The 46,977-nt window shown below is 69.9% G+C and carries 49 protein-coding genes; 33 read left to right on the top strand and 16 right to left on the bottom strand.

Translation table 11 applies throughout. The annotated features are described in order from the left end of the window. From ACKVMH_RS04345 to ACKVMH_RS04320, 6 genes are all read left to right on the top strand, one after another. Positions 1 to 657 (top strand): UdgX family uracil-DNA binding protein (locus ACKVMH_RS04345; RefSeq protein WP_412699374.1); only part of this gene is annotated, 657 nt, incomplete at its 5' end. Further along, positions 654 to 1,214 carry a type 1 glutamine amidotransferase domain-containing protein gene (locus tag ACKVMH_RS04340; protein ID WP_412699373.1) on the top strand — a complete coding sequence of 187 codons (561 nt, stop codon included), beginning with the start codon at positions 654 to 656 and terminating at the stop codon, positions 1,212 to 1,214. The genes ACKVMH_RS04345 and ACKVMH_RS04340, both read left to right, overlap by 4 nt. A gap of 78 nt (positions 1,215 to 1,292) precedes the next feature. Continuing rightward, positions 1,293 to 1,571 (top strand): hypothetical protein, encoded by a 279-nt coding sequence (locus ACKVMH_RS04335; RefSeq protein ID WP_215220041.1) that lies wholly within the window; start codon positions 1,293 to 1,295, stop codon positions 1,569 to 1,571. 3 nt (positions 1,572 to 1,574) lie between these two features. Next, entirely contained in the window at positions 1,575 to 4,226 is a 2,652-nt protein-coding gene (locus ACKVMH_RS04330) for an excinuclease ABC subunit UvrA (RefSeq protein WP_412699372.1), read from the top strand. Positions 4,227 to 4,640: 414 nt separating this feature from the next. Then, positions 4,641 to 5,441 (top strand): hypothetical protein, encoded by an 801-nt coding sequence (locus tag ACKVMH_RS04325; protein WP_412699371.1) that lies wholly within the window; start codon positions 4,641 to 4,643, stop codon positions 5,439 to 5,441. Between the two features lie 6 nt (positions 5,442 to 5,447). Further along, complete coding sequence (locus ACKVMH_RS04320) at positions 5,448 to 5,918, top strand: YehS family protein (protein ID WP_412699370.1); 471 nt, start codon at positions 5,448 to 5,450, stop codon at positions 5,916 to 5,918. A gap of 43 nt (positions 5,919 to 5,961) precedes the next feature. On the opposite strand, the gene ACKVMH_RS04315 is transcribed toward ACKVMH_RS04320, so the two are convergent. The 3 genes from ACKVMH_RS04315 to ACKVMH_RS04305 form a co-directional block, all read right to left on the bottom strand. Next, the gene (locus ACKVMH_RS04315; RefSeq protein ID WP_412699369.1) at positions 5,962 to 7,131 is read right to left on the bottom strand and encodes an ATP-binding protein; all 1,170 of its coding nucleotides are present in this window, start codon (positions 7,129 to 7,131) and stop codon (positions 5,962 to 5,964) included. A gap of 178 nt (positions 7,132 to 7,309) precedes the next feature. Then, positions 7,310 to 7,483, bottom strand: coding sequence for a hypothetical protein (locus ACKVMH_RS04310; RefSeq protein ID WP_412699368.1), 174 nt, complete (start codon positions 7,481 to 7,483; stop codon positions 7,310 to 7,312). A gap of 221 nt (positions 7,484 to 7,704) precedes the next feature. Next, on the bottom strand, positions 7,705 to 8,013 hold the full coding sequence (locus ACKVMH_RS04305) for a YkgJ family cysteine cluster protein (RefSeq protein ID WP_412699367.1): 309 nt from the start codon (positions 8,011 to 8,013) through the stop codon (positions 7,705 to 7,707). 165 nt (positions 8,014 to 8,178) lie between these two features. Between ACKVMH_RS04305 and ACKVMH_RS04300 the strand changes: the two genes are divergently transcribed. Next, on the top strand, positions 8,179 to 9,471 hold the full coding sequence (locus ACKVMH_RS04300) for an MFS transporter (RefSeq protein WP_412699377.1): 1,293 nt from the start codon (positions 8,179 to 8,181) through the stop codon (positions 9,469 to 9,471). Positions 9,472 to 9,590: 119 nt separating this feature from the next. Further along, positions 9,591 to 9,956 (top strand): hypothetical protein, encoded by a 366-nt coding sequence (locus tag ACKVMH_RS04295; RefSeq protein ID WP_412699366.1) that lies wholly within the window; start codon positions 9,591 to 9,593, stop codon positions 9,954 to 9,956. Between the two features lie 10 nt (positions 9,957 to 9,966). Here the strand turns inward: ACKVMH_RS04295 and ACKVMH_RS04290 are convergent, their stop codons facing one another. Both ACKVMH_RS04290 and ACKVMH_RS04285 read right to left on the bottom strand, forming a co-directional pair. Beyond that, the gene (locus ACKVMH_RS04290; protein ID WP_412699365.1) at positions 9,967 to 10,446 is read right to left on the bottom strand and encodes a VOC family protein; all 480 of its coding nucleotides are present in this window, start codon (positions 10,444 to 10,446) and stop codon (positions 9,967 to 9,969) included. Between the two features lie 184 nt (positions 10,447 to 10,630). After that, positions 10,631 to 11,578 (bottom strand): hypothetical protein, encoded by a 948-nt coding sequence (locus ACKVMH_RS04285; RefSeq protein ID WP_412699364.1) that lies wholly within the window; start codon positions 11,576 to 11,578, stop codon positions 10,631 to 10,633. 195 nt (positions 11,579 to 11,773) lie between these two features. On the opposite strand from ACKVMH_RS04285, the gene ACKVMH_RS04280 reads away from it, so the two are divergent. Next, on the top strand, positions 11,774 to 12,274 hold the full coding sequence (locus tag ACKVMH_RS04280) for a GFA family protein (RefSeq protein ID WP_412699363.1): 501 nt from the start codon (positions 11,774 to 11,776) through the stop codon (positions 12,272 to 12,274). Positions 12,275 to 12,298: 24 nt separating this feature from the next. Here the strand turns inward: ACKVMH_RS04280 and ACKVMH_RS04275 are convergent, their stop codons facing one another. Both ACKVMH_RS04275 and trmY read right to left on the bottom strand, forming a co-directional pair. Then, positions 12,299 to 14,041 (bottom strand): potassium/proton antiporter, encoded by a 1,743-nt coding sequence (locus tag ACKVMH_RS04275; protein WP_412699362.1) that lies wholly within the window; start codon positions 14,039 to 14,041, stop codon positions 12,299 to 12,301. Between the two features lie 39 nt (positions 14,042 to 14,080). Then, a complete protein-coding gene (trmY, locus tag ACKVMH_RS04270; RefSeq protein ID WP_412699361.1) occupies positions 14,081 to 14,674 on the bottom strand; it encodes a tRNA (pseudouridine(54)-N(1))-methyltransferase TrmY in 594 nt (197 codons plus the stop codon). A gap of 95 nt (positions 14,675 to 14,769) precedes the next feature. Here trmY and ACKVMH_RS04265 point away from each other — a divergent pair, with 95 nt between their 5' ends. The 6 genes from ACKVMH_RS04265 (at position 14,770) to ACKVMH_RS04240 (ending at position 19,741) form a co-directional block, all read left to right on the top strand. Further along, a complete protein-coding gene (locus ACKVMH_RS04265; protein WP_412699360.1) occupies positions 14,770 to 15,648 on the top strand; it encodes an acyltransferase in 879 nt (292 codons plus the stop codon). Between the two features lie 135 nt (positions 15,649 to 15,783). Then, positions 15,784 to 16,368: a hypothetical protein gene (locus tag ACKVMH_RS04260; RefSeq protein WP_412699359.1), complete on the top strand. Its 585-nt coding sequence runs from the start codon at positions 15,784 to 15,786 to the stop codon at positions 16,366 to 16,368. 124 nt (positions 16,369 to 16,492) lie between these two features. Then, positions 16,493 to 17,104, top strand: a complete 612-nt coding sequence (locus ACKVMH_RS04255) for a peptidoglycan recognition protein family protein (RefSeq protein WP_412699358.1) — start codon at positions 16,493 to 16,495, stop codon at positions 17,102 to 17,104. Beyond that, positions 17,101 to 17,532 carry a hypothetical protein gene (locus ACKVMH_RS04250; RefSeq protein ID WP_412699357.1) on the top strand — a complete coding sequence of 144 codons (432 nt, stop codon included), beginning with the start codon at positions 17,101 to 17,103 and terminating at the stop codon, positions 17,530 to 17,532. The genes ACKVMH_RS04255 and ACKVMH_RS04250 overlap by 4 nt, the downstream gene beginning before the upstream one ends. A gap of 115 nt (positions 17,533 to 17,647) precedes the next feature. Continuing rightward, complete coding sequence (locus ACKVMH_RS04245; RefSeq protein WP_215220054.1) at positions 17,648 to 18,697, top strand: S66 peptidase family protein; 1,050 nt, start codon at positions 17,648 to 17,650, stop codon at positions 18,695 to 18,697. Between the two features lie 312 nt (positions 18,698 to 19,009). Further along, positions 19,010 to 19,741 carry an outer membrane protein gene (locus tag ACKVMH_RS04240; RefSeq protein ID WP_412699356.1) on the top strand — a complete coding sequence of 244 codons (732 nt, stop codon included), beginning with the start codon at positions 19,010 to 19,012 and terminating at the stop codon, positions 19,739 to 19,741. Between the two features lie 91 nt (positions 19,742 to 19,832). Here ACKVMH_RS04240 and ACKVMH_RS04235 read toward each other — a convergent pair whose 3' ends face one another. Further along, complete coding sequence (locus ACKVMH_RS04235; RefSeq protein ID WP_215220056.1) at positions 19,833 to 20,330, bottom strand: lipocalin family protein; 498 nt, start codon at positions 20,328 to 20,330, stop codon at positions 19,833 to 19,835. Positions 20,331 to 20,461: 131 nt separating this feature from the next. Here ACKVMH_RS04235 and ACKVMH_RS04230 point away from each other — a divergent pair, with 131 nt between their 5' ends. Next, a complete protein-coding gene (locus ACKVMH_RS04230; RefSeq protein WP_412699355.1) occupies positions 20,462 to 20,650 on the top strand; it encodes a hypothetical protein in 189 nt (62 codons plus the stop codon). A 59-nt stretch (positions 20,651 to 20,709) separates the two neighbouring features. Here ACKVMH_RS04230 and ACKVMH_RS04225 read toward each other — a convergent pair whose 3' ends face one another. Then, positions 20,710 to 21,351 (bottom strand): outer membrane beta-barrel protein, encoded by a 642-nt coding sequence (locus ACKVMH_RS04225; RefSeq protein ID WP_412699354.1) that lies wholly within the window; start codon positions 21,349 to 21,351, stop codon positions 20,710 to 20,712. A gap of 203 nt (positions 21,352 to 21,554) precedes the next feature. Here ACKVMH_RS04225 and ACKVMH_RS04220 point away from each other — a divergent pair, with 203 nt between their 5' ends. From ACKVMH_RS04220 to ACKVMH_RS04200, 5 genes are all read left to right on the top strand, one after another. Beyond that, a complete protein-coding gene (locus tag ACKVMH_RS04220; RefSeq protein WP_412699353.1) occupies positions 21,555 to 22,121 on the top strand; it encodes a hypothetical protein in 567 nt (188 codons plus the stop codon). Positions 22,122 to 22,156: 35 nt separating this feature from the next. Further along, positions 22,157 to 22,693 (top strand): hypothetical protein, encoded by a 537-nt coding sequence (locus ACKVMH_RS04215; protein ID WP_215220060.1) that lies wholly within the window; start codon positions 22,157 to 22,159, stop codon positions 22,691 to 22,693. A 57-nt stretch (positions 22,694 to 22,750) separates the two neighbouring features. Continuing rightward, positions 22,751 to 25,525: a hybrid sensor histidine kinase/response regulator gene (locus tag ACKVMH_RS04210; RefSeq protein WP_412699352.1), complete on the top strand. Its 2,775-nt coding sequence runs from the start codon at positions 22,751 to 22,753 to the stop codon at positions 25,523 to 25,525. Between the two features lie 58 nt (positions 25,526 to 25,583). Further along, entirely contained in the window at positions 25,584 to 26,138 is a 555-nt protein-coding gene (locus ACKVMH_RS04205) for a DUF3228 family protein (protein WP_215220062.1), read from the top strand. Positions 26,139 to 26,260: 122 nt separating this feature from the next. Next, positions 26,261 to 26,500, top strand: coding sequence for a hypothetical protein (locus ACKVMH_RS04200; protein ID WP_412699351.1), 240 nt, complete (start codon positions 26,261 to 26,263; stop codon positions 26,498 to 26,500). A 40-nt stretch (positions 26,501 to 26,540) separates the two neighbouring features. Here ACKVMH_RS04200 and ACKVMH_RS04195 read toward each other — a convergent pair whose 3' ends face one another. The 3 genes from ACKVMH_RS04195 to ACKVMH_RS04185 all read right to left on the bottom strand — a co-directional run bounded on the left by ACKVMH_RS04195 (position 26,541) and on the right by ACKVMH_RS04185 (position 28,930). After that, positions 26,541 to 27,005: a hypothetical protein gene (locus ACKVMH_RS04195; RefSeq protein ID WP_412699350.1), complete on the bottom strand. Its 465-nt coding sequence runs from the start codon at positions 27,003 to 27,005 to the stop codon at positions 26,541 to 26,543. Positions 27,006 to 27,111: 106 nt separating this feature from the next. Further along, the gene (gene azu / locus ACKVMH_RS04190) at positions 27,112 to 27,750 is read right to left on the bottom strand and encodes an azurin (protein WP_412699349.1); all 639 of its coding nucleotides are present in this window, start codon (positions 27,748 to 27,750) and stop codon (positions 27,112 to 27,114) included. Between the two features lie 94 nt (positions 27,751 to 27,844). Further along, positions 27,845 to 28,930 carry a DUF5694 domain-containing protein gene (locus ACKVMH_RS04185; RefSeq protein ID WP_412699348.1) on the bottom strand — a complete coding sequence of 362 codons (1,086 nt, stop codon included), beginning with the start codon at positions 28,928 to 28,930 and terminating at the stop codon, positions 27,845 to 27,847. Positions 28,931 to 29,127: 197 nt separating this feature from the next. Here ACKVMH_RS04185 and ACKVMH_RS04180 point away from each other — a divergent pair, with 197 nt between their 5' ends. From ACKVMH_RS04180 to yedA, 9 genes are all read left to right on the top strand, one after another. Beyond that, positions 29,128 to 30,459, top strand: coding sequence for a mechanosensitive ion channel family protein (locus ACKVMH_RS04180; RefSeq protein ID WP_412699347.1), 1,332 nt, complete (start codon positions 29,128 to 29,130; stop codon positions 30,457 to 30,459). Between the two features lie 77 nt (positions 30,460 to 30,536). Then, on the top strand, positions 30,537 to 31,463 hold the full coding sequence (locus tag ACKVMH_RS04175; RefSeq protein ID WP_412699346.1) for a M14 family metallopeptidase: 927 nt from the start codon (positions 30,537 to 30,539) through the stop codon (positions 31,461 to 31,463). Between the two features lie 62 nt (positions 31,464 to 31,525). Next, positions 31,526 to 32,524 (top strand): ligase-associated DNA damage response exonuclease, encoded by a 999-nt coding sequence (locus ACKVMH_RS04170; RefSeq protein WP_412699376.1) that lies wholly within the window; start codon positions 31,526 to 31,528, stop codon positions 32,522 to 32,524. After that, on the top strand, positions 32,524 to 34,128 hold the full coding sequence (locus ACKVMH_RS04165) for an ATP-dependent DNA ligase (RefSeq protein ID WP_412699345.1): 1,605 nt from the start codon (positions 32,524 to 32,526) through the stop codon (positions 34,126 to 34,128). Before ACKVMH_RS04170 ends, ACKVMH_RS04165 begins: the two co-directional genes overlap by 1 nt. Before the next feature lie 77 nt (positions 34,129 to 34,205). Next, positions 34,206 to 36,650, top strand: a complete 2,445-nt coding sequence (locus tag ACKVMH_RS04160) for a ligase-associated DNA damage response DEXH box helicase (protein WP_412699375.1) — start codon at positions 34,206 to 34,208, stop codon at positions 36,648 to 36,650. Next, a complete protein-coding gene (pdeM, locus tag ACKVMH_RS04155; RefSeq protein ID WP_412699344.1) occupies positions 36,634 to 37,278 on the top strand; it encodes a ligase-associated DNA damage response endonuclease PdeM in 645 nt (214 codons plus the stop codon). The genes ACKVMH_RS04160 and pdeM overlap by 17 nt, the downstream gene beginning before the upstream one ends. A 72-nt stretch (positions 37,279 to 37,350) precedes the next feature. Beyond that, the gene (locus ACKVMH_RS04150; protein WP_412699343.1) at positions 37,351 to 38,328 is read left to right on the top strand and encodes a glutaminase; all 978 of its coding nucleotides are present in this window, start codon (positions 37,351 to 37,353) and stop codon (positions 38,326 to 38,328) included. Positions 38,329 to 38,383: 55 nt separating this feature from the next. Further along, on the top strand, positions 38,384 to 39,475 hold the full coding sequence (locus ACKVMH_RS04145; protein WP_412699342.1) for a DUF1615 domain-containing protein: 1,092 nt from the start codon (positions 38,384 to 38,386) through the stop codon (positions 39,473 to 39,475). 95 nt (positions 39,476 to 39,570) lie between these two features. Beyond that, positions 39,571 to 40,545 carry a drug/metabolite exporter YedA gene (yedA, locus tag ACKVMH_RS04140; RefSeq protein WP_412699341.1) on the top strand — a complete coding sequence of 325 codons (975 nt, stop codon included), beginning with the start codon at positions 39,571 to 39,573 and terminating at the stop codon, positions 40,543 to 40,545. Here the strand turns inward: yedA and ACKVMH_RS04135 are convergent. Next, positions 40,524 to 42,242: a cytochrome c biogenesis protein DipZ gene (locus ACKVMH_RS04135; protein ID WP_412699340.1), complete on the bottom strand. Its 1,719-nt coding sequence runs from the start codon at positions 42,240 to 42,242 to the stop codon at positions 40,524 to 40,526. The genes yedA and ACKVMH_RS04135 overlap by 22 nt on opposite strands. A gap of 39 nt (positions 42,243 to 42,281) precedes the next feature. After that, positions 42,282 to 43,268, bottom strand: coding sequence for a helix-turn-helix transcriptional regulator (locus ACKVMH_RS04130; protein ID WP_412699339.1), 987 nt, complete (start codon positions 43,266 to 43,268; stop codon positions 42,282 to 42,284). 111 nt (positions 43,269 to 43,379) lie between these two features. On the opposite strand from ACKVMH_RS04130, the gene ACKVMH_RS04125 reads away from it, so the two are divergent. Further along, the gene (locus tag ACKVMH_RS04125; RefSeq protein ID WP_412699338.1) at positions 43,380 to 44,006 is read left to right on the top strand and encodes a glutathione S-transferase family protein; all 627 of its coding nucleotides are present in this window, start codon (positions 43,380 to 43,382) and stop codon (positions 44,004 to 44,006) included. A gap of 138 nt (positions 44,007 to 44,144) precedes the next feature. On the opposite strand, the gene ACKVMH_RS04120 is transcribed toward ACKVMH_RS04125, so the two are convergent. Beyond that, positions 44,145 to 45,194 carry an ornithine cyclodeaminase gene (locus ACKVMH_RS04120; RefSeq protein WP_412699337.1) on the bottom strand — a complete coding sequence of 350 codons (1,050 nt, stop codon included), beginning with the start codon at positions 45,192 to 45,194 and terminating at the stop codon, positions 44,145 to 44,147. Between the two features lie 146 nt (positions 45,195 to 45,340). Here ACKVMH_RS04120 and ACKVMH_RS04115 point away from each other — a divergent pair, with 146 nt between their 5' ends. After that, positions 45,341 to 45,760 carry an Lrp/AsnC family transcriptional regulator gene (locus ACKVMH_RS04115; protein WP_215220078.1) on the top strand — a complete coding sequence of 140 codons (420 nt, stop codon included), beginning with the start codon at positions 45,341 to 45,343 and terminating at the stop codon, positions 45,758 to 45,760. Between the two features lie 23 nt (positions 45,761 to 45,783). Here ACKVMH_RS04115 and ACKVMH_RS04110 read toward each other — a convergent pair whose 3' ends face one another. Next, positions 45,784 to 46,326: a peroxiredoxin gene (locus ACKVMH_RS04110; protein ID WP_412699336.1), complete on the bottom strand. Its 543-nt coding sequence runs from the start codon at positions 46,324 to 46,326 to the stop codon at positions 45,784 to 45,786. 162 nt (positions 46,327 to 46,488) lie between these two features. Between ACKVMH_RS04110 and ACKVMH_RS04105 the strand changes: the two genes are divergently transcribed. Beyond that, positions 46,489 to 46,977, top strand: a 489-nt coding sequence (locus ACKVMH_RS04105; RefSeq protein ID WP_412699335.1) for a DUF937 domain-containing protein, incomplete at its 3' end; no start/stop codon positions are given.

The raw sequence follows: 46,977 nt of genomic DNA, 5'->3' as shown, positions 1-46,977 counted from the left end.
CTCGCGGCGGCGCAGGCGCTGGCGGCCGACTGCCGCCGCTGCCCGCTGTGGGAGCCGGCGACCCGGACCGTGTGGGGCGAGGGTCCGGCTGACGCACGGCTGATGGTCATCGGCGAGCAGCCCGGCGATGCCGAGGACCTGACCGGCCGGCCGTTCGTCGGCCCCGCGGGCACGTTGCTGGACCGCGCGCTGGTTGACGCCGGCATCGACCGCTCCTCCGTCTACATGACGAATGCGGTCAAGCACTTCAGGTTCCAGCAGCGCGGCAAGGTCCGCCTGCACCAGCGGCCGGACGCCGGCCACGTCCGCGCCTGCCACGAGTGGCTGCAGCGCGAGATCGGCACCGTGCGGCCGGACGCCATCGTGTGCCTCGGCGCCACCGCGGCGGCGGCGGTGTTCGGCTCGGGATTCAGCCTGACCGGTCAGCGCGGCGCGTGGCACACCGTGGGAAATGGGGTACGGGCGATGGCCACCGTGCACCCGGCCTGGGTACTGCGGCAGCCCACTGCGGCGCGGGCCGCCGCCTACCGGGGGCTGGTCGGGGATCTGCGCACGGCAGGTGAGGCGGCCGGGAACGGTCACGTCGCGCGCATCCACCCGGGGGCATCCTGCGGGCTGCGGCACGTCGCCGCGTCCGATTCGCAGGAGGACCCATGAGCAGTGCCCTTCAGAACAAGACCATTGCCATCCTCGCCACCGATGGCGTCGAGCAGGTGGAGCTGACCGAGCCCCGGAAAGCGGTGGAGCAGGCCGGTGCAACCACCCGCCTGCTGTCGATCAAGGACGGCGAGATCCAGGGCATGAACCACGACAAGCCCGCCGACAAGCTCAAGGTCGACGGCCGGGTGGCGGACGCGAAGGTCGAGGAGTTCGACGCGCTGATCCTGCCCGGCGGCGTGGCCAATCCCGACGCGCTGCGGATGGACGAGGCGGCGGTGGGGTTCGTGCGCGACTTCTACCGCAGCGGCAAGCCGATCGGCGTGATCTGCCACGGGCCGTGGGTGATGATCGAGGCCGACGCCGTACGCGGCCGCCGCATGACCTCCTGGCCCAGCGTGCGGACCGACCTGCGCAACGCCGGCGCCGAGGTGGTCGACGAGGAGGTGGTAACCGACAAGGGCATCGTCTCCAGCCGCAAGCCCGACGACCTGCCGGCGTTCTGCAGGAAGATCGTCGAGGAGTTCGCTGAAGGGCGCCACCAGCGGCGCGACTGAACCCTTGCGCATGCGGGTTTGCCCCCTGCCGACGCTGGCTGCGTTAGCCTTCGCGTCCCCCGATTGCAGGTCCGAACCATGAGAGCCACTGTCGTCGGTCTGGTGACCCCGCATCTGCTACGGGTCGTCGACCTCGCCAATGACGCCGAAAAAGGCGTCAACGTGGACTGGCACGTGCGCGATGCGGTGTCGCGCTCGATGGCTGAACTGGCCGACCAGTACAACGCCGCCGCGCTGATGCAGGCGCTCGTGGACGGACTCGAGAGCGCGGCGGCCGACGCCCCGCGCGCCCGCACCGCGTATGCCCGTGTGCTGAAGTCGGCCGCTGAAGCGGCGCGGCGCCTGCTGCGCGACTGAAGGATGCCGCGCGCCAGAGCCCGCTCCGCCGCCAGCCCGGCGCACGTGGTTGCCCGCGACACCGGCTGCGTCCGCGTCCGCGGCGCCCGCGAGCACAACCTGAAGGACGTCGACCTCGACGTGCCGCGCGACCAGCTGGTCGTGTTTTCCGGCGTGTCGGGCTCGGGCAAGTCGTCTCTGGCGTTCGGCACCATCTACGCCGAAGCGCAGCGCCGCTATTTCGAGTCGGTGGCGCCGTACGCGCGGCGGCTGATCGACCAGGCCGGCGTCCCGGACGTCGATGCCATCGAGGGCTTGCCACCGGCAATCGCACTGCAGCAGCAGCGCGGCGCCAGCAACGCGCGCTCCAGCGTCGGCAGCGTGACCACGCTGTCCAGCCTGGTGCGGATGATGTATTCCCGCGCCGGGGTCTACCCGCCCAGGCAGCCGATGTTGTACGCCGAGGACTTCTCGCCCAACACGCCGCAGGGCGCATGTCCGCGCTGCCACGGGTTGGGCCACGTGTACGAGGTGACCGAGGCGCTGATGGTGCCCGACCCGACGCTGACCATCCGCGAGAAGGCCATCGCCTCGTGGCCGCCGGCGTGGCACGGGCAGAACCTGCGCGACATCCTGGTCACGCTCGGGTACGACGTGGACAAGCCCTGGAAGGACCTGCCGAAGAAAGACCGCGACTGGATCCTGTTCACCGAGGACACGCCGACGGTGCCGGTGTACGCGGGCTTCACCCCGGCCGAGACGCGCGCCGCGCTCAAGCGCAAGACCGAGCCCAGTTACATGGGCACCTACACCGGCGCGCGCCGCTACGTGCTGCACACCTTCGCCAACACCCAGAGCGCGCTGATGAAGAAGCGGGTGTCGCGCTTCATGGAAGGCCGGCTGTGCCCGGAGTGCGACGGCAAGCGGCTCAAGCGCGAGGCGTTGGCGGTGACGTTTGCCGGCGTCGACATCGGCGAGCTGTCGCGGATGCCGCTGGACCGCGTGGTCGCGCTGCTTGAACCCGTCGCCCGCGGCGAGCTGCAGGCGCACGCGGATGGCGACACCACCAATGCGACCGCGACCCGCCGCGACCGGACCAAACGCGCCGCGACCGGACAAGCTACCCACGCCGCAGCGCCGGACGTGCGGCGCACCCCGGCGATGTCGGAGGAGAAGCGGCTGGCCGCACAACGCCTGGCCGAGGGTGTCGTCGCCCGCCTGCGGACCTTGCAGGCACTGGGACTGGGCTACCTGGCGCTGGACCGCAGTACGCCGACGCTGTCGCCCGGCGAGCTGCAGCGCCTGCGGTTGGCCACCCAACTGCAATCGCACCTGTTCGGCGTGGTCTACGTGCTGGACGAGCCGTCCGCCGGCCTCCACCCGGCCGACAGCCAGGCGCTGTATGACGCACTGGAACAACTGCGCGACGCCGGCAACTCGGTGTTCGTGGTCGAGCACGACCTGGAGCTGATGCGTCGCGCGCAGTGGCTGGTCGATGTCGGCCCGGACGCGGGCGAGCGCGGCGGCGAGGTGCTCTACAGCGGACCGCCGGCCGGGCTGGCCAAGGTCGGGGATTCGCGCACCGCCGAGTACCTGTTCGGCACCACGCCGGCGCCGGCCAGCCTCCAGCGCGCGCCGTCCGGCTGGCTGGAGCTGCGCGAGCTGCACCGCCACAACCTGCACGGGCTGGACGCACGCATCCCGCTGGGCGTGCTGACCGCCGTCACCGGCATCTCCGGCTCGGGCAAGTCCAGCCTGGTGGCGCAGGCGCTGGCCGAACTGGTCCGCCTGCACCTGGGCCACGAACCCGAGGACAGCGACGACGACGCGCCCGACGCGCCCACCGCCATCGAGCGCACGCACGGGCACCTGTCCGGCGATGTCGATGCCGTGAAGCGGCTGGTGCAGGTCGACCAGAAGCCGATCGGCCGCACGCCGCGCTCCAACCTGGCCACCTATACCGGCCTGTTCGACCACGTGCGCAAGCTGTTCGCGGCCACCCCGGATGCGCGCCGGCGCCGGTTCGATGCCGGCCGGTTCTCGTTCAACGTCGCCAAGGGCCGCTGCGACACCTGCGAAGGCGAGGGCGTGGTCAGCGTCGAGCTGCTCTTCATGCCCAGCGTCCACGCCCCGTGCCCGGTGTGCCACGGGGCGCGCTACAACGAGGCCACGCTGCAGGTGCGGTGGAACGACCGCAACATCGCCGAGGTGCTGGGCATGACGGTGGAGCAGGCCGCGGCGTTCTTCGAAGGGCAGGACGCGATCGCGCGCCCGCTGCAGCTGCTGCGCGAAATCGGCCTGGGTTACCTGCGCCTCGGCCAGCCGGCCACCGAGCTGTCGGGCGGTGAAGCGCAACGCATCAAGCTGGCCACCGAACTGCAGCGCAGCCAGCGCGGCCGCAGCCTGTACGTGCTGGACGAGCCGACCACCGGCCTGCACGCTGCCGACGTCGACCGCCTGATGCTGCAGTTGCACCGGCTGGTGGAAGCCGGCAACACGGTGGTGGTGATCGAACACGAGATGCGCGTGGTGGCCCAGGCCGACTGGGTCATCGACATGGGCCCCGGCGCGGGCGAGCAGGGCGGGCGGATCGTGGCCGAGGGCCGGCCCGCGGACGTGGCGAAGTCCCGCGCAAGTCCCACGGCGAAGTATCTGGCCGTCGCGCTGGCCGGGTAACCCGGGACGTACTACCCCGGGCACGGCGCCCGCTACCGGTCGCTCAGGGCGTGGACCTGAAGGGCTTCACCGGCGGCAGGTCTTCCAGGCGAGGGCTCCGCCGGGATCGGTCGGAGGACGAGCCAAAGGGCGCGACGACCCGTGTTTCGCCTCGCGGTACGCGCACTGGCTGACGGTCGGTGGGCAATCCGGTCGGCGGGCCGCGGTTGCTTTCGGAGTTCTGTGCCATGGGATGGGTCACCTTCAGGAGATCCGGCACTGCCGGATCCGGTCGGCCGAAGCCGGAGCCCCGCGCGGGCGGGGACCAAGAGGCTCAGAAGGGACGCGAACGACCGGGTCGACGCTGAGTGCCGTTACGGCGTGGCGCCGCAATGCCAGCCCACACTACGCCTATCCGGGTGACCAGCCGGGGGCATGCCATTCACCTTCACGGTGGGCGGCTATCCTCGCCGGATGGAGAAGCTGGCCGACACTTTCTGGAACATCCGTGGCGTATACCGCGTGGGCGGCGTGCTGGACATCGGTACGCAGATGTCGCTGGTCCAGCGCACCAGCGGCCGCTTCGTGGTGGTGGATGGCTGCGCGCTTGACGGCGCGCAACGCGAAGCCGTGATGGCGCTCACCGGCAACGGGGAGCGGGTGGATGCGATGGTGCATGTCCACCCGTTCCACACGTTGCACGTGGAGGCGACCCATCGGTTGTTTCCGTCCGCCGCGTTGTACGGCACCGCGCGCCATCGCCGGCGGGCGCCAGCGCTGCCCTGGGTGGGGGCGCCGGTGGAGACGTGGGGCGATGACCATCCGTTGGCGGATCTGTTCGACCTGTCGGTGCCGGACGGCGTGCAGTTCACCTGCCCGGATGAGCGCGTGCACACGGCGTCGGTCCTCGTCCGCCACCGCGCCACCGGTATCGTCCACGTGGATGACACGCTCAACGTGATGGCGGGGCCGGGGCTCCTGCGTGGGCTGTTGCCGCAGTCTTCGCTGCGCATGCATCCGCTGTTGGCTCGTGCCCTCAGGCCCGACGCCGGCGCGGCCGACGCGTATGCCGCCTGGGCGCGGGCGCTGGCGGCTCGCTGGGCCGGTACGCGCATCGTGTGCGCCGCACACTCGGCCGTGCGGCACCTGCCCGAAGGCGGCTTCTCGCGCGAGGTGCTGGGAGCACTGGCAAGGGTGTCGGGTACGCTCGACCGCCACAAGGCGAAGTACGGGTAGCACCACGTGATCAACAACGACGTCCTGCGCAGCATCCGCTACATGCTCGACCTGTCCGAAGGCAAGGTGGTTCAGATCGCGCACTTGGCGGATCCGGGCTTCGCCCTCGATATCGATGAGGTGCGCGCCTTCCTGCTCAAGGAGGACGACCCCGGCTACCTGGCTTGCCGCGACGCGGTGCTGGCGCACTTCCTGGACGGCCTGGTCGTGCACCTGCGTGGCCGCGACGAGCGGTTGCCAGCGCGTCCGGTGGAGAAGCGCATCAGCAACAACGTGGTGTTGAAGAAGCTGCGGGTCGCCTTCGAGTTGAAGGACGTGGACATGCACCAGGTGTTCGCCGGTGCCGGGTTCCCTGTGTCCAAGCCCGAGCTGTCCGCGCTGTTCCGCCAGCCGGGGCACAAGAACTTCCGCCCTTGCGGGGACCAGTTGCTGCGCAATTTCCTCAAAGGCCTGACCGAACGCGTCAGGCGCGCGTAAGGCGTCGGGCCGGGCGCTGCCTCGCGCACCCTGGACGCGTGCCTCAGGTCCGCCGCATCCGCCGGATGGCCGTCGCACGCGTTGTCCCGGCGCTGCGCGGAAGGCGGAAGCTGAAGGTCGTGCTTGAGGTGGACGACTCCACGTCGACCGAACCACCATGCGCGCTGGCGATCTCTCGGACGACGAAGAGGCCCAGGCCCAGGCTGGTTCCCGTCGGGTCGCCTGCATGGCCCCGCACCAGGGGCTGGAAAAGCGATTCCAGCGTGTCCGGCGGTATCTGTGCCCCCTCGTTATGCACCCGCACCACCACCTCGGTTGCACCGGTCCCGTCCAGGGTGATGCGAACCGGCGTGTCCGCCGCCCCGTACTTGATGGCGTTGCTCATGAGGTTGGACAGCGCCTGCGACACCCGCTGGGCGTCCCAGCACCCGGCCATGTCGCCCGCCCGCGTGATTTCAATGCAGCTGTCGGGAAACGCGATCTCCACCTCCCGTGCTATGCGCCGGCAGATCTCATCCATGCGTGCATCGGCAGGATTGACGCGGATGCCACCTTCGGACCCGCTGTGAACGAAGTCGAGCAGGTCATCGAGGATGCTCTCGATCCTCCGTCCCCCACGCAGGATGCGGTTTGAAGCGTCCCTCAACGGGGGGTGCTGGTTGGCCACGAGGAGCAGCGTTTCGGCTGACCCCACAATGGTGCTCAGCGGCGTGCGCAGCTCGTGGCTCAGCACGGCCAGGAACAGGTTGCGGCTGGCGGCCGCGGCGTTGGCAAACTGCAACAGTGTTTCCGCCAGTGCCTGGTCCATGGCTTCGTTGAAGCGCGTCAGTTGCTCCACCTGCGGCGGCCCGAGCGTCGGCGAGGTGCCGAGCCACAGGCGGATGACCGACGCGCGCAACGCCCGGTACTCCGCGGCGGTCTGGTTGATGTCGAAGCCACTGGCCGCGCGCAATGCACCGTGCGTTTCCGCGGCAGGAGCCGAAAGCCCCGACGCCACTGCCGAGTGCCCCTTGGATTTCTCCGAGCGTTGCCATTCGGTCTGCGGCACTTTCATGTCCGCGGCGATGGCGACGAGGATCTCGCTGATGTGGTCACGGAGTGCGTCGCGGTCCAGGTCCTCCGCGGCGGGGCCCAGCGTCCTCGCAAACGCTTCGCACTCGTCGACGATCAACGTGTTGTTCGCGGCGATGAACTCCGACAGGCCATCAAGCATGGCGACGGTCCCCTTTCTGGCTGACGGGTGGGGTGCGGACACGGCGTGGTGGTTCGCCGCGCGTTGCAGTATGCACCGTATCGCGAGTGAGGCCGGACGCCCTCGCCGTCGATCACCAGACAACAAGACACCGGCCGGGAATCCCGGCCGGTGTTTTGTGGCTACCTGTCAGTCGGAATTACGACTTGGACGGGGATTGGTTGCTCTTGCCTGCGTCCTTGCTGCCATCCTGCCCGGTCTTGCCGGCGGGGGCAGCCGAACGGCTGTCCTTGCCCTGGCTTGTCGAGTCGCTGCCGGACGCCGGGGCAGTCTGGGGGGTCTTGTTCTTGTCGTTGCTGTTGATGTTGTTCATGGTGTCACCTCGTGAGGCGACCCGGAAATCACCGGATCGAAAATGGCCGAAGCCGAAGTCCTGCACTAGGCAGGACGCAGAGGCTCAGTAGGGGACGCGAACAAACGAATCAGCGGCTGAGTGCCGTTACGACATTGCGTCGCAGTGCAAGAGGACCATGCGCCGGCGGAGGTGACCGGAGCGTTACGGCTCAGCGGCGCGGGAGAACCCCGGCGGGGTGGTCAGTACATCCGTAGCGGGATCCCGCGTGCGTTGCGGTCCGCGTACTCGGCGCGCGCCTCGATGCAGTGCGCGCCACCCATGCGGAAGTAGCGACAGGCTTCCGGTCGCGAGTGGTAGATCGTGCAGCCGCCACCGGCCGGGTCGACCGCCACGCACCAGCCGAACTCGTCGCGCGCCATCACCTCCAGCCCCTCGGGGGTGTAGTCGATGAGGTGCTCGGCGACGCGGTCGCCCGGCTGCAGCGCCACCGTCATGCGACAGCAGACGGCATCGCACGCGCTGCAGTGGGGCTTGTCGGAGTCGGTCATGGGGTGCACCAGGGCGCGTGGGGCGCCGGGCCGCGGCTGCGGCGTCGTGGTCGCCAGTATGCGGCCCTGAAGCACGAAGCCGGCACCACCTGACGGATCGTCCACGTACCCGCTTGGTACTGTCGGCGTCCCGAGCAAGCCGAGGCGCACAACCCTTTGAGCACGATGTTCCAGTCGCTCAGGAGCTACAACTACCGGCTGTGGGCCGGCGGGGCGCTGGTTTCCAACGTGGGCACCTGGATGCAACGCATCGGCCAGGACTGGCTGGTGCTGACCGTGCTGACCGACCACAGCGCGACGGCGGTGGGCACGGTGATGGCGCTGCAGTTCGGGCCGCCCCTGCTGCTGTTGCCCCTGACCGGTTACGCCGCCGACCACTGGGATCGCCGCAAGCTGCTGCTCGCCACCCAGGCCGCTGCCGGGCTGCTGGCACTGGGGCTGGGCCTCCTGACGCTGGCCGGCGTGGTGCAGCTGTGGCACGTGTACGGCTTCGCATTGGGGCTGGGCTGCGTCACCGCGTTCGACGCGCCGGCGCGACAGGCATTCGTCTCCGACCTCGTCAGCGACGAGCACCTGGCCAACGCCGTCGCGCTCAACTCCGCGTCGTTCAACGCTGCCCGCATGCTGGGCCCGGCGGTGGCCGGCGTGCTGATCGCGGCCATCGGCGAGGGCTGGCTGTTCGTGGTCAACGCGGTGTCCTACGCGGCGGTGCTGGTGTCGCTGTATTTCCTGAGGTTGGACGAGCTGCATACCGAGGCCCTGCCGGCACATACGCGTGGCAGCCTGCTGGCCGGCTTCCGCTACGTGTGGCAACGGCCGGACCTGGTCGCGGTGCTGGTGATGCTGCTGCTGATGGGCACGTTCGGGTTCAACTTCGCGATCTTCATTTCCACCATGTCGGTCACGGTGTTCGACGGCGACGCGAGCCAGTACGGCCTGCTGACCTCGGCGATGGCGGCCGGCACCATGAGCGGCGCGCTGCTGTCGGCCCGTCGCCCGATGCCGGGGATGGTGCTGATGGCGGTTTCGGCGGCGGGGTTCGGCGTCAGCGTGGCGCTGGCGGCGGTGATGCCAGGGCCGATGCTGTTCGGGGTGGTGCTGTTCTTCGTGGGGTTGGCCGCGCTGACCTTCATGACGGCCAGCACCTCGATGATGCAACTCACCACCGAGCGGGTGATGCGGGGCCGGGTGCTGGCGCTGCGGATCGCGGTGGTCATGGGCGGCACCCCGCTGGGTGCGCCGCTGGTGGGGTGGGTAGTGGACCGTTTTGGCGCGCGCTGGGCCCTGGCCGTGGGAGCGCTGTCTGGCATCGCCGCCGCCGCCGTGGCGGTGAACTACCTGGTGCGGCATCGCGGGCTGCGCCTGTCGCGCGAGACCGGCCGGCTGCGCGTGGTCATCGAAGCCGCCCCCGCCGACCAGGTGCCCGTCCGCGTGGCGGCCGGCGAGCGGGTGACGTAAGCCCGCGGCCGTTCGAGGGCGACGACACCTGCTACCTGGTACCGATGGCCGACGGCCTGATCTCGACCATACTCGGCGACTGACCGACCACCCACTACCAAGGACCGCCCATGCGCCACATGTCTTCCTTGTTTTTCCCGATGGCCTGCGCGCTCGCGCTGGCGGGCTGCACCACGGCGCCGGCCGGTGATCCCGCCGTCGCCGACGCACCGGACGCCGGTGCGCTGACGATCGAGGGCACCGTCGCTTCCATCGACACCCAGCCCTGGGCCTATGACGGCAACGCGGTGGTGCGGGTGGACGTTGCTGGCCGTGGCGCGGTGCCGGTCGAGCTGCCCGCGCGTTGGAACCTTTGCCAGGCCGGGCCGGTCGACGTGGAGGCGTTGGCCGTGGGGATGCGGGTGCAGGCTGTCGGCGCGCCGACCGCCGAGGGCGGGCTGGTGGTCTGCCAGGATCCGTCGCACCGGCTGGTGCCCGCCGGCTGAAGCCTTCCGCTCAGCCCCGACGCGCCGCCTCGATGGCGGCGACGTCGATCTTGCGCATCTTCATCATCGCGTCGAACGCGCGCTTGGCCGCGGCACGATCCGGGTCGGTCCAGGCGTCGGTGAGCGCGCGCGGGGTAATCTGCCACGACAGCCCCCACTTGTCCTTGCACCAGCCGCATTCGCTTTCCTGCCCGCCGTTGCCGACGATCGCATTCCAGTAGCGGTCGGTTTCCTCCTGGTCGTCGGTCGCCACCTGGAACGAGAACGCCTCGCTGTGCTTGAACGCCGGGCCGCCGTTGAGGCCCATGCAGGGGATGCCCATTACCGTGAAGTCGACCGCCAGCACGTCGCCCTGCTGGCCATCGGGATAGTCCCCGGGGGCGTGGTGGACGGCGTCGACGCGGCTGTCGGGGAAGGTCGCGGCATAGAAGTTCGCGGCTTCCAGCGCGTCGCCGTCGTACCACAGGCAGATCGTGTTCTTGGGAATCATGGGCAGGTCCTCATTGGGCAGGCGGGATGTGCGTGAGGCCGGAATGTCCGGCCTGACCATACCGACGGACGTGCGACGCCGGGATCGACATGAGCCGCAGACAAAGTGATGCCCGCGCCCTTCCCCCGACGAGAAGGGAAGGGGCGGGCATCGCCAGGAACAATCGCGAGCGGGGAACGGGCGATCAGTTGCCGCCGGCCGTCCAGCCGAAAGTGTCGGTCACCTCCTGGTCCCGACCGCCGCTGACGCTCGATCCATTGCCCGAGGCGGTGTTGCCGCCGCCGCCACCCACGCTGGCCGCGGCACCAGCAGCCACGTTCACGCTTCCTCCCGCGATACTGGCTTGCGGGCCGCTGGCTGTCCCGCCGTACCCGCCGCTCACACTTGCATCCTGTCCACTGGCCAGGTTGTCGTGCCCGCCCGTGACGCTCGACATATAGCCGGAGGCGCGGTTCCCTGCGCCACCGGAAACCGCCGAACCCCAGCCGGTGGCCTGGTTGTACTGCCCTCCGACGACACTCGCGCTGGGCGAGTTGCTGGTGTTGCCGTAGCCCGAGACGATGCCCGACCAGCCGCTGTAGTTATGCTCGCTTCCGACCACCAGATAGTGTGATCCGCCCTTGTGGTTGAGCCCCCAGATACCGCCCGCTGCGATGCATTCCGCCTGGGTGGTGATCGGGTGGTGGAACGGTTCGCCGATTCCGATCCCACGCGAGCACTCGGGGGCATACACGGAGTCCGTATTTCGCAGCTGGTCGTAGCCGATCACGACATTGCCAAGCCCATTGGTCGTCTCCGACCCGGCGCCATTGACCACCTGCAGGTTGACCGAGCTGAAGCGGACAGTCGGCCGCCCGTGGACGGTCGTCAGGCTCACGAAGTCATTGATGGACGCCACATTGGCGAGGTCCGCACGCAGCGCCTGGTTCTGTGCGTGCAGCGCCTGCAGCTCCACCTGTTGCCGGGCCACCAATGCCTCCAGCTTCTGCAGTCGCAACTCGGTCGCGTCGAGCGGTGGGTAGGACGGGAGCTGCGGGTACTTCGGGATCGGCTTCTCCGGCAGTGCGGACGCTACGACGATGCCCCCCATTGCGAGCCACAGCGTGGCGACCAGTGCGAACTTGCCTTTCATCGGATCTCCTTGGTTCTCTCGTCGCGCTGAGCGCGGCAACGGTCGCCCAGGGTGGGCGCACCGGTTATCCACGAGATTTGCCGGCGCGAACTGACAGGGGCGGTGGCATCGCAACGCGGGCGTCGCAGCGACACTCGCCACGTGGCCTCCACGGCACCGCGGCTAGTTTCGGCAGCTCCGCCCGGGGCCACGGCCATGCGACTCGAGGGATCCTGCCACTGCGGCAAGGTGCGCTTCCGCTGCGACGCGTATGCGCCGGTGCCGTTCCTCCACTGCTATTGCTCCATCTGCCGCAAGACCGCGGGCGGTGGTGGCAGCGCGGTCAACCTGGGTGCCCGCGCTGACACGCTCGAGGTGGAGGGCCGCGGACACCTTGGCGTCTACCACGCGCGCATCCCCGACGGGAATGGCGGTTGCCGGATCAGCTCCGGACAGCGGCACTTCTGCACCGGGTGTGGCAGCGCGTTATGGCTGTTCGATCCCGAGTGGCCGGAGCTGGTGCACCCGCACGCATCGGCCATCGACAGCCCGTTGCCCCATCCGGGCGAGCGTGTCCACATGTTGCTGGACTCCAGGGCGGCGTGGGTCGACGTGCCAGATGGCCGGCACGATGTCCACGTCGACGGGTTCCCGGAGGAATCGCTGGAGGAGTGGCACCGGCGGAACGGCGTGCTGGACGGGGAGACACCGGGCTGACCGTCCCCGCGGCCGGTGGCGCGGCTAGCGTTCCGTGGGTTCCTCGTCGGGGTCGGATTCGGCGGCCAACATACCGACGGTCGCGATCCGCGTCCCGAGCATCCCGCACACGCGCAACCGCGTGCCGTCGAGCATGACGCTCGCGCCGATCGCAGGTTCCGTCTCCAGGTTCTGGCGAATCACGCTTTCCAGGGTGTCGTCGTCGGCGGCCGGCAGGTGCACGCCGTACGAGTTGCGGATGTCCTCCACCGTGGTGCCACCCTTGAGCCGCAGCTCGACCCGCGGCAATGGCTCGGCGGCGCCGATGTCGGCGGCCTGGGAGAACGTGCGGTCGACGAACGGCCGGGTTATCGGCCGCAGCACTGCGAACAGGTGGTCGTTGGCGCGCAGGACGGTGGAGCCGCGCGGCGGCATCACCTCTTCGCCGCGGGTGATCATGGCGATGACCGTGTCCTCGGGCAGCGCCATGCGTGACAGGCGCCGGCCGACGGCGCGCGAGTCGCGCCCCAGCGTGTACTCGACGATGTCGGCGTTGACGTTGCCCAGCGAGGTGATCTCCAGCGTTGCGGCGGGCTGGGCGGGCGGCGCCTCGGCCAGGCCGAGCCGGCGGGCGACCGTGGCCAGCGTGGAGCCCTGCAGGATCGCGGAGATCAGCACCACGAAGAACACCACGTTGAAGATCACCGGCGCACCCGGGAGCTCGAAAAGCAACGGGAAGATCGCCAGCACGATGGGCACCGAACCGCGCAGGCCGACCCAGGACACCAGGGTGGTTTCCCGCTTGCTGAAACCGAAGAGCAGCATCACCGGGACCACTGCCAGCGGGCGCGCGACGAACATCAGCACCAGCGCGATCAGCAGCCCCTGGATCCAGACGTCCAGCAGCGCGATCGGGTCGATCAGCAGGCCCAGCACCACGAACATGGTGATCTGGGCGAGCCAGGCCATGCCGTCATGGAACAGGAAGACACTGCGCTTGAACGCGAAGTGGCTGTTGCCTACCACCGTGCCGGCGATGAAGATCGCCAGGAAGCCGCTGCCGCCCAGGTTGGCCGCCAAGCCGAACGCGAGCAGGCCGCAGGCGGTCACCAGCACCGGGTACATGCCCGATGCCTGCAGCCGGATGCGCTTGAGCAGGCCCACTGCGCCCCAGCCCACGCCCAGCCCGACGGCTGCGCCGATGCCCATCTGCATCAGGAACAGCTTGAGCAGCCCCAGGCCCAGCGGCACGTCGTTGGCGATGACCTGGATGAGGCCGATGGTCAGGAAGATCGCCATCGGGTCGTTGGACGCGCTTTCCACCTCCAGCAGCGCCTTCAGCCGTTTGCGGATGTGGATGTTGGCGTTGCGCAACTGCGCGAACACCGCGGCGGCGTCGGTTGATCCGACGATGGCGCCTATCAGCAGGCCGTTCATCAGCGGCCAGTCGAGGATCTTCGCCGCGGCCAGGCCGGTGACCACCGCCGTCACCAGCACGCCGAGCGTCGCCAGCACCGAGGCGGGCTTCCACACCGACCGGATCGACGCGACCGGGGTCTGCAGGCCGCCGTCGTAGAGGATCACGGCCAGCGCCAGGGTGCCCAGGGCATGCGCCGCCCCCGGGTTGTCGAAGACAATGCCACCGATGCCGCGCTCGCCGGCCAGCATGCCCACGATCAGGAACAGCACCAGCACCGGCAGCCCGAGCCGGGCGGACGCCTTGCTGGACACCACGCCCAGCAGGATCAGCACGGCGGCGAGGAGGAGGACTTGGTCAATCGCGAACATGCGTGGTGCGTTCCGGCGGGCAGTGGTGGCCCCTCAACCCTAACCCTGATCGAGCGCGTGGTGGATCAACACCACGCATTGCGAGGCGAACAGCATGGTCCTGCCGAGCGTGATCCTCCTCGCGCCGAGGCGCTCGAGGCTGTGGAACGTCTTCTTTGGCATCGGGATGTGGTCGGTCAGCAGGAAGCAGGGGTTGCCGTCGAACACCTGCTCCCCGATCGGCGTGCCCTTGCGGTCCATCACGAACAACTGGTGGTCCGCGGCCAGCTGTTGCACCAGCCGCTCGAAGCTGACGGTGCGCACCTCGACGCCGGATTCCACCGGCCGCGACTCCTCCTTGCCCATCCCGCGGGACGCGTCCAGCGCCTTGGCGACCTTGCCCAGCAGCGCCTGTTCGTTGAAGCCGCCGATGTCGTGCATGGCGTTGGCGTCGAAGCGGATGGTGCGGGAGAAATCCTGCGTGCTCTCAAGCACGAGGTAGACCACCACGTCCGGCCGGTGCGACTGGGCCACGAAGATGGCGTTCATCAGCGTGTGCGCAAGGATCTCGGTGTGGGCTTCCTGGCCGACCGACGCGAGCAGCCTGGCGCTGTCGGTGGGGGCGGCCCGCGCCCTGAGTACGAAGGTTCGCATGGGGTAATTGTCCACGAACGAAGCCCGGAATCGGACAAATGCGGCCGGCCCGGTTTACGGGACAATGGCCACCCCGTAGAGCCTTCCGCATCCCCATGGCCCCATTGCGAGTGACCCTGGTCTCCCTGCTGCTTGCCGCCAACACCGTGCTGCACGTCGTGCCGCTGCTGGTGGTGACGCTGGTCAAGGCGCTGCTGCCGTCGGCGCGGCTGCGCAAGGCCAGCAACCCGCTGCTGACCGGCGTGGCCGAAAGCTGGATCGGCGTGAACAACCGGCTCTGGGACCGGTTCTTCCATACGCCGATCCACCTGCAGGAGGATGTCGCGCTGCGGGCGGACGGCCACTACCTGGTGCTGGCCAACCACCAGAGCTGGGTCGACATCGTGGTGTTGCAGAAGGTGTTCAACCGGCGCATCCCGCTGATGCGGTTCTTCCTCAAGCGGCAGCTGATCTGGGTGCCCCTGCTGGGACTGGCGTGGTGGGCGCTCGACTTTCCGTTCATGGGTCGCCACACCCCCAAGCAGATCGCGCGCCGTCCCGAGCTGGCCGGTCGCGATATCGCCGCCACCCGCCGGGCCTGCGAGAAGTTCCGCGAGATCCCGGTGGCGATCATGAACTTCGTCGAGGGCACCCGGTTCACCCCAACCAAGCATGCCGCCCAGGGAGCGCCGTACCGGCACCTGCTCAAGCCCAAGTCGGGCGGAGTGGCATTCGTGCTGGATGCGATGGGGGAGGGCCTACACGCGATCCTTGACGTGACCATCGCCTATCCCGGCGGCCGTCCGTCGATGATCGACCTGTTGGCCGACCGCGTGCCGGCGATCCACGTCCACGTGCGGCAGCGCGCCATCCCGCAGGAACTGCTGCACGGCGATTACCAGAATGACCGCGCGTTCCGCGTGCACTTCCAGCAATGGATGAACGGCCTGTGGCGCGAGAAGGACGCGGACATGGCGCGGCTGCTGGGCGAGTAGTTCGCTGGGCTGCTCCTCATCGGGAGCTCAAACCGGCTGTGACAACCTGCGGGCCCCCGCCTTCAGGTGCTGCCCATGCTGATCGTGACCCGTTCCTGCCTCGGAGCTCGTTGCCCGCGCGGATTGCGTCGCCGCGTGTTGTTCTTGATGGCGATTTCGCTGGCGTTGATGGCCTGCTCGGGGCCGGACCGCGACGCCGGGCAGGGTGGTCGCCCTGGCGAGGCCCCGGACGCCGGGACCGAGATGCCCGACGCGGCCGGCGACACCGGTACTGACCGAGACAGTGCACCGTCATCGACTGCGTCGCCCGACGCGGCGGTTGGCGACTCGACCGTCGGCGGCGACGGCTCGCAGATTGTCCTGGCACCCCTCGGAGCGGCGGACATCGAGGCGGCCGCGCTGGGCGGCGAGCTCGCCTGCAGTTTCGCGCTTGCCGGCGACTCACCGTTGTTGCTGGCGATGGGCGACGTCGCCTCGGCCGATCCCGCGCGGGGGTTGGTGAAGGTCGGCTCGTACGTGGAACCGGTCGCTGCACCCGGCGGCTTCGACGCCATGCTCGACGGCGCCCGCTTCACCGGCGCCGGCAAGACCGTCGATATCGTGGTGACCGGCCCCGCCATCGGCGGCGGCGAGTCGCCCGCGCGTCCCGCCACGCTCACCTATCACCGCGCCGACGGCGCCCGGCGACAGTTCGTCGGGCGGTGGCAGTGCGGGCCGTAGGGCTTCGGGGTCGAAGTAGACGGTGACGCGACCAGCGCGCGACCCCGCCGTTTGCAAGCGCACCGAGCGCGCGGCAGACTTCGCCGCGCCGCAGGATCGCGGCTTTTGCCATCAAGGAGGATGCATGTTTCGTATCGACAAGGACGGGATGATTCGCAGCGTGCGGGTCGAAGCTCGTCGGTTCCCATCACTGGAGCGCGGCGACATGCCGGTGGTGAACGGCATCGTCGTCCATCAGACCGGGGCGTCGACCGCGCAGTCCACGTTCAACAGCTACCGCGCCAGCGCGATCGGCGCCCACTTCCTGATCGAGAAGGACGGGCGGGTTTACCAGACCGCGTCGCTGTACAAGCGCGCCAACCACGTCGGGTTGCTTCGCTCGCGCTGTCTTGAGCGGCACGCGTGTGCGCCTGCCGAGTTGAAGCGCCTGCAGGGCACGTCGCTGCGTACCCGCAGCAGGATGGAGCACGCAAAGGCATTCCCCGACCGCTTCCCGTCCAACCGCGACAGCATCGGTATCGAACTGGTTGGCGAGTACACGCGCAACCCCGACTTCGGGACGGTTCGTGGCGCCGACGAGCTTCTGTACGTCGGGGTGACCGACCAGCAGAACACTGCACTGCGGTGGCTCGTCGGCGAGCTTCGTCGCGCGCTGAAGGTGGCTGCAGAAGAGGTATATCGACATCCCCAGGTGTCCTACAAGACTCCGACGGAGGCGGCTAGCGCGTCATGGTGAGCATGCTGCGCAGTGGGCTTTGGGCCGTCACCGGCTTGCTGGTCTCGGCGTGCGTGCTGTCGGCGCCGGGTGGCCAAGCGACGGGGGCGAAGGCGGAGCGTGTCCTGGTCGCGGAAGAGTTGAACATCACCGAGAACGGTGCCGCCTCGCCCGATGTGGATGCGGGCGCATGCCGGGACTTCCTGCTGGACGAGGACGCGGTAAGGCGCGCACTGGAGAACAGCGAACCGGTGAGCCGGAGCCAATACATGCACGTGCTGCCATGGTCACCGTGCCTGGTTCGTGGGCACATCACCCTGGTGGATGGCAGGGCGGGTACCTGGACGATCCGGCAGTACGGCACCGGATCGATTCTCCTTGACGATGATGCGGAACTGTACTTCTGGTGTCGCCGCTGCACGAACCCGCCCTTCGTGGCGGTCGAGTAGCAGCCCGTCGCCCCTCCGCCGACCACCGGCAACCCGTGAGCGCCCTCGGTGACGGCGGGGCGAGCCATCATGTGTTGCGTTAACCTCGGCCCTGTTCACGACCGGCGAGCAAGGCATGCACAGGCGAGACTTCATCCAGGGCGCGGCGCTCTTGGGACTCCTGCCACTGGTAGGCAACGCAGGCGCCGCACTCGCGGCGGCGCCGCGGAACGGGCGGCTGCTGCCCGTGCCGCTCAACCCGGGCGACACGGTCGCGCTGGTCAGTCCGTCGTCGGCCACCGACGAGCGGCTCAACCTGCAGCTCGCGACCGAGGTGCTGCAGGCGCTGGGCTTCAAGGTCAAGACGGGGGCGCACTATGCGGCGCGGCGTGGCCACTTGGCCGGTACGGACGCCGAGCGGGCCGGGGACCTCAACACGATGTTCGCCGATGACGAGGTCCGCGGCATCGTCTGCGTGCGCGGTGGGGCCGGTGCGGCACGGCTGTTGCCCTTGCTGGACTACGACGCCATCCGCGCCAACCCGAAGGTGCTGCTGGGGTACTCCGACATCACCGCGCTGCATTGCGCGATCCTCGCCCGCGCCGGGCTGGTCACGTTCCACGGGCCCATCGGCGCCGCGAGCTGGAATGCCTTCAACGTCGACCAGTTCCGGCGCCTGTTCTTCGAACGCGAGCTGATGCGCTACCGGAACCCGGTCGACGCCGGCGACGAGCTGGTGCCGCGCAAGAACCGCACGCTGACCATCACCGGTGGCAAGGCGCGTGGCGAGCTGGTCGGCGGCAACCTGTCGGTGCTGGTGGGCCTGGCCGGCTCGCCGTACCTGCCGGACTTCGACGGCCGGATCCTGTTCCTGGAGGACGTGGAGGAGGCGCCTTACCGCGTCGACCGCATGCTCACCACCCTCAAGCTGATGGGGGCACTGGACCGGATCGCCGGTTTCATCTTCGGCGACTGCACCGACTGCGACCCCGGCGAGGGGTACGGTTCACTCACCCTGGACCAGATCTTCGACGACCACATCCGGCCGCTGGGCGTCCCTGCCTACCGCGGGGCCATGATCGGGCACATACGCGAGCAGTTCATCGTGCCGCACGGCGGCCAGGTGGAGATGGATGCGGACGCCGGCACGTTCCGGATGCTGGGGCCGGTGTTCCAGCCCGGGTAGACAAGGGCGGGCGCCGGCGGGTCCTAGACCGGGGCGAACGCCTTGGTGGTCTTCTTGTCGCGCTTCTCTGCCTTCTTCTCCTTCATCGACTTGGCCGGTTTCTTCTTCTGTTCCTTCTTCTTGTCCAGACCCTTGCTCATGTGCTGCTCCTGACGCGTATGCCGGCTGCGGCGCAGTCGGGCGAGGCGAGTATGCGCCGCTCGCGCGCGTTCGGGTGGCTGACGGATAATGCGGCCGGTCGGTTCGCCGCTTTGCGCGAAGTCCGGCTCGGCGCGTAGTCACGCGTCCGATTGATCACTACAGGGGAAGTACATGAAGAAGACCAGGCTGATGGTGGCAATGGCCGCCGTCACCGCGGGTGCCGTGCTGGCATCCACCGCACACGCCCAGGACACGCCGATCGAGGTGTGGCAGCCGCAGGCCGGCACCGAGGCTGATCCGGCCAAGCGGGTCACCGATCCCGCGGCGCCCGCGGCTCCCCAGGCTGATGACCAGGCCACCTGGCAGCCGCAGCCGGCCGACGCGCAGGCGCACGGCTACGTGGCCCCACCGCGTGACAGGCTGATCGAAGACCGCGGCGGGTTCTTCCTGGGCGTGCAGGGTGGCAAGGGCTGGGTGTTCGACGACGTCGACCAGTCCGCGCTCGCGGTCAACGCGGGCTATCGCTGGCAGGCCGGCGCGGTGACGCTGGTGGGAATCGAGGCGGCCGCCGGCCGGCTGGATGAAACCCGGGACAGTCTCTACACCTACGCCAAGGTGGACTACGCCAGCATCGGTGCGACCGCGCGCTTCAACTTCGGTCCCGACAGCCCGGTGTTCGCCATTGTCCGCGCCGGCTACTGGACGGCTGACGACGACTACTACATGGATGTCGACGGCGGCTATGCCGGCGTGGGCCTCGGTGTGGACCTGACCGACAACTTCAACCTGAGCCTGACCTACACCAACCACGTGTATTTCAGCGACTACGAGTACGACTACTACGGCGAGTACGACTTCAACCGCGCCGATACCGTAATGCTCGGCGCCGAAGTCCGGTTCTGAGACGCACCCCGCCGGCCCATGGGTCGGTCAGATGCGAAAAAAAAGCGCGCCTCAGGGCGCGCTTTTTCTTTGGCGGGTGTATCCAACCCCGTCAGGCCGGGGCCCCGCGCTGCGGCGTATCGATCAGCTCGTCCAGCTCGTAGCCCAGCGTCTGTGCGGTGGCGAGATAGTCCATCCGTTCGGACGGGTCGATCTGGGGGGTGCGTGCCAACAGCCAGAGGTACTTGCGGTCCGGGCTGCCGACCAGGGCGATCCGGTAGTCGGGGTCGATCCGCAGCACCCAGTAGTCGCCCTTGGTGAACGGCACCCAGCGCAGGCCTTCCGGCAGGAAGCTGACTTCCAGTTTGCTGTTGTTGCTGCCGGGCACCGGGGTTGCCTCGCCCACCGACTCCTGGGGGGCACCGTCGCCGTCGCGCGCGCGGTTCTCGACCCGCACCTTGCCGTCGTCCTGCAGCGAGTAGGTGGCGGTGATGTCGGTGTAGTCCGGCGGTTCGTGGCGCATCGGCAGGCGGGCGATCTCGTACCAGGTGCCGAGGTAGCGCTGCAGGTCGACGGCGGGGACGGTGGCGGGTTGGTCGTGGTGGGTCATGGGGGGCTCCAGCGGGGGGAGCCGCCGGTGTAGCCCATTCATGATGAAGCGCACGCGTACGCCCTGGCAGGATTCGCGCCGGTTTCATGCCGATCGATGTATCCACGTGGGACCCCACAACGGAGACCGTCATGGCTTCCAGCAAGCGAGAACTGATCGAACCCAACAAGGGCGACAAGCGCTATGTGCGGCGCGACGAAGAGGGCCGGTTCAGCGAGAGCGACGATGTCAGCCGCTCGCTGAGCCAGGACGTGCGCAAGGAGGCCAAGCACGAAACCAGGGCCGGCCAGGGCGACCGCGGCGACCGCAAGACGCACTGACCGGTACAACGAAAAAGTCGCCCATCGGGGCGGCTTTTTCGTGTCCGTGCTTGGGGCAATCAGAACCGGTATTCCACCGTCACGGTCACGCTGCGGGCGTTGCGCTTGTCGCGCGACAGCCGGTACTCGTCGGACACCGCGTCGTACTGCACCTGCGAGTAGCGGTACTGGTTGACCATCACCCCCACGTCCAGCAGCGGCAGGATGGTGGTGCCGACGCCCACGCCGACGTACGTACCGCCGTCGTTCTCCTTGAACTGCCGGCGGTCGGTCACCGGAGCGGTATCCACCGGGTAGTCGACGATGGTTTCATCCAGCTCGCGCTCCAGCCCGAGGTAGCCGGCGCGGCCGATGAAGTACACCGGCAGCAGCGGCGGCTTGATGCGCGCGTTGGCACCGACGAAGCCGTAGCGCGACTGCATGGTGTACGCGTGGTCGACGTAGCCGTCGGGGTACTGGCTTCGGATCTCGGCATCCTGCTCCTCGATCCGGCCCAGGCCGCCCTCGAGGCCGACCTGCGCCATTCCGATGCCCCAGCGGTAGCCGACGCTGGCCTGCACCAGGTCGCTGTCGGCGTCGTCGATGCCGCTGTCGAGCTCGATGCGGCCAAGCTGTCCGTTGAGGAAGAAATCGCCGGCCGAGGCGGCGGGCGCCACGGCGAGGCAGGCGGCAAGCAAGGCCGCGCGTTGAAGCTTGCGCATGTTCTGGTTCCGGGATCGGGAGGCGGGGCCGGGCGGCCTCCGCGGAGCGCATGGTACCGGTGCGCGGCCCGTCAGTCCCGGTGGGCTCCCTGAGCGGGAAACAGACCCGGTAGGGCGTGCTTCGCACTCGCTTCACACGGGCACCCTAGGAGCTTCATCCGGGGCGGGCAATCTCCGCGTCACACCCAACGTGGAGACCGGCAATGGCACAGGGTATCGGCGACAACGGCGCGGCGCGGGGCAACCGCTGGAGCCTGGCGATCTGGGGCGGGGCGGCCTTGCTGCTGGCCCTGCCCGCCGTGGCGATGCGGTTCACCCCCGAGGTGGACTGGGGCCCGGAGGACTTCATCACCATGGGCATCCTGCTGGCGGCAGCATGCGGCGGTTACGAGGTTGCCATGCGCATCTCCGGCAATACCGCCTACCGGGCGGCCGTCGCGGTGGCGATCGTGACCGCGTTCGTGACGGTGTGGGTCAACCTCGCGGTCGGGATGATCGGCAACGAGGACAACCCGGCCAACCTGCTGTTCGGCGGGGTCCTGCTGGTCGCGCTGCTCGGTGCCGTGTTGGCGTGGTTCCGGCCACGGGGCATGGCGGTCGCGATGGCAACGGCCGCGCTCGCGCAGGGAGCAATCGCCGTCTATGCACTGTTTTCCGGGCACGGTGCGCTTGCACTGTTCATCGGGCTGTTCGTGCTGCCCTGGCTGCTGTCGGCGCAACTGTTCCGCGTGGCTGCCCGATCGTTCTCACAACCCCGCAACCGTGCATAGGCGAGGCTTCCGGCATTCCCCATCGGAGTCGGGTCATGTCGGAAACCTCCCCCATCACCGGCGAACTGTCCAACAGCAAGGTCGCCGCGGTGTTCCCCGACGAGGCCAGCGCGCGCCGTGCGGCCCAAGCGGTCGCCTCGGCGCTGTCGCTCGCGGCGGCGCAGGTGCAGGTGGTCACGCCGGGCACGGGGTCGCTCCCGGGTCGCAAGCTGGAGCCGGAAAGTCGGGGCATCTGGCGGACGATCGTGCGTGCGCACCTGTGGTTCGGTATCGCCGGCGTAGTCGGCGGCCTGCTGCTGTTCGCGGTGCTGCATGCCATGGGCATCCGATTCATCGTCAGCTCGCCGGTGGCGGCGGCGCTGGTAATCGTGTTCTTCAGTGCCGTGGCCGGCCTGTGGGCCGGCGGACTGGTGTCTTTGCGCCCGGACCACGACCGCATGGTCGAGGCCACCCGCGATGCGATGGACGAGGGCAACACCACCGTTGTAGTGCATGCCTACTCGATGGACCAGCGCGCGCAGGCGGCCGAGCTCCTGCGCGGGCAGGGCGGCGACGTGACGTCGACCCTCTAGCCCAGTGCCCTTCGGTATGATCGGGCGGCTCAAGCCATTGCGGGAGAGTCGCCAACGATGACCGAACCCGGGCTGCGTTTCCTGGACGGCGGGGGTGAACTGGGTGAGCGCCTGCGCGCCACCGACTGGGCGCCCACGCCGCTGGGCCCGGTGGACGCATGGCCGGCGGCATTGCGCACGCTGGTATCGCTGATGCTGGCGTCCAACCAGCCGATGTACATCGTCTGGGGCCCCAGCAGGACCTTCCTCTACAACGACCATTACGCGACCATCCTCGCGGACAAGCACCCGTGGGCGCTGGGCCGCGACATCCTCGACGAGGTCTGGCCCGAGATCCGTGCGGAGCTGGCGCCGATCGTCGAGTCGGTCTCGGCAGGCGAGCCGGTGCAGGTGCCGCGCATGCGGCTGGTGCTTGAGCGAAAGGGGTTCCCCGAAGAGACCTGGTTCTCCTACTTCTTCGCACCGGTGCGCGACGACAGCGGGGCGGTGGCGGGCATGTTCGGCGCCTGCAACGACATCACCGGGCAGGTCCAGCTCGAGCGCAGTCTGGCCGAACGCGACGCGCGACACCGGCAGGTGCTGGCGAACATGGAAGAGGCGTTCGTCCTGTTCGATCACGACTTCCGGTTGCTCGAGGTCAATACCGAGACCGAACGCCTGCTGGGCATGGACCGCGAAACATTGATCGGCGGCGTGCAATGGACGTTGTACCCCGGCACCTTCGATGCTCCCCTTGGCGCGATGTACCGCCGAGTGATGGCGCGCAGGCACGCCGAGTCGATGGACTACCCGCATGTCTTCCAGGACGGGCGCGAGGTCTGGTTCGAGGTGCGTGCCTTCCCCGTCGACCAGGGGATGGCGGTGCTGTTCCACGACATCACCCATCGCCGCGAGGAGCACGAGGCGGCGACACGATCGGCCGAACGGGTGCAGTTGGCGCTGGAGGAGCGCGACCACGCCCTGGCGCTGTTGCGCTCATTCACCGAGGCGGTGCCCGGCGTGGCCTACGCCAAGGACCTCCAGGGGCGCCTACTGGTGGGCAACCGCGGGGTGTCCACGCTACTCGGTGTGCCGCCCGAAGGGTTCATTGGCCGCACCGACCGCGAGCTGCTCGCCGACCCGGCGCAGGCCGAGGAGGTGATGGCCAACGACCGGCGGATCATGGAGACGGGCATCCCCGAACAGGTGGAGGAGGAAATCCAGCTCGCCGACGGCACCCCGGCAACCTGGATCTCGACCAAGGCCCCACTGCTGGACGACGACGGGAAACTCGTTGGCCTGATCGGCGCGTCGATCGACATCACCGACCGCAAGCGGGTGGAGCGCGACCTGCGGCTGTCGGAGCAGCGCGGTGCGCTGGCGCTGGAGGTGGCGCAACTTGGCACGTGGACCTGGAACCTGGCCGAAGACGTGATCCGGTTCGACCGACGCACCGCGGAGATCTGGGGTGCCAATCCCGAGCGCAGTGACTACTCGCGCGAGGATCTCGGGCGACGGGTGCATCCCGACGACTGGCCGCGGGTGGACGCGGCACTGGCGGCGGCGTTTACACCCGGCAGCGACGGTCGGGTGGCCGAGGAGTTCCGCCTGCGGCACCGCGACGGGCGCGTGGTCTGGACGATGACCCGCGGGCAGGTTGCCTTTGAAGGCGAGGGCGACGCACTGCGGCCGGTGTCGATGATCGGCACCGTGCTGGACGTGACCGAGCGCCGCCAGCTGATCGAGACGCTGGAACAGTCGGACCGGCGCAAGGACGAGTTCCTGGCGATGCTCGCGCACGAATTGCGCAATCCGCTGGCGCCGATCGGCACCGCGGCGGAACTGCTGCGGCTGGTGCCCGATGACGCGCCGCGGGTGGAGGAGGCGGCGAGGATCATCTCGCGCCAGGTCGCCCACATGACCGAGATGGTCGATGACCTGCTCGATGTCTCGCGGGTCACCCGCGGGCTTGTGGTGTTCGACCGCGAGCCGGTGGACATGCGCGCCGTGGTCAATGCCGCGGTCGAGCAGGCCGGCCCGGCGCTGCAGGCGCGGCGGCACGGGCTCTCGGTCGAGACAGGAGGCGGCCCGGCGATCGTGCTCGGCGACCGTCACCGGCTGGTGCAGGTGGTGTCGAACCTGCTCAACAACGCCGCCAAGTACACCTCGCCGGGTGGTCGCATCCGCGTGGCCGTGATCGGCTCGGAGGATACGGTGGCGGTGCAGGTGGCCGACAACGGCCAGGGCATGGACGCATCGCTGGTGAACCACGCGTTCGACCTGTTCACCCAGGCCGCACGCACGCCCGACCGTTCGCAGGGCGGGCTCGGCATCGGCCTGGCGCTGGTGCGCAGCATCGTCCGCGGCCACGGCGGCACCGTCGGGGCGGTCAGTCCGGGCCCGGGTTGCGGGAGTACGTTCGAGTTCGTGCTGCCGCGCGCGGCAGTGGAACGGTTGCCCGACGATGCCGCGCCCGCGCCGCGCGTCGCCACGCGCCGGCAGTCGATCATGGTGGTGGACGACAACCGCGACGCCGCGGACACCCTTGCGACCGTGCTGGAGCTCCTCGGGCATGACGTGACCGTGGCCACCGATGGCCAGCAGGCACTGGTGCTGGCGGATCGGCGGAGCGACTGGGACGCCTTCATCCTCGACATCGGCATGCCCGACATGACCGGCCACGAGCTGGTCGGCCACCTGCGTCGACGCGCGGGCACGGGGAGCGCCTGTTTCATCGCGCTGACCGGCTACGGCCAAGCGCACGACCACGTTACTTCGCAGGCCGCCGGATTCGACCACCACCTGGTCAAGCCGGCGGACGTGGACCGGATCGTCGCGCTGCTGGCGGGTTGATCCGACCGCCCCGCGCACACGGGCGATAATCGGCGGCCCTCCGCAACGGGAACCACGCATGTCGATCGTGCTTACCGAGTTCGCCCGCTCACGGCTGTTCCGCGAGCAGCGGCGCAACACCATCCAGGACTGCACGCCCGAACAGTTCGAGCGGCATCTCAACGAGGTGCCGCCACTGGACGTGCTCGAAGGCTACGCGCCTTTCTGCAAGCTGCACGTCCATCGCAACTGGACATCGACGCGCTGCCTGGCCGCGCCGATCACCGAGGCCAACCGGCACCTGCTGCGTTCGGCGTACGAGGCGCGCAGTACCGGCGAGTTGCCGGTGCTGGTGCGCTGGTTCGAAGGGCTGGAGCCGCCGGTGGCCGACTACCTGGTGGTGATCCTGTACGACCGCGCGCAGCTGGCGAAGGAAGGCACCGTGATCGATGCCGACTTCGGCGTGGTGGGTTGCATGTACACCGCCGAACCGGTGGAAACGCCGATGGCTCCGATCACCATGATGCGCAACGCGCTCGGGGTGGAAGAGGGCGGTTCCGGCGTCCCGCTGGACCGCGAAGCCTACGCGCGCAGCGTGGCGTTCTGGGAGCGCCACGCCAACTGGCGGGGGTAGGCGCAACCTGACTGCGCCATCGCGGCGCCCGATTGCCCCGCGGTTGACCCGGGTCAAGGGCGTGCCCGGCGGTCGCCAGCACCATGCATGCACCGGATCCACCGGTGTACCGGAGAAAACACATGCAGTTCCAAGTGTCCGCCATCAATCCCGACGCCGGCGTGCTCGCCACCGCGCTGCGCCCCCTCGACCCGGACGCCCGGATCGCGCTCGACGCCGCCCGCGGCCGCCTGGAAGTGCTGACCGTCGCCACCGGTGCGCAGGTCCAGGACGTGCTGTCCACCCTGGGCTGGGCGGCCACCCCGCTGGACCAGGACGTGCACATCAGCGGCGGCAGCACCTGCTGCGGCCACTGCGGCTGAGGTTCCGCGCCCCCGCTTCGACGGGCGCGGCGCCGGGCGTTCAGTCGCAGCGCTGGCGCGCCATGCCGTTGACCGTGTCGGTCAGGGTCTGGTCATCCTCGGACAGGCTGAAGCTGTAGGTGACGTCGCGGGTCTCGCCTTCGCCGGTCACCTGCGCGGTGATCTCGATGTCATTGCCGCGGGTGTCGACCGCGGTGATGCCGCCGCTGCTCTCGTGGAAGGCGATGCGCGAAGCCTCGATGCTCAGTTCGCTCTCATGGCCTGGCGACGTGCAGGCGGTAGCGTCGGCGGCGTAATCGCCCTGGAAGCGCGCCGGTACGGATGCGGCGGGGGCCGTGTCTGCCGGCGCCGGTTCGGGTGTCGTGCCACCGGGCGCCGGGGCGGAGGCCGGTTCCGCGATATCCGGCGCGGCCGCGGTGCCGGCGTCATCGTCGGGGGCGGTGCAGCCGGCGGCCAGCAGGACGCCCAACGCAATCGTGGTGAGTTGGATGCTGGAAGAGCGCATGGGGGTGCTCCGTAGGTCATTTCGGGCAATGCCGGGCGCGTGCCCGGCATGCGTGCGAGATCCCGCCCGCGGCCTGTCGCCGGGGCGGGACGTTGCGCGGCAGGCCTTATCCGACCTGGATCGAGCCGCGCATCACCGCCCAGTGGCCCGGGAAGCTGCAGAAGAACTCGTACGGGCCGCTGCCCTGGATCGCACTGACCGGGAAGGTGACGGACGTGGTGCCGCCGCCGCCGACCAGTTCGGTATGGGCGATCACGCGTGCGTCGTCAGCCGGCACATAGTCGCCATCCACGCCCGCGCCCATGCCGGCGGCGGCGATCGCCTCGCGGTCGGACGCCTTGCTGACCACGACGTTGTGACCCATTGCCACCACCGGCATCTGGCCCGTGTGGTTGAGGGTGATGGTGAACTCGTTGCACGAGGACGGCACGGTGATCGAGCCGACGTTGAACTGCATGGCGTCGTTGCCTTCGATGACGGTGCTGCAGTTGTCGACCGTTGCCGCCGGCTTGTCGCTGCCGGCCGGGGTCGCCGCCGGCGTCGCCGACGTGCCGGCGTCGCTTCCGGGCGTTGTCGGCGTGGTGGCCGGGGTGCCGGCGGCTGTGTCCGTTGGCGTGGTGTCGGCGGGTGCGGTGTCCGACGGGGTCGCGGCCGGGGTCGCGTTATCGGCGGGGGTGGTGTCGTTGCCACAGGCCGCCAGGGCGAGGACGCAGGCGGCGGCGAGCAGGGAAAGCCGGGTGTTCACGGATGCAACCTCCTTCTTCGAATGTGGGCCACATGATTGGCCCGGCCCCCCGTATGCGGCGTGAAAGCTTCGTTGGCGCGGCGTCCGCTGTTGCTCAGTCCGCAGCAGGCCCGAGCACGTCCTGTGCGTCAACGATCTCCACGCCCTGCATCTGCCCCAGCAGGCTGTCGAACCACGGCTTGTGGGTGGCGCCGACGATCGACAGCACGCGCGCGCCGGGACGGGTGATGAACGTCGCGCGGATGTTGGCGACCATCCGCAGGTTTCGGGTTTCCCAGCCGCCGACGTACATCCGGCCGTACTGCTGCGGGGACGCGTGGCGCATGGCCGCGCCGAGATCGCTGTTGATCTGGTCGACGAGGTGGTCCGGGCTGTTGATGTAGCGGTACAGCCCCAGCATGTCGGCGCGTTCGATGAACGCCTGCTTGCGGCGATGCAGCGGTTCCTGCAGTGCGGCGTCGGCATCCCAGGCCTGCCGGATGGCGGTGGCATAGGCCTGGATATCGTTGCCGGGGATGTCGTAGCTGTCGCCGGTGTGATCGTCCGCCGGGTACACGCGCTGCAGGCCGAGCCGGGCGGCCAGGCGCGCGGCGATCCGGTAACTCTCACTGTGCTGCCCCATGGCGCGTTCCAGTTGCGCGACCAGCGCCTCGTCCAGGCCGTCCCCCGCATGGCGTGCGGTTTCAGGCAATTGCAGCCACTGGGTCAGCGCAGAGGCGTTGTCACCGGCGGCGAGGAACAGTGCGGCGAGGTGGCGGCGCTGGTCGTCGCGTGGCTCGGCCGGCCAATCGGACAAGGTGCGCTTCACCTCGGCAATCGCGGCAGGCACGTCCAAGCCGGTGGCCGCGCGTGCCGCGTCGGGGACCGTGCAATACGGTGCGATGCCTTCGGGGTCGTACACAGCGGGGTGGCGCGCCATCAGGTCGCAGCTTTCGCCGGGAATCGACTCGATGGTGATGATGTCGGGCTTGTACGCCGCCAGTCGGTCCAGCAACGGGTCGAGCGTCGCGGGGTCGAAGTCCTCCTGCAGCTCCAACAGATGCACGCTGCCCAGTACCAGCACCTTCGTCCGCGGGCCGGCCATGCCGTCGTCGAGGGTGGACAGGTCGACTGCAGCCTGCGCGCTGCCGGCAAGGGCCAGCCCGAGCGACAGGCAGAGCTTGGTGAGGGTCTTCCGCATGGCCTTGCTCCCTATGAAAAGGCGGCACTATCGCACGGTGTTTCCGTGGACCGGACGACCCCTGCGGGGAGGCGGATCCCGCGGCCGGTGCGGGTCGCAGTCCGGCGGTTCACCCGATCTGGACCGCGCTACGCCTAGCGTGGCCGCAACTGACCCGGGGCAATCGCATGGCCGACCGTGCCGCACGGAACTGATCGATGGGCGCCGGACTGATCCGCCCGAAGCCCGGCTGGCTGGCGGGGCTGGACCCCGCATCGCTGGGCTGGCAGGCACTGGCGTTGCTGGCCTGTGTGGCAGCGGCGTGGCTGGTCGGGCGGCGGTACCGTGCGTGGCAGCGCAGCCAGCTGGCGGAACAACCGCACTCGCAGCTGCGCCGGGTCGGCATCTCGTTCGGCTGCGCGCTGGTGTTTCCGGCAGTGGCGTCGGCGCTGCTGCTGGTGGCGTGGGCGGGGTTTACCGCGCTCGGCCTGCCCTCCGGGGTTCTGCGGGTGGCACTGGGGCTGGTGGTTGCGCTGGGGCTGGTGCGGCTGGTCGTGTTCCTGCTGTCCAATGCGCTGAAGCCGGGGCCGCTGCTGCGCGCATCGGAGAACCTGATCGTGGCGGTGGTCTGGGTTGGACTCGCGCTGTACCTGCTGGGCCTACTGCCGCTGGTGGTCCGCGCGCTGGACAGCGCGGCGATCATGGTCGGCGACACCCGTGTATCGGCATTGCTGGCAATTCGTGCGCTTGCGGTCGCGCTGCTCGTGCTGGTGCTCGCCGCGTGGCTGTCGAGGATGTCGGAGCGGAGGGTGATGGACTCCCCACACCTGTCGCCGAGTGCGCGGGTCGGCATCAGCAAGGTGATCAAGCTGGCGTTGATGGCGCTGGGCGTGGTGGTCGCGCTGCAAGTGGTCGGGCTTGACCTGTCCGCGCTGGCAGTCATTGGCGGCACCCTCGGGCTTGGCATCGGCCTGGGCCTGCAACGCATCGTCAGCAACTTCATCTCCGGCTTCATCCTGCTGGCCGACCGCTCGATCAAGCCCGGCGACGTGGTGACGGTGGAGGACCAGTCCGGCAGCCGCTACGGCTGGGTGCAGGAGTTGCGCGCGCGTTACGTGGTGATCCGTGACCGCGACGGCGTCGACACGTTGATGCCCAACGAGAACCTAATCATCAACCCGGTGGTCAACTGGAGCTACGGCGGCGAGAGCGTGCGGCTGAAGCTGCCGGTGCGTATCAGCTACGGCGACGACCCCGAGCAGGCGATGGCGCTGATGGAGCAGGCCGCCGACGGGCGCCAGCGGGTGCTCGCCGACCCGGCACCGGCCGCGCGGCTCATGGCGTTCGGCGAGAACGGCTTCGAGCTCGAGCTGCGGGTCTGGGTGGTCTCCCCGGAACAGGGTGTCAACAACGTGCGCTCGGAGATCAACCTGGCCATCTGGCGGGCCTTCCGCGCGCACGGCATCGCGGTACCGTTCCCCCAGCGCGAGGTGCGGCTGCTGGATGGAGGCAGGCTGGACGACGCCCGGGATCGTTCGCCATCGCCGTAAACCCGGCGCGCCGTGGTTGGCGGATCCCCGCATGGGCGCCATCATCGGCCCCTGCATCCAACCGGGACCCCCCACCCATGAGCGACATCCCCGCCTTCTATCCGATCGGCACCCCCGGCACGCCCTGGGGCGACGCAGAGCGCGACGCCTGGCGCACCGGCCAGCAGGTCAAGCGCAGCTACCGCGACGACGTGCTGGCCGTGGTGGAGCGCCTGCGCGACCGGTTCAACGTCCGCCAGTACGGCGAGCTGCACTACGGCGCCGACCATTACCCGCTGATGGCGCTCAAGAGCCGCGAGTGGGACGACCAGCTGCCGACGGTGCTGGTCACCGGCGGCGTCCACGGTTACGAAACCAGTGGCGTCCACGGCGCGCTGCAGTTCCTGGAGCGCGACGCCGGTGATTACGCCGGCCGGGTGAACCTGATCGTCGCCCCGTGCGTAAGCCCATGGGGATACGAGCGGATCCACCGCTGGAACATGCAGGCGGTCGACCCCAACCGCTCGTTCGTCGCCGACAGCCCGGCAGCCGAGGCGCGCGCGCTGATGGCACTGATGGAGCCGGTCGGCGACGTGCTGCTGCATATCGACCTGCACGAAACCACCGACACCGACGAGTCCGAGTTCCGCCCGGCGCTTGCGGCCCGCGACGGCAAGCCCAACGAGCCCGGCGAGATCCCCGACGGCTTCTACCTGGTGGGCGACAGCGAGAACCCGCAGCCCGAGTTCCAGCGCGCCATCATCGAGGCGGTCGGAAAGGTGACCCATATCGCCCCGGCCGATGCGCGCGGCGAGCTCATCGGCTCGCCGATGGTCGCGCCGGGCGTCATCAATTACCCGGTCAAGTCGCTGGGCCTGTGCGCCGGCGTCACCAACGCCCCGTACGTCACCACGACCGAGGTCTACCCCGACAGTCCGCGCGCGACGCCCCAGCAGTGCAACGACGCACAGGTGGCGGCGGTGCGGGCGGCGATCGACTTCGTGCTGGACCGCGGCGCCCGCTAGACGCGCCACTAACGGCGCCGCTGCTCTAGTCGTCGCAGGCATGGCTTGCGACGGGTGGACTTCTGGGCACGGCAACCGACGTGGTGGTGGTGACGCCGCAGGGCCTGTACTGCCCGGCCGGCGATTTCCACATCGATCCCTGGCGCCCCGTGCCGCGGGCGGTGATCACCCACGGGCACGGTGACCACGCGCGTGGCGGCATGGGCTGCTACCACGTGGTCGACGCCGGCCTGCCGATCCTGGAGTGGCGGCTCGGCGCGCAGGACTACCGCGTGCACGCGCATGGCGAGCGGTTCCAGGTGGGCGCGGCCACGGTGTCGTTCCATCCCGCCGGCCATGTGCTGGGCTCGACCCAGGTGCGCATCGAGGTGGGCGGCGAAACCTGGGTGCTGTCGGGCGATTTCAAGCGCGACCCGGACCCGACCTGCCTGCCGTTCGAGGTGGTGCCGTGCGACGTGTTCGTCACCGAGGCGACGTTCGGGCTGCCGGTGTACCGCTGGCCCGCGGCGGCGGACGTGGCCCGCGACATGGTGGCGTGGCGCGAGGAGTGCGCCGCCAACGGCGAAGCGGCGATCCTGTACTGCTACGCGCTGGGCAAGGCGCAGCGCGTGCTCGCCGAGCTGATGCACCACACCGACCGGCCGGCCTGGCTGCACGGCGCGATCGACGTCGGGGTTCAGGTGTATCGCGATGCCGGCATCCCGATGCTGGACACCCGCAAGGTCGCCGACGAGGCCCGCGGCGCCGATTTCGCAGGCGAACTGGTCATCGCACCGCCGTCGGCCGCGGGCAGCGCGTGGGTCCGCCGCTTCCGACGCGCACAGCAGGGCTTCGCGTCGGGCTGGATGCGCATCCGCGGCAACCGCCGCCGGCGCAACCTCGACCGCGGCTTCGTGGTGTCCGACCACGCCGACTGGCCGGCGCTGCTGCGCACCGTCCACGAGACCGGCGCCCGGCGCGTCATCGCCACCCACGGTGATACCGACGCACTGGTGCGGGTGCTGCGCGATTCCGGCTTGGATGCCGGCGTATTCCGCACCGATTACGGCGAGGACGACTGATGCGTCGCTTCGCCGCCCTTTACGAGCGCCTGGACCGCAGCACCGGCACCGGAGACAAGCGTGCCGCGCTGGTCGACTACTTCCGCGACGCGCCGCCGCGCGATGCCGCCTGGGCGCTGTGGCTGCTGGCTGGTGGCAAGGTCGGCGGCGCCCGCGCACGCATCGCATCGACCGGCGAACTGCGCGCCTGGATTGCCGAGGAGACCGGCAACCCGGATTGGCTGGTCGAGGCCAGCCACCACGCCGTCGGTGATCTTGCCGAAACGCTGGCGCTGTTGCTGGACGACCCGGCCGTCCCGGTCGAGGATGCCGGCCTGGCGGAGTGGATCGAGCAACGGCTGGTGCCGGTGGCCAATGCCGATCCGGAGGCGCGGCGTGCGGTGGTGGTGTCGGCGTGGCGGGGCCTGTGTTTCCGCGAGCGGCTGGCCTTCAACAAGCTGCTGACCGGTGCGCTGCGGGTGGGCGTATCGGCCGGGCTGGTGCAGAAGGCGCTGGCTGAGCTGTCGGGGCTGGACCTGGCCCTCATCGCGCAAAGGATGCTCGGGCGGTGGACGCCGTCCGAGGCATTCATGCGGTCGCTGCTGTCGCCCGATGCACAGCCCGGTGACGCGGAGTTGCCGTACCCGTTCTTCCTCGCGTCGCCGCTGGAGGGCGAGCCGCACGCGCTGGGCGAGGTGCACGACTGGCTGCTCGAGTGGAAATGGGACGGCATCCGGCTCCAGCTGATCCGTCGCGGCGCCGACATCGCGCTGTGGTCGCGCGGGGAGGAGCGCATGGACGGCCGCTTCCCCGAGATCGAGGCCGCCGCGGCCGAACTCCCGCACGACGCGGTGATCGATGGCGAGCTGCTGGCCTGGCAGGGCGAAGACGAGGCACCGATGCCGTTCTCGGCCCTGCAGACCCGCATCCAGCGGCTCAAGCCGGGGCCGAAGATCCTGGCGAGCGCGCCGGCACGCGTGCTGGCGTACGACCTGCTCGAGTTGAATGGCGAGGACCTGCGCGAGGTGCCCCTGGTCGACCGCCGCCAGCGGCTTGCGGCGTTGCTGCATGCCACCGCGCATCCGCTGCTGCGGCTATCGCCCGAGGTGCGGGTGCTGGACTGGTCGCAGGCCGCCACGCTGCGCGAGGAGGCCCGCGGCCGGGGCGTCGAGGGCCTGATGCTCAAGCGCCGCGACTCGCCGTACCGGCACGGCCGCAAGCGCGGTGACTGGTGGAAGTGGAAGGTCGACCCGCTGACGGTCGACGCGGTGCTGGTGTACGCGCAGTCGGGCTCGGGGCGACGCAGCACGCTGTACACCGACTACACCTTCGCGCTGTGGGACGGCGACGTGCTGGTGCCCGTCGCCAAGGCGTACTCCGGGCTGGACGACAAGGAGATCCTGCAGCTCGACCGCTGGATCCGCGCGAACACGGTGGAGCGGTTCGGGCCGGTCCGCTCGGTGGCGCCCGAGCATGTGTTCGAACTCGGCTTCGAGGGCGTGAATGTCTCGAAGCGGCACAAGTCGGGGGTGGCGGTGCGCTTCCCGCGGATCCTGCGCTGGCGCACCGACAAGCCCGCCTCCGAGGCCGACCGCGTCGACGCGCTGCGGGCACTGGCGCGGTGAACGCCTCCGGTTCGGACGCATCGGACGCATCGGGCGCGCCGGCTCCGCGATCGCGCAGACGGACCGCTGACGCGCCGCTGCTGGACTGGTTCGACACCCGCGGGTGGCGGCCGGCGCCGTTCCAGCGCGAGGCCTGGCGCCGCTACTTGGCCGGTGAGCACGGGCTGCTGGTCACGCCCACCGGCAGCGGCAAGACGCTCGCAGCGCTCGGCGGCCCGTTGCTGCAGGCGCTGAAACTCGGTGACGCCGCCGCCACCCGGAAGCGCGGTGTGGCCCAGGCCCCGCGGTTGCGGCTGCTGTGGATCACCCCGCTGCGCGCGCTGGCGACCGACACCGTACGGGCGATGCAGGAGCCCATCGCCGCGCTGGGGGTGCCGTGGACGGTCGCGATGCGGACCGGCGACGCCAGTGCGCGCGATCGAAGGCTCGCCCGCAAGGGACTGTCGGACGTGCTGGTGACCACGCCCGAGTCATTCGCGCTGATGCTGTCCTACCCGGACGCGCCGCAGCTGCTTGCGGGCGTGCGTGGCGTGGTGGTGGACGAGTGGCACGAGTTGCTCGGCAACAAGCGCGGCGTGCTGCTGCAGCTGTGCCTGGCCCGGTTGCGTGCGCTGGTGCCGGCAGCGCCGCTGTGGGGCCTGTCGGCCACGCTCGGCAACCTGGCCGAGGCGCGCGACGTGCTGCTGCCGCATGCGCCGGATGCCGCCATCGTCGCCGCGCCACGGCGCCGGCGGATGACGCTGGAGACCCTGCTGCCGGAGGAGGGCGAGCGGTTCCCATGGGCCGGGCACCTGGGCCTGTCGCAGCTGCAGCGCGTCGCCGCGGTGCTGCAGCGGGCGCGCTCCAGCCTGTTGTTCACCAACACCCGCTCGCAGGCCGAACTGTGGCATCGCGCATTGCAGTCGGTCTGGCTGGACGATCCGGCCACGCTGGCGCTGCACCACGGCTCGCTCGACGCATCGCTGCGGGCCGCGGCCGAGGCCGGCCTCCGCGATGGCAGCGTGCGCTGCGTGGTCGCCACCTCGAGCCTGGACCTGGGCGTGGATTTCCCGGCGGTCGACCAGGTGTTGCAGGTCGGCAGCCCCAAGGGCATGGCCCGCCTGCTGCAGCGCGGCGGTCGCGCCCGGCACCGGCCGGGTGAGGCGGGGCACGTGGTCTGCGTGCCGACCCACGCGCTGGAACTGGCCGAGTACGCCGCCGCCCGGGAGGCACTGGCGCACGGGCGCATCGAATCGCGGCCGCCGCCACGGCTGTCGCTGGACGTGCTGGCGCAGCACTGCGTCACCCTCGCACTCGGCGGCGGCTTCGACCCCGACGACCTGTTGGCCGAGGTCCGCGGCACCCATGCATTTGCAGGGTTGCCCGATGCTGCGTGGTCGGCGGTGCTGGACTTCATCGTGCGCGGCGGCAGCGCGCTGGAGAGCTACCCCGACTACCGCCGCGTGGTTCGCGACGACGACGGCCGCTTCCGCGTGCACGACCGCCGCGTCGCGTTCCGCCACCGCCTGTCGATCGGCACCATCACCAGCGACGGCAGCGTGCAGGTGCGCTACATGAAAGGCGGCTACCTGGGCGCCGTCGAGGAGGCCTTCATCGGACGGTTGCGGCCGCGCGACCGGTTCCAGTTCGCCGGTCGCACGCTCGAGCTGGTGCAGTTGCGCGACATGACCGCGTACGTGCGCATCGCCAAGCGTGCCGACGGCCGCGTGCCGCGCTGGCAGGGCGGGCGCATGCCGCTGTCGAGCGAGTTGGGCGCGGAGGTCGAGGCGATCCTGGCCGCGCCCGTGACCCGCCCCGAGATGCGTGCGTTGTCGCCGTTGCTCGACCTGCAGGAGAGCCTGAGCGAACTGCCCACGCCGGCCACGCTGCTGGTGGAGGCGGTCAAGACGCGCCAGGGCTGGCACACCTTCGTGTTTCCGTTCGCCGGCCGTGCGGTGCACGAAGGGCTGGCGGCCCTGCTGGCCCTGCGCTGGGGCCGCGAGGCGCCCAATACCTTCGGTTGGGCGGTGAACGATTACGGCCTCGTGCTCACCGCGCAGGCGCTGGCCTGGCCGGACCCGCCGCTGATGCAGCGGTTGCTGTCGCCCGAGGGGCTGATGGACGATCTACGCGACAGCCTCAACCTGGCCGAGCTTGCGCGCCGGCAGTTCCGCGAGATCGCGCGCGTGGCCGGGCTGCTGCCGCCCTCGCTACCCGGCCGGGCACCGCGCTCGCTGCGGCAGCTTCAGGCGTCCAGCAGCCTGCTGTTCGACGTGTTGCGCCAACACGACCCCGGTCACGTGCTGTTGGCCCAGGCCGAGCGCGAGGTGCTGGAGGCGCAGCTCGAGGTCCAGCGCCTGCGCGAGGTGCTCGAGCGCTGCGGCCGGCGGGTGCTCGCCCTGCACCGGCCCCCCAGCCTGACGCCGCTGGCGTTCCCGCTGTGGGCCGAGGCGATCCGTGGCCAGCTCAGCACCGAGGACTGGCGCACCCGGGTGTCGCGTGCCGCGGCGCAACTGGAGCAACGGCATGGCCGCGGCGCTTGAGTTGCTGCTCGGCGGCGAACCGGTCCGCGTGCTGGCCGACCGCGCCCTGTTCTGGCCCGCGCGCCGGCGGCTGCTGGTCGCCGACCTGCACCTGGGCAAGGGCAACATCCTGCGCGCGGCCGGCATCGCGGTGCCCAGCGGCGGCACCGTGCTCGACCTCTCCCGGCTGGACGCGTTGCTCGCCGACACCGGCGCCGCCGAGCTGTGGGTGCTGGGCGACTTCCTGCACGGCGCACGCCACGCCGACGTCGAACGCGCATGGCGGTCGTTACTTGAGCGGCACTCCCGGGTGGCCGTCGCGGTGGTCGCCGGCAACCACGACCGTGCGATGAATGCGGACGCGCTCGGTGTGGAGTTGTTGCCGGCCGACGTGCGCGACGGTCCGTTCCGGTTCCGCCACCTGCCGCTCGCTGCCCAGTTTGCAGGTGACGCCCACGTACTGTGCGGCCACCTGCATCCGGTGGTGGGCCTGCCCGGGCTGCCCGGACGCTACCCGGCGTTCCGGCTCGACGCGGGGCAGACGGTACTGCCGGCGTTCTCTGTGTTCACCGGCGGGATGCGGATCGACGCCGACGACCCGCGCTGGATCGCGTGCGCCCGCGGCGAACTCGTCGCCAACTGGCGTTGAGCCCACCGCCGTGCCGCCGCGACCACGGGGCGGCGCCGGTAAGATGGGGCGCCATCCAAACCGGAGCCGAGCATGCCCCCAGCCACCCCTGGTGCCGCGCGCGATCCCATCCAGAACCAGTTCGACATCAGCGGGCTCGACCTGCCGGACATCCTCGGCACCATCAACGACGAGGTCCGTGAGCGTTTCGGCGAGGGCAAGCCGGCGGACTACATCGACGCGCTGGCCAACGTGCCGCTGGACCGCTTCGGCATGGCGCTGGTAACCCGCGACGGCGACGTGCATGAAGTGGGTGACGCGCGCGAAGCATTCTCGATCCAGAGCATCTCCAAGGTGCACACCGTGACGATGGCGCTCGATGCACTCGGCGACGACCTCTGGGAGCGGGTGGACCGCGAACCCTCCGGCGACCCGTTCAACTCGCTGATCCAGCTGGAGTACGAGAAAGGCATCCCGCGCAATCCCTTCATGAATGCCGGCGCGCTGGTGGTGGCCGACGTGCTGCTGTCGGCGCACGAGCGGCCCGAGCAGGCGTTGGTCGACTTCGTCCGGGCCCGCGCCGGCCGCGTCGACATCGGCGCTGACGACGTCGTCGCCAAGTCCGAGCGCGAGAGCGGCTACCGCAACATCGCCACGGCCAACTTCATCCGCAGCTACGGCAACATCCACAACGCCGTCGACGACGTGCTGGACTTCTATTTCCTGCAGTGCTCGCTGTCGATGAACTGCGTGGACCTGGCCCGCAGCATGCAGTTCCTGGCCTGTGGCGGGTACTGCGGGGTGTCGGGGCAGCAGGTCGTCAGCGCGCAGATGTCGACCCGGATCAACTCGCTGATGATGACCGCCGGCACCTACGACGCCGCCGGCGACTTCGCCTACTACGTCGGGCTGCCCGCCAAGAGCGGGGTGGGTGGCGGCATCGTCGCGGTGGTGCCACATGTCATGAGCCTGTGCGTCTGGTACCCGGGCCTGGACGAGAAGGGCAACTCGGCGCTGGGCAAGTACGCCTTGCACCGCTTCACCCAGCTGACCGGCTTGTCGGTGTTCTGAGCAGCGGTGGCATAGTTCGGCCCGCCTTCGCTTCGGTCACCGCATCGAGCCCGCCATGAACCGACATTCCAGAGCACTGCTCGCCGCCATGTTCGCGTTGCTGGTGCTCGCCGGTTGCGCCACCGCGCCGACGCCCCCCGGCCCGGCGCCTGAAGCGGTACGTGCCGACATCGTCCGGCGGATGCCGGCCCGCATCGATGACCGTGCCGGCTGGGCGGCAGACATCCAGACCGCATTCGCGGCGCAGGGCATCGACCCGATCGAAGAGAACATCTGCGCGACGCTTGCGGTGATCGAGCAGGAGTCCGGCTACAAGGCCGACCCGCCGGTGGCCAACCTGCCGGCGGTTGCGCGCGGGGAAATCGAGCGGCGCGCGGCGGCGCTGCACGTGCCAGGCTTCATGGTCACCGCGGCGCTGAAGCTGCGTTCCACCGATGGCCGCAGCTACGAGGAGCGGCTGCGCACCGTACGCACCGAGCGCGAGCTCAGCCAGCTCTACGAGGACCTGACCGGCCGCGTGCCCCTGGGCGAGCGGCTGTTCGACGGCTACAACCCGGTGCAGACCGGCGGGCCGATGCAGGTTTCCATCCCGTTCGCCGAGCAGCATGCCGACGACTACCCCTACCGGTACGACGGCAGCATCCGCGACGAGGTGTTCAGCCGCCGCGGTGGGCTTTATTTCGGCATCGCGCACCTGCTCGGGTACGCCACGCCGTACACCCGCAAGGTGCACCGTTTTGCCGACTTCAACGCCGGGTGGTATGCCAGCCGCAACGCGGCGTTCCAGAACGCGGTGGCGGTGGCGACGGGTCGCACCCTGGCGCTGGATGGCGACCTGCTCGCGCCGGGAGCGCCGCTTGATCGACCGGGCGAGACCGAGCGAGCGGTGCGCGCCCTGGGCGGAGAGCTGGGGATGGATGACCAGTCGATACGCGCGGCGCTCGGCCGCGGCGACCGGCTCGACTTCAACGAGTCGGCCCTGTTCCGCCAGGTGTTCGCATTGGCCGAGGCGCGAGCGGGCAGGGCGCTGCCGCGGGAGATGATCCCCGGGATCACGCTGGACAGCCCGAAGATCACGCGCGAGCTCACCACCGGCTGGTTCGCCACCCGCGTCGACGCGCGGTACCGGGTGTGCATGGCCCGCTGACGGCGGGCCGGTGGGATACAGCGGGCCACCTTCGGCACTGCCGCGCGGAGCCGCGCGGCCTGATAATGGGCGCCGTCCCCCGAGCGGCATCCCCCATGTCCGATGGCATTTCCAACACGCCGGCGGCCGCGGTGGCGTCCGGTGCTTCCGGCCACCTGGAGCCGCGCGTACTGATTCCGCTGGCACTGCTCACGCTTTACGTGGTGTGGGGGTCGACCTACCTCGGTATCCGCTTCGCGCTTGAGAGCTACCCGCCGTTCCTGCTGGCCGGCGTGCGCTTCCTGGCGGCGGGCGTGTTGCTGTACGGGTTCCTGCGCTGGCGCGGCCACGCGGCACCGACGCGGCTGCAATGGCGCAATGCCGCCTTCACCGGCCTGCTGCTGCTCGGGATGGGCAACGGCCTGGTGTGTTTCGCCGAGGAACGCGTCAGCTCGGGCATCGCCGCGGTCGCGGTGTCGAGCATGCCGCTGTTCGCGGCGGCCTTCGGCGGGCTGTACGGCCACTGGCCGTCGCGCCGCGAGGCGGTCGGGCTGCTGGTCGGGTTTGCCGGCGTCATCGTGCTCAACCTCGGCAGCGGGCTGTCGGGCGAGCGCATCGGCGCGATCGCTTTGCTGACCGCGGCGGCGGCATGGGCCTTCGGCTCGGTCTGGAGCAAGCGCCAGGACATGCCGGCCGGGCCGATGAACACCGCCGCTCAGATGCTGTGCGCCTCGGTCGCGCTGCTGCTGATCGGGTTCGGCACCGGCGAGGCGCTGCCGGCGTCGCCGACCATGAAATCGACGCTCGCGCTGGTGTACCTCGCTTTGTTCGGCTCGATCCTCGCGTTCAGCGCGTACCTCTACGTGCTCAAGCACGCGCGCCCGGCAGTGGCGACCAGCTATGCCTACGTGAACCCGCCGGTGGCGGTGCTGTTTGGCGTGTTGCTGGCCGGCGAAGTCGTCGGCCCGTGGGACATGCTGGGCATGGTGATCATCCTCGCCGGCGTGGCGGTGATCACGCTGGGCGGTCGCGCGTCACGGCGTGCAGCGCGTGCGCGCACGGCCGGCCCTCAGCCCGACGTGAACGCGTAGATCCGCGCACCGCCTTCCGGGAAGGTGATCTCGAACCGGCGCTCGTCACTGCCGTCGCGCAGGCGGGTGAGCTGGTACAGCCGGTCCGCGTCCAGGGTGCCATGGCCCTGCGCATCGACGTCGCTGCCGGCGTCGGCGCCGGGAGCGGCGCCATCGAGCGTGACCCGGAACCGGACCGGCCGGTCGCCTGCGATGGGTGCCATCACCAGGTGCAGGTCACGGCCGCGGAACCGCATCACGACGCTGCCGCCCGGACGCTCCAGCCGGGCGTGCTCGGCCGTCACCGTCCAGCGTCCCTGCAACGCCCACTGGTGCAGCGCCAGCGGCTCCGGAGCGCGGTAGTCCGTCGCCACGCCGCGGACAAGCTCGCCACCGGCGAAGCGCTCGGCGCGGGCGTGGCCCAGGTAGGTCTCCGGCGTGCGCGTGTAATCGGTCGAGGCCGGCGCCCCCGCGTTACGACCGTCGCCGCTGACATAGCCGCCGGGCAGGCCGGTCGCGCCGGCGTCGGCCAGCAACCGGCGGATCACGTCCTCGCTGCGCTCGTATTCGCCTTCGCCGAAGTGGTGGTAGCGGATGCGGCCCTGCGCATCCACGAAGTAGTGCGCGGGCCAGTAGCGGTTGTCGAAGGCGCGCCAGATCGCGTAGTCGTTGTCGAGCGCGACCGGATGCTCGATGCCGAGCGACTCGATTGCGCGGGCAACGTTACCGGGGGTCTTCTCGAACGCGAACTCCGGCGTGTGCACGCCCAGCACCACCAGCCCGTGGTCGCGGTACTTGGCAGCCCAGTCGCTCACATAGGGCAGGGCGCGCAGGCAGTTGATGCAGGAGTACGTCCAGAAGTCGACCAGCACCACTCGGCCGCGCAACCCTGCACGGGTCAGCGGCGGGCTGTTGAACCAGCCGGTGGCGCCATCCAGCGGGGGCATCCAGCCTTCCACCGGCAACGGCACGCCGGTCTGCGGCACCGGCGAGGGCGGCGCCGGATCGTCGGCGAACGCGTCGACCAGCCGTTGCTCGATGCGCGCGGTGCTGGCCAGCGACAGCCGTGTCAACAGGCCCGTGTCGAGACCGAGCGCGATGGCCGCCACGCCCGCCAGCACCAGCACGCCGAGCGCACGGCGCAGCCATTCACCGATTCCGAGGGCACGCTTCATGGACGCGAGGAACCGGCCGCCGAGCACCAGCGCCAGCGCGAGTGACGTCGCCGCGCCGGCGGAAAAGGCGAGCAGCAGCACGGTGGTGGTGACGCTGGCGCCCTGCAGCGCGGCGGTCGTCAGCACCAGGCCGAGGATGGGCCCCGCGCAGGGCGCCCACAGCAGTCCGGTGGCCACCCCGAGCCCGGCCGCCGACCAGGGCGACCCGCCGTCCGCGTGCCGCGGCCACCGCCCACCAAGCGCGACGAAGGGCCGCGCCAGCACTTCGGCCAGGCGCGGCCACAGCAACGCCAACCCCATCAATGCCAGCACCGCCATGGCCAGCCAGCGTCCGCCTTGGTTGAGCTGGATCGCCCAATGGCCACCGACGGCGGCCAGTGTCGCCACAAGCGCGAATGTCAGGCCCATGCCGGCGAGCAGCGGCAGGCCCTCGCGAGCGAACGGCCGGTCGGCCCGGGCGAACACGAATGGCAGCACCGGCAGGATGCAGGGGCTAATGATGGTCAGCACGCCGCCGAGGTAGGCAAGGATCAGCACGAACATGGCGTGGCCATGATGCGCCCGTCGGGATGCGCCTGCGCGTCAGCTCGTCCGTGGTGCCCGGGCGTGCCCAGGCGTGTCCGGGCCGCCGAGCGAGATGGCCAGTTGCGCGTGCGCTTTCCGCATGGCCGCGAGTTCGTCGTGGCCTTCGGTCACCTCGAACGGCCGGCCGAGCATGGCCAGCGTCGCCAGCAAGGCATCCGGCGTGCCGGCGCCCACGTGGAGCAGGGCGCTGCGGTCGGTCTCGGCGACCAGCACGCCGCACCACGCGGGTACTGCGTCCGCGAGCTCGTCGGCACGCCCCAGCAGCCGTACGGTCACGCGGTGCTCGAACGGCGACCAGGCGACCGCCCGCCGGATGTGCTCGATGAAATCCAGGTCCTGGCGCGGCACGAACGTTGCGCCGGTATCGACCAGCGCCTCGATGCGGTCGGCACGGTAGGTTCGCCAGTCGCCGCGGTCGGTGTCCCAGCCCACCAGGTACCAGCGCCGCCCATAGCTGATCAGGCGCGCGGGCTCGACATGGCGGTCGGCTTCGAGGCCGTCGTGCCTGCGGTAACGGAACCGCACGCGGCGGGAATCGCGGCAGGCGGCGGCGATCGCGGCCAGCACGCCGGCATCGGCCAATGGCTGGGCAACGTCCAGCGACAGGGTGACGTCGTGCAGCGCGGTCGCGCGGCGACGCAGCCGCGCCGGCAGCCACTGGTCGAGCTTGGCGAGCAGCTCGCGCGCCGGGGTTTCGATGCCGGCGACGGTGGCGGTGGCTGCACGCAGCGCCACCGCGAGCGTGACCGCCTCGGTGTCGTCGAACATCAGCGGCGGCAGATTGGCACCGGCACCCAGTGCGTAGCCGCCGCCGCGGCCGGACGATGCCTGCACCGGGTAGCCGAGGGTGCGCAGGCGGTCGACGTCGCGGCGCAACGTACGCGCGTCCACCTCCAGGCGCTCGGCCAACTCCGGGCCGGACCATTGGCGACGGGCCTGCAGCAGCGCGGCAAGGCGGAGCAGTCGGGCGGACGTGGAAATCACGGAGTGGCCCGGTCGTGAAAACGCCGAGGTTATCGAGGGCGGTAGATGACCGCAAAGGCCGGTAGCCTCCGTCCTGCGCAGTCCCCATCCACCCACGCAAGGAGCATCCCCATGTCCAGCAAGCCAACACTCACGCTCTACCACCACCCGCATTCGCGCTCGGCCGGCGTGCGCGTGATGCTCGAGGAACTCGGTGTCGACCACCGGATCGAGCTGGTGGACCTGCAGGCCGGCGAACAGCGTCGCCCCGAGTTCCTCGCGCTCAACCCGCTCGGCAAGCTGCCCACGCTGGTTGACGGCGACAGCGTGGTCACCGAGCAGGTCGCGGTCTACCTGCACCTGGCCGACCGCTTCCCCGAAGCAGGGCTCGCGCCGGCGATCGGCGACCCGGCGCGCGGCGCGTACCTGCGCTGGATAGTCTATTACGCGTCGTGCTTCGAGCCGGCGGTGGTCGACCGCTCGCAGAAGCACGAGCCGGCCGAACCGATGATGTCGCCGTACCGTGATTTCAACTCGATGCTGGCCGCGCTCGAAGCGCAGCTCGCCAAGGGGCCGTGGGTGCTGGGCGAGCGCTTCAGCGCCGCCGACGTGCTGTGGGGCACCGCGCTGCGCTGGACCACCCAGTTCGGGCTGGTGCCGAAGACGCCGGTGATCGAGGCGTACATCGCACGCGCCACCGCGCGCCCGGCATTCCTGCGCGCTGCGGAAAAGGATGCCGAACTTCTGGCGACGGTATAGCCGGTCGCCGGCCCGCCTCGGGTCGCAGGACATCCCGGTCCCCTGTAGGAGCGGCTTCAGCCGCGATCCGTTCCCCAAAACGAAAGCGCCCGCCGCAGTCCCCCGCGGCGGGCGCCACGCATCGAGATGTCGGCAGCGTTACGCCGCCTTCTGCCGCGCCTTCGTCCCCATCAGGTGGCCGAACAGGTCCTTCGGGTCGGCCATCACCGGAACGATGTCGGTCTTGCTGCCCAGCTTCAGCTCATGGGCCAGGTCACGCACCAGCCGCAGCGCCGAGTAGTCCTCGAGCGCGAAGCCGACCGAGTCGAACAGGGTCACTTCGTCGGCGGTGGTGCGGCCCTCGGCCTCGCCGGCGATCACGCGCCAGAACTCGGTCGCCGTGAAGTCCGCGCTCATGTGCTGCAGCTCGCCCTCGATCCGGCTCTGCGGCTCGAACTCGACGTAAGTCTTCGTGTTGGCCGCGGTCAGAATGGCCGGGTCAAGCTCGGTCTTGCCCGGGCAGTCGCCGCCGACGGCGTTGATGTGCATGCCCGGCTCGATCATGTCGGCGCTGAGGATGGTGGCGTTCTTCTTGTCGGCGGTGACGGTGGTGACGATGTCGGCACCGCGCACGGCTTCGCGGGTGTCGGCGGCGCGCACCACGCGCAGCTTCGGCGCGGCCTCGGCGAGGTTGGCGGCCAGCTTGTCGGTGGCGGCCGGGTCGACGTCGTACAGGCGCACTTCCTCGATGTCGAGCATGTGGTGGAAGGCCAGCGCCTGGAACTCGCTCTGGGCGCCGTTGCCGATCAGCGCCATCACCTTGGCGTCCTTACGGGCCAGCTTCTTCGCGGCCATGATCGAGGTCGCCGCGGTGCGGATGGCGGTGGTCATGGTCAGTTCGCTGAGCACGGTCGGCATGCCGGTTTCGACGTCGGCCAGGGCGCCGAACGCCATCACCGTCGACAGGCCGTGCCGGTAGTTGCTGGGGTGGCCGTTGACGAACTTGAAGCTGTACTCCCTGTCGTCGGCAACCGGCATCAGCTCGATCACGCCGACGTCGGAGTGGGCGGCGGTGCGGGCGGTCTTGTCGAAGTCGTTCCAGCGGGCGAAGTCCGCCTCGAGGTAGTCCACCAGGCGCGAGAACATCTGCGGCAGGCCGTGGGTGGAAACGATCCTGGCAACGTCGTGGGTGGTCAGCAGAGTGGTCATGTCGGGCTCCTTTTCGATGCATCGACGCCGTCCGGCGCCGGGATGCATCCATTGTCCGGGCCCCGGCGTCAGCGCGAAACGGCAACTTTGCGGCGAAATCGCCAGCAAGATGGCAAAGTGCTATGACCTGCTGACGGATTGCTCGAATGGACGACCTCGACCACCGCCTGATCGCCGCGCTGCGCCACGACGCCCGCGCACCCGTCGCCAGCCTGGCGCAGTCCTTGGGCGTCTCGCGCGGGACCATCACCAACCGAATGGCGCGGCTTGAGCGCGACGGGGTGATCACCGGCTACACCGTGCGCCTGCGCCCCGATGCCGCGCCCGACGAGATCCGCGCGTGGACCAGCCTCGCGGTCAAGGGCAACCAGCATTCGGTGATCCGCGCGCTGCTGGGCGAGCCCGGCGTGGCCGAGCTGCACGACACCAACGGCCGATGGGACCTGGTCGCCGAGCTGCGCGTGGCCGACCTGGCCGAGCTGTCCAAGGTGCTGGAGCGCATCCGCGGCATCCCCGGCATCAGCGGCAGCGAGACCAGCGTCCACCTGCAGACGTTCCGGGGCTAGGCGGGACGCCCGACGGAGCGCGCCTAGTCGTCGAGCTTTTCCACCGCCGCCAGCATCTCCCGCACATGGCGGCTGGGGTTCATGTCGGTGTAGGCCGCGACGATCGTGCCGTCGGGCGCGATCGCATAGGACGTGCGGCTGGCCCATTCGGGCTTGTTGTCGAGCACGGCTTCGTATTCGCCGGCGATCCGCGCGCCCGGGTCGGCCGCGACCGGGAACTTGCCGGCACACGTGCTGGTGTCGTTGGAGAACGCCGCCAGCTGGTCGACGTTGCCTGCGGTCACCCCGATCACGCTGGCCCCGTGCGCCGCGAAGTCCTCGATCGCCCGCGAGAACAGCGACGCCTCCAGGTTGCAGCCGGGCGTGTTGGCCGCGGGGAAGAAGTACACGACCACCGGGCCTTGCTCCAGCGCCTCGGCGAGTTCGAACGTGAACCCTTCTCCCGCCAGATAGGCGTCGGCGGTGAACGCCGGGGCGGCGTCGCCGGCCTTGAGTTCGGCCTGGGCGGGGAAGGCGAGGGCGACGGCGCAGGCGGCGCCGAGCAGCGCGGGCATCAGGGTCTTCATGGCATCGCTCCGGCAGATGGCAGGGGACAGCGGCAGGCGCCTGCGGTGCAGGGCCGGCCTGCCATCGTACGCCCGCCAACGCGTACCGCCGCTCTCCTCCACACGCGGGCGGCCGGGACGGTGCGCTAAGGTCCGGACTCCCTCAACGGCACGGACACCACCATGCAGATCAACGACATCATTGCCCAGACCGGCGGCCTGTCCTCGATGGCCCGCGAACTGGGGATCAGCGAGCAGCAGGCCGCAACCGGCGCGTCCGCGCTGCTGCCGGCCATCATGGGGGGATTCCGCAAGCAGGCGCAGCGCGGCAGTGGCGGCGCGGGACTGGCCGGCCTGCTCGGCCAGCTTGGTGGAGGCAGCCTGCTCGAGGAGGTGCTCTCGCCGCAGCCGACCCCGGTCGGGCATGGCAACAACGTTCTGGGCGAGATCTTCGGCTCCAAGGACGTCAGCCGCGCCGTCGCGCAGGACGCCTCGGCCCGCACCGGCCTGGATTCCTCCTTGCTCAGGAAGATGCTGCCGATGCTGGCCATGCTCGCCGCCGGCTACATGGCCCGCCAGAACGCGGGCGCCGCCGGGGCGCAGCAGGGCGGTGGCCTGGGTGGGTTGCTCGGCGGGCTGATGGGCGGCAGCGGAGGCGCTGCGGGGACCGCC

The sequence above is a fragment of the Lysobacter zhanggongensis genome, assembly GCF_046638635.1.
GTDB classification, from domain to species: domain Bacteria; phylum Pseudomonadota; class Gammaproteobacteria; order Xanthomonadales; family Xanthomonadaceae; genus Novilysobacter; species Novilysobacter luteus.
Note: the sequence above shows the minus strand (reverse complement) of the source record. Positions and strands in the feature narration are given on the sequence as shown.

What these genes read in the sequence shown, in the direction of transcription:
- ACKVMH_RS04340 (WP_412699373.1), top strand. Translation starts at nt 654, where the DNA reads ATGAGCAGTGCCCTTCAGAACAAGACCATTGCCATCCTCGCCACCGAT.
- ACKVMH_RS04335 (WP_215220041.1), top strand. Translation starts at nt 1,293, where the DNA reads ATGAGAGCCACTGTCGTCGGTCTGGTGACCCCGCATCTGCTACGGGTC.
- ACKVMH_RS04330 (WP_412699372.1), top strand. Translation starts at nt 1,575, where the DNA reads ATGCCGCGCGCCAGAGCCCGCTCCGCCGCCAGCCCGGCGCACGTGGTT.
- ACKVMH_RS04325 (WP_412699371.1), top strand. Translation starts at nt 4,641, where the DNA reads ATGCCATTCACCTTCACGGTGGGCGGCTATCCTCGCCGGATGGAGAAG.
- ACKVMH_RS04315 (WP_412699369.1), bottom strand. Translation starts at nt 7,131, where the DNA reads ATGCTTGATGGCCTGTCGGAGTTCATCGCCGCGAACAACACGTTGATC.
- ACKVMH_RS04310 (WP_412699368.1), bottom strand. Translation starts at nt 7,483, where the DNA reads ATGAACAACATCAACAGCAACGACAAGAACAAGACCCCCCAGACTGCC.
- ACKVMH_RS04305 (WP_412699367.1), bottom strand. Translation starts at nt 8,013, where the DNA reads ATGACCGACTCCGACAAGCCCCACTGCAGCGCGTGCGATGCCGTCTGC.
- ACKVMH_RS04300 (WP_412699377.1), top strand. Translation starts at nt 8,179, where the DNA reads ATGTTCCAGTCGCTCAGGAGCTACAACTACCGGCTGTGGGCCGGCGGG.
- ACKVMH_RS04295 (WP_412699366.1), top strand. Translation starts at nt 9,591, where the DNA reads ATGTCTTCCTTGTTTTTCCCGATGGCCTGCGCGCTCGCGCTGGCGGGC.
- ACKVMH_RS04290 (WP_412699365.1), bottom strand. Translation starts at nt 10,446, where the DNA reads ATGATTCCCAAGAACACGATCTGCCTGTGGTACGACGGCGACGCGCTG.
- ACKVMH_RS04285 (WP_412699364.1), bottom strand. Translation starts at nt 11,578, where the DNA reads ATGAAAGGCAAGTTCGCACTGGTCGCCACGCTGTGGCTCGCAATGGGG.
- ACKVMH_RS04280 (WP_412699363.1), top strand. Translation starts at nt 11,774, where the DNA reads ATGCGACTCGAGGGATCCTGCCACTGCGGCAAGGTGCGCTTCCGCTGC.
- ACKVMH_RS04275 (WP_412699362.1), bottom strand. Translation starts at nt 14,041, where the DNA reads ATGTTCGCGATTGACCAAGTCCTCCTCCTCGCCGCCGTGCTGATCCTG.
- trmY (WP_412699361.1), bottom strand. Translation starts at nt 14,674, where the DNA reads ATGCGAACCTTCGTACTCAGGGCGCGGGCCGCCCCCACCGACAGCGCC.
- ACKVMH_RS04265 (WP_412699360.1), top strand. Translation starts at nt 14,770, where the DNA reads ATGGCCCCATTGCGAGTGACCCTGGTCTCCCTGCTGCTTGCCGCCAAC.
- ACKVMH_RS04255 (WP_412699358.1), top strand. Translation starts at nt 16,493, where the DNA reads ATGTTTCGTATCGACAAGGACGGGATGATTCGCAGCGTGCGGGTCGAA.
- ACKVMH_RS04245 (WP_215220054.1), top strand. Translation starts at nt 17,648, where the DNA reads ATGCACAGGCGAGACTTCATCCAGGGCGCGGCGCTCTTGGGACTCCTG.
- ACKVMH_RS04240 (WP_412699356.1), top strand. Translation starts at nt 19,010, where the DNA reads ATGAAGAAGACCAGGCTGATGGTGGCAATGGCCGCCGTCACCGCGGGT.
- ACKVMH_RS04235 (WP_215220056.1), bottom strand. Translation starts at nt 20,330, where the DNA reads ATGACCCACCACGACCAACCCGCCACCGTCCCCGCCGTCGACCTGCAG.
- ACKVMH_RS04230 (WP_412699355.1), top strand. Translation starts at nt 20,462, where the DNA reads ATGGCTTCCAGCAAGCGAGAACTGATCGAACCCAACAAGGGCGACAAG.
- ACKVMH_RS04225 (WP_412699354.1), bottom strand. Translation starts at nt 21,351, where the DNA reads ATGCGCAAGCTTCAACGCGCGGCCTTGCTTGCCGCCTGCCTCGCCGTG.
- ACKVMH_RS04220 (WP_412699353.1), top strand. Translation starts at nt 21,555, where the DNA reads ATGGCACAGGGTATCGGCGACAACGGCGCGGCGCGGGGCAACCGCTGG.
- ACKVMH_RS04215 (WP_215220060.1), top strand. Translation starts at nt 22,157, where the DNA reads ATGTCGGAAACCTCCCCCATCACCGGCGAACTGTCCAACAGCAAGGTC.
- ACKVMH_RS04210 (WP_412699352.1), top strand. Translation starts at nt 22,751, where the DNA reads ATGACCGAACCCGGGCTGCGTTTCCTGGACGGCGGGGGTGAACTGGGT.
- ACKVMH_RS04205 (WP_215220062.1), top strand. Translation starts at nt 25,584, where the DNA reads ATGTCGATCGTGCTTACCGAGTTCGCCCGCTCACGGCTGTTCCGCGAG.
- ACKVMH_RS04200 (WP_412699351.1), top strand. Translation starts at nt 26,261, where the DNA reads ATGCAGTTCCAAGTGTCCGCCATCAATCCCGACGCCGGCGTGCTCGCC.
- ACKVMH_RS04195 (WP_412699350.1), bottom strand. Translation starts at nt 27,005, where the DNA reads ATGCGCTCTTCCAGCATCCAACTCACCACGATTGCGTTGGGCGTCCTG.
- ACKVMH_RS04185 (WP_412699348.1), bottom strand. Translation starts at nt 28,930, where the DNA reads ATGCGGAAGACCCTCACCAAGCTCTGCCTGTCGCTCGGGCTGGCCCTT.
- ACKVMH_RS04180 (WP_412699347.1), top strand. Translation starts at nt 29,128, where the DNA reads ATGGGCGCCGGACTGATCCGCCCGAAGCCCGGCTGGCTGGCGGGGCTG.
- ACKVMH_RS04175 (WP_412699346.1), top strand. Translation starts at nt 30,537, where the DNA reads ATGAGCGACATCCCCGCCTTCTATCCGATCGGCACCCCCGGCACGCCC.
- ACKVMH_RS04165 (WP_412699345.1), top strand. Translation starts at nt 32,524, where the DNA reads ATGCGTCGCTTCGCCGCCCTTTACGAGCGCCTGGACCGCAGCACCGGC.
- pdeM (WP_412699344.1), top strand. Translation starts at nt 36,634, where the DNA reads ATGGCCGCGGCGCTTGAGTTGCTGCTCGGCGGCGAACCGGTCCGCGTG.
- ACKVMH_RS04150 (WP_412699343.1), top strand. Translation starts at nt 37,351, where the DNA reads ATGCCCCCAGCCACCCCTGGTGCCGCGCGCGATCCCATCCAGAACCAG.
- ACKVMH_RS04145 (WP_412699342.1), top strand. Translation starts at nt 38,384, where the DNA reads ATGAACCGACATTCCAGAGCACTGCTCGCCGCCATGTTCGCGTTGCTG.
- yedA (WP_412699341.1), top strand. Translation starts at nt 39,571, where the DNA reads ATGTCCGATGGCATTTCCAACACGCCGGCGGCCGCGGTGGCGTCCGGT.
- ACKVMH_RS04135 (WP_412699340.1), bottom strand. Translation starts at nt 42,242, where the DNA reads ATGTTCGTGCTGATCCTTGCCTACCTCGGCGGCGTGCTGACCATCATT.
- ACKVMH_RS04125 (WP_412699338.1), top strand. Translation starts at nt 43,380, where the DNA reads ATGTCCAGCAAGCCAACACTCACGCTCTACCACCACCCGCATTCGCGC.
- ACKVMH_RS04120 (WP_412699337.1), bottom strand. Translation starts at nt 45,194, where the DNA reads ATGACCACTCTGCTGACCACCCACGACGTTGCCAGGATCGTTTCCACC.
- ACKVMH_RS04115 (WP_215220078.1), top strand. Translation starts at nt 45,341, where the DNA reads ATGGACGACCTCGACCACCGCCTGATCGCCGCGCTGCGCCACGACGCC.
- ACKVMH_RS04110 (WP_412699336.1), bottom strand. Translation starts at nt 46,326, where the DNA reads ATGAAGACCCTGATGCCCGCGCTGCTCGGCGCCGCCTGCGCCGTCGCC.